Raw genomic sequence first — 57,671 nt, 5'->3', positions numbered from 1 at the left:
ATTACTGCCTCCATTTTGTCCAAGAAACTGTCTGAAGGCCTTGACGCGCTGGTAATGGATGTAAAAATTGGTAACGGTGCCATTATGCGCACCGTCGACGATGCTTCCGCGCTGGCCAACAGTATTGTCAACGTTGCTAATGGTGCCGGTGTGTCGACCCGGGCGCTGCTTACCGATATGAACCAAATTCTCGGGGCCACCGCCGGTAATGCACTGGAAGTTATGGAAACGCTGGATTATTTAACCGGCAAATACCGTGAGCCACGTTTACATCAGGTGACGTTGGAACTGGGTGCTAACATGTTAACGTTGGGTGGTTTATATCAGGATAAGGCCAGTGCAATCAAAGCGCTGGAGCATAGCTTAAGCTCAGGTAAAGCCGCTGAGATATTCGCCCGCATGGTATCGGCGCTTGGCGGGCCAGCCGATCTGATAGAAAAGCCTCAACAGTATCTGGCGTCGGCGCCAGTGGTGCAGGATGTAGTGGCGCCTGCTGACGGTTATGTCAGTTACCAGGACACGGTAGCGCTTGGCATGGCGGTAGTGCGGCTGGGTGGCGGCCGTTCACATCCGAGCCAGCAGATAGATCCGGCAGTCGGCTTCAGCCAGATTGCAGCCGCCGGCACTCAGGTGCGGCGGGGGGATGTTCTGGCGCGGGTGCATGCAGCAAGCAATGATGCTGCGCAGGTTGCCGGGGCAGAGTATTTAGCGGCGCTACGCATAAACGCTGCGCAACAAGCTGCCTTTCCGTTACTGCATCACACCATTGGCTAGCATCAGTTAGCACACACAAGGCACTGGCAGCACCTGATGTTTTTAGCTACAGTTAATGCAGTTAAAATTCAGGTGTTGCCATGTTAATACGGTGTCTTGCTCTGCTGTTTTGTTGCGGTCTTCAGGCTAAGCCACAGCTTATATGGTTACACACTGACTGGCCTCCACATCAGATTGTCAGCGGACCTTTTCAGGGGCAAGGCACTTTTGACTTGCTGCAACAACAACTTAAGGCAGCGATGCCGCAATTCGAACATCAACAGCGTCTGGTCAGTCTGGCACGGCTGGAGCAAATGTTCCAGCAGCAGGACGAAACAGTTTGTACCATCGGTACGCTCTATTCCGCCGAACGTGCCCAAACCAGGTTATTCTCAGAGCCAATAGCGGTTGGCGCAGCACTGGCGGTTGGTTATCTGCCGGGTAAGCTGACATTACATCCATCCATGCAAAAAGAAGGTGTGAATATCGCAGAGCTGGCGCAGGACGGCAGCCTGATTGGTGCCTATCAGGCAAACCGGCTATACCCTGCGCAGATGCAGCAGTTATTGCAACAGGGAGGCAGCAACCTCAGCAGTCAGGCCTTTACCAGCGAGCTTAATGCAGCAGCATTGCTCGGCAGCAACCGGGTTGATTACGTGATTGAATATCCGGAGCGGATGCAGTACTACAGCCATCTGTTGGCGCAACCGGTTGTATTAGAGTATCGGGCAATCGCAGGCGCCAATGTCGCCAGTGTTACACATGTCGCCTGTACTTTTGGCAAGGTTGGAGAAGCCGCAATCGCCGCAGTTAATCGGGCTCTGCCTGCGTTATGGCAAAGCCCGGCGTATCTGGAAGCCATGCTCCGCTGGCTCGATGATAGCAGTCGTCAGCGCTTGCAACCTGACGTTGCAGCACAACAGGCAGCACTAGTGCAGCTTCAGCCTGGGTCGGACAATACGGTTGATGCGCGCGACTAAACTGATCACCAGCATTTTTATCCAGCCATGCAGCGCTACCTGATGCATACGATATAAAGATATATAAGCCAGTCGGGCAATTCTGCCCTCAATCATCATCGCGCCGCCAACCAGGTTGCCCATTAAACTGCCAACAGTGCCAAAGCGGCTTAGTGAGATCAGTGAACCATGATCGTTGTATTTGAAGTCTTGCAGTGGCTTACCACTGAATTCAGCCAAAATATTACGTGCGACCAGGCTTGCCATCTGATGTGCTGATTGTGCCCGAGGGGGGACCCACTTGCCATCCGGTAGCGGAAAACCGGCGCAATCACCTATAGCGTATATCCGGCTGTCATTTGTTGTCTGCAGCTTCGGGTTTACCAGCAGCTGGTTCAAACGGTTGGTCGCCAGGCCATCAAGCGATGCCAGAAAATCCGGTGCTTTGATGCCTGCCGCCCAGACCATCAGTTCGGCCTCCAGGTGTTCATCACCCAGCTGCAGGCCGGCTGCATTTGCGGCCGTGACTTTAGTGCTGGTGCGCACTTTTACGCCGAGCTTTTGCAGCTCTTTTAATGCTGAATTAGCTATACGTTCTGGTAACGCCGGCAGAATACGCGGCCCGGCTTCAATCAGGCTGATATTCAACCGATCTTTACGCAGGTCATCAAAACCGTACAGGTTGAGCTCGGCTGCAGCATGATACAGCTCTGCTGCCAGCTCAACCCCAGTTGCGCCTGCACCGACAATAGCAATGTTCAGTGTATCTTTCGGATGACCGGGGGAGTTTAGCTTCAGGTAGGCGTCAAGCAGATGGCGGTGGAACCGGTTGGCTTGTGCCGGGCTGTCCAGAAAAATACAATGCTGTGCCACGCCGGCAGTATTGAAATGATTGGATACGCTACCGATTGCCAGCACCAGATAATCATATTGCAGCGCTCTTGAAGCCAATACCTCTTCACCGTCATCACCCAGAACCGGTGCCAGAATGACTTGCTGCTGCTCCCGCTTAATACCGGTTAAACTGCCAAGCTGAAAGTCAAAACCATGCGCTGCCGCATGGGCACGATAACTGAGCTGGTCTATTTCAACATCCAGCGTACCGGTTGCCACCTCGTGCAGCAGCGGTTTCCAGATATGAGTATGATTGCGGTCTATCAGGGTAATGCGGGCTTTGCCTTTGCGGCCCAGTTTATTACCTAAGCGGGTAGCCAGTTCCAGGCCTCCCGCGCCGCCACCAATAATGACAATATGCGGTTGTGTCATCAGGTACTTCCTTCTGCTAAAAATAAAGCAATGCACTGCTTGCCTGGCGCAAATTGCAGGCAATAAAAAACCGGCAACTAGGCCGGTTTTTCAGTTAACTTTTTTGCCGTTTCATGGCTTCGAAGAACTCGTCGTTGGTTTTGGTCATCAACAGACGGTCAATCAGGAACTCCATACATTCGGTCTCATCCATTGGGTTGAGAATTTTACGCAGGATCCACATTTTCTGCAGCTCTTCCGGCGACGCCAGTAACTCTTCACGGCGGGTACCAGAGCGGTTAAAGTCGATGGCAGGGAACACACGGCGTTCAGCGATTTTACGCGACAGGTGCAGTTCCATGTTACCGGTACCTTTAAACTCTTCGTATATGACCTCGTCCATCTTCGAACCGGTATCTACCAGCGCTGTTGCGATGATAGTTAAGCTGCCGCCTTCTTCTACGTTACGGGCCGCACCGAAGAAACGCTTCGGTTTGTGCAGAGCGTTGGCGTCAACACCACCGGTTAATACCTTGCCTGAACTTGGAATAACAGTGTTATAAGCGCGGGCTAAGCGGGTGATCGAGTCCAGCAGAATAATAACGTCTTTTTTATGCTCAACCAGACGTTTGGCCTTTTCGATCACCATTTCGGCAACCTGCACATGGCGGCTGGCCGGTTCGTCAAAGGTTGAAGCGATAACTTCGCCTTTTACCAGGCGTTGCATCTCGGTAACTTCTTCCGGCCGCTCGTCGATCAGTAACACCATTAATACGCAATCAGGGTGGTTGGCTGCGATAGACTGGGCGATGTTTTGCAGCAAAATGGTTTTACCGGCTTTCGGTGGTGCAACGATCAGGCCACGTTGTCCTTTACCGATAGGCGAGGCTAAATCCAGCACCCGGGCCGTAATGTCTTCCCGGCTGCCATTACCACGTTCCATCCGCAGGCGCGAGTTAGCATGCAGCGGCGTTAAGTTTTCAAACAAAATCTTATTGCGGGCTTGCTCTGGGCGGCCGAAGTTAACTTCATTTACCTTAAGCAAGGCAAAGTAACGCTCACCTTCTTTCGGTGGGCGGATAAGGCCAGAAATGCTGTCGCCGGTGCGCAGGTTGAAGCGGCGGATTTGGCTTGGTGAAACATAAATATCGTCGGGGCCGGCCAGGTAAGAGCTGTCACCCGAGCGCAGAAAACCGAAACCATCCTGTAGGATCTCCAGTACGCCATCACCGAAAATTTCTTCGCCGTTTTTGGCGTGGGATTTTAAAATGGCGAAAATAATGTCCTGTTTACGCAGGCGGGCCATATTTTCCAGGCCCATAGACTCAGCCAATTCAACCAGCTCGCTAATCGGCTTCAGTTTCAGTTCTGTTAAATGCATATTGATGGGTTTCTTGTTGATATATAAACAGGGTAATGCTTATCGGTTCGATAAAATAAGGTTTGGAAGTGGTTTTTCGACAGACAAGCGTGGTTTAGAACGTTTTACTGGCTACACAATAGCAGCTGACTACTGGTGCGTCCAGCGTTGAAACAGAAAAAGGCGTATAAAAATACGCCTTTTGCTTAAATCAGATATTGCTGTCGAGAAATTCTTTTAACTGAGTTTTCGACAAAGCGCCCACTTTAGTCGCGGCAACCTGACCGTTTTTAAATAACAGTAAGGTTGGGATACCACGGATACCGAACTTAGGTGGGGTATTCGGGTTATGGTCGATGTTAACCTTCGCAACGGTAACTTTGCCCTGATATTCCGCGGCAACATCGTTCAGAATCGGAGCGATCATTTTACATGGACCACACCACTCTGCCCAGAAGTCGACTAACACCGGCGCTTCGGCTTTCAGGACGTCGGTTTCAAAGCTGTCATCAGAAACCTGTAAAATAAGTTCGCTCATTTGTATCTCCGCTAGTGCTATGCAGCCTGGCTGCAAAAAAGTGTTATCAATTTAAACGTGGCTGTTCCTTATTGCAAGCGTAACGGTTATGCTTAGCGCCGTATGAATAAAACACACTTAACTACACATAAATTCGCCGATTTTGCATTGGCACCACAGGTTCTTGACGCTTTAAATGCGCAAGGTTTCGGCTATTGTACGCCCATTCAGGCTCAATGTTTACCTCTGGCATTAGCCGGTAAAGATATTGCCGGCCAGGCCCAAACGGGCACGGGTAAAACACTGGCGTTTTTAACAGCAACATTCCACCATCTACTAACGCATGAGCCCAGAGGGTCCGGCCAGCCGCGCGCCATTATTATGGCCCCTACGCGGGAGTTGGCGGTGCAGATCCATCAGGATGCGAAAATGCTGGCAGAAAAAGCCGGCTTGCGCCTTGGCCTGATCTATGGGGGCGAAGGCTACGATACTCAACGCCAGTTATTGGAAAATGGCGTAGATATTTTAATTGGCACAACCGGCCGCTTAATCGATTACTTAAAACAAGGCCTGTACGACTTATCGCAAATTCAGGTTGTTGTGCTGGATGAAGCTGACCGGATGTTCGATCTGGGCTTTATCAAAGATATCCGTTTTATGTTCAACCGCATGCCACCTGCGACAGAGCGGTTGAGTCTGCTGTTTTCTGCCACTTTGTCTTATAAAGTGCAGGAGCTGGCATTTGAGAAAATGAACCAGCCAGAGCATATTCATATCGCGCCGGAAGAGATGACCGGCAGCCGCATCAGTGAAGAGCTGTTTTACCCGTCAGATGAGCATAAAATGCCACTGTTACTGACGCTGATGGAAGAAGAGTGGCCAGACAAAGCCATTGTATTTGCTAACACCAAACATTGGTGTGAAGAAGTGCATGCCTGGCTGGAAGCAGACGGTCACCGAGTGGGTTTGTTAACCGGCGATGTTATTCAGAAAAAGCGCTTGCGTATTCTGGAAGATTTTACCAGTGGTAAACTGGATATTCTGGTCGCTACTGATGTTGCGGCGCGCGGTTTACATATTCCTAAAGTCAGCCACGTGTTTAATTACGACTTACCCGACGACTGCGAAGACTATGTACACCGCATCGGACGTACTGGCCGCGCCGGTGAAAGTGGTAAGGCTATCAGTTTCGCCTGTGAGCGTTATGCGCTGAACCTGACAGCAATAGAAGACTATATCCGTCATCCGATCCCGGTGACACAATATGATGCCGGCGCACTGCTGGAAGATATTAAAGCGCCGAAGCCGCGGGTTCGCCGTCGCGCAGGCCAGGCCAGAACCGGCAGCCGTAGTGGCTCAGGTGGACGCAGCAGTAATGGCGCAAGAGCCCCTCGCAACCGCCCTCGTTAATCCGGCGCAAGCTGCCGAGCAATCACCGCATCAGGATATTTATGCGGTGATTGATCTTGGCTCCAACAGTTTTCATATGCTGATGGTCAAAGTCGTTGGTGGCTCGGTGCAGGTTATCGGCCGGGTAAAGCGCAAAGTACGCCTTGCCGCAGGTTTAAATGAAAATCTGGTATTAAGCCGTAAAGCGATGAAACGTGGCTGGGAGTGTCTGGCATTGTTTGCTGAGCGGCTACAGGATATTCCGCCGCAGAACATCCGTATTGTTGGTACTGCCACGTTGCGGCTGGCCAAGAACGTTAAAACCTTTCTCAAAGAAGCCGAAGCCATTCTCGGGCAAAGTGTCACTGTAATCAGTGGTGAGGACGAAGCGCGCATTATCTATCTGGGTGTCGCCCATACGTCGAACAGTGACAGCAACCGGCTGGTGATTGATATCGGCGGTGCCAGCACTGAGGTTGTGATCGGTGCAGGCTTTAATCCGGTGTTGCTGTCCAGTCTTAATATGGGCTGTGTAACCTACCTTGAGCGCTATTTCAGCGACGATGAACTCAGCGAAGATAATTTCCACCGTGCCATTGCTGCGGCCGAGCAAGAGGCCGGCAGTATAGCCGACCAGTACAAACAGGCCGGGTGGCAGCTAGCAGTCGGCGCTTCTGGCACAGTGCAGGCGCTGCAGGAAATTCTGGTGGCGCAAGGTAAAGATGAGGTCATCACTCTCAACCGGCTGGAAGATATTATGCAGCAGGCCTTGGCGTGCGGCAGGATGGAACAGCTGCATATCACCGGGCTGGCACAGGAGCGCAAGCAAGTGTTTCCGTCCGGTCTGGCCATACTTATTGCCCTGTTCCGACAGCTGAATATTGCCGGTATGACATTATCCGGCGGTGCGCTGCGCGAAGGCGTACTGTACAGCATGCTGCCTCAGTTGCAGCACACGGATGTCCGTAACCGCACCGTTAACAGCCTGATGGTGCGCTATTTTATTGACCAGCGCCATGCAAACCGGGTGGCGGAAATGGCGTGCGAGCTGGCGACACAACTACAAAGCCGCTGGGACTTAAACAAGTTTGAAGGCCATAGCATGCTAAAAAGCGGTGCGCTGCTGCATGAACTTGGCTTATTGATCGAATACAAGAACCACCATCATCACGGTGCCTACATCATTAACCACTCTGATTTACCCGGCTTTACCCGGGCGCAGCAGCAGCTGGTGATGGCATTAGTATATAACCACAGAGCCGATATCAGCCGGGATATTATCGCCCGTCAGACGATGACATCAGTATTATTAACAGTACGGCTGACGCGGATTCTGCGTTTGGCTGTCATCCTGTCTATGCGGCGTCGGCATGAAGTGTTACCTCAGGTGGATATCAGTAGCAAAGGCGAACAGCTGGTATTGCAGATGCCAGCAGGCTGGCTGGAGCAACATCCGCTAATGCGGGCTGAGCTGGAGCAGGAAGTTCAGTATCAGCAACAGGCCGGCTGGGAATTACTGATTAAGTAACACCATCAAGCACCGGGTAAATATTACTGCAAAGTGTGTAATTCTTGCCCGGTAGCCTGCCGTCACTGCATGAGGCAGCAGGCTGTCTTTGCCGCATTATCTGATCACTCCACAAGCGATAGGCGAGCCACTGTTACCCGACGGTGAAGTACTGTAATCGTCAGCTTGCTGATGCACGACCAGAGCATGATTTTTCACATCCTCCAGCTTCATTTCACTCATCGTAACAGCCTGCTGGTTACCGTCACTATTGACACGGATCATCGGTAAGTCACCTAAATGGCCGTCACCATCAGGGCCGGCGTGTTTGCCGGTGTCTGCCGGGTCTAAATGCCCACCTGCACTGGCTGCAGGCTGCTGTGCTCCGTCTTTCATAGCGGGTTCGCAGCTAGGGTTCTGGTGCACATGAAAGCCATACTCGCCTTGCTTCAGCCCCATTAGCGCTGGTGTAAATACCAGGCCGTTAGCTGTTTCGGCTACCGTGATTTTGCCTGCGCTGTCGCCCACGCCTTCTGCGCTGACGTTGTTCATTTGCACTGTGATACTGAGTGTTTCTTCACGCGGCCCGACATTCGCAGGCACTGAGGCCGGCGACGTTTGCCCCATCGGCGCGCCAGGCGGCGTGGGTTGAGGGTTGCAGCCTGCTAACAGTCCGGCTGCGACAAACGGTAAAGATAAAGTATGTAATTTCATAATATCGCCTCACGTTGCTGAGTCATTGAACATCGCTTGTCTGGAGTGCAAGTTCAGCGCCAGAAGCGAAAACAGCAAAATGGCATGAGCTTTGCGTTACGTCTTTTTAATCAGCCTTTTTAAAAAGCGCAGGAGGTGGCAAATGCCTTACGACAAATTAACTGAACTGCCCGGCTCGGTGAAAGACAATCTGCCGAAGCATGCGCAGGAAATTTATCAGGCGGCCTTTAACAGCGCATGGGACGAATATGATTCTGCCGATAAACGCCGCGGTGACGACAGTCGGGAAGAGGTTGCGCATAAAGTGGCCTGGTCAGCAGTAAAGCAAAGCTACAAGAAAAGCGACTCAGGTAACTGGGTTAAAAAGTGATTCGCATAGTGGAGTAGCAAAATGCCGTATCTGGATGTGGGCTATGGTCATCAACTGCATTATGAAAGTGTCGGCGACATAACAACCGAAGTGCCGCTGCTGTTTGTGCACGGTGGACCGGGGGCCGGGGTCAGTGATACGGACAAAGCGTTGTTTGCAGGCCTGCAGCGGCCGGTAGTTTATTTTGACCAGCGTGGCTGCGGTCAGAGCAGGTTTGAGCAGCGTTTAAACGGCAACACAACCGAACAGTTAATTGATGATATTGAAAAGTTGCGCAAAGCCTTGTCGCTACCGAAATTGATTCTGGTGGGTGGTAGCTGGGGCAGTACGCTGAGCTTGTTGTATGCGCTGCGTCATCCGCAGTACGTCGAGTCTATGCTGCTGTGGGGCATTTTTCTGTGCCGTCAACAAGAGCTGGATTGGTTTTACCTGAACGGCGCCAGCCAGTTGTACCCGGAAGAATATCAGAAGTTTATGCATCAGGTAGGCGATGTAGCTGACCCGGTGGCGGCATATTTTGACTTGTTATCAACAGGCAATGAGGAGTTGCAGCGGGCAGCGGCGACCAGTTGGGCAAGGTGGGAAACAGTTAACTCATTTTTTGATACTGATGAGGCGACACTGCAGCGCTTTACACAGGCTGGCAGCAAGGTGCCTATGGCGTTGCTGGAAAGTTATTATTTTAAGCATCAGGGTTTTCTACCGCCTGATTATATCTTGCGTCATTGTGAGCTATTGCGCTCGATACCTGTGGATATAGTGCAGGGCCGGTTAGACACTATTTGTCCGTGCGGCACCGCCTGGCAACTGGCAAAACAGCTACCACTTTGCCGCTTGTATATTTCTCCGCGAGCATCGCACGCCGCGTCTGAACCGGAGAATTTTTCAGCTTTGCGCACTTTATTACACAAACTTGAACCTGCGGCTTGAGTACAGAGGCTGCGCATGACAGGGGAGAATACAGTGACTTCTGCACAACAGGCTAAAAGCACCAATGCTGGTTCAGCTGACAAAACACAATTGCGGCGCAAGCCTATGCTACTCGGTATGGTTGGTAGCCTGCTGTTTGTGGCCGCTTTACTCGCTGTGCTGGTGTATTTTGATGTGCACAAGCAGGTGTTGCAGTTACTGGAGTGGTTCAAGCAGCAGGGGCCCTGGGCGCCACTGCTGTTTATGCTGATCATGGCAGCCGTGGTAGTGCTATTGTTGCCGGGTGCATTGTTTACGATAGGCGCGGGTTTCGTGTTTGGTGTTATCCCCGGCTCGGTGTATGTGGTGCTTGGCACTACAGCTGGTGCGGCAGTCGCATTTTTACTTGCCCGCTACTGCTTTGGCCAGCGCGCGCGCGAGTTTGTGCTGGCACGGGCCAAGCTGCGGCTGGTGAATGACGAACTGACGCCAAACGGCTGGAAAATCGTCTTGCTAACCCGGCTGATCCCATTTTTCCCCGGCAAACTATCCAATTACTTTTTTGGTTTAACGCAGTTTTCACTGCGGGGCTATCTCGGCGGCTCGCTGCTGGGTTTTATTCCTTTTAGTGTACACAACGTCTATCTGGGATCCTTGATTGCTGACATCTCTAACTTTGACATTACCTCCAGAGAACGTTCTGTCTGGGAGTGGGGTTTATATGCTGCCGGGCTGGTTGCCGCTATCGCGGTGATTGTGTATCTGAACCGCCTTGCCAGCCGTGCGCTGGCCAAATATACCGAGAAGGAGCAGCAACAATGACCTGGCTAAAGTGGTTGCCCTGGCGTTACGTAGTGCGTTATGTCGCACACAAAAATGGTTTTATCGACCCGATTGCGTTGCTGGCGCGATTACATAACTTTGCGCAGCCCTCCGAGGTGGGAGAGCCGATAGAGCTGTTACGGGCTGGTGTAGTGTTTCATGCCCGCGGCCTGATTAACAGCAGGGTGATCCAGCATAATCTGGACTGGGTCTGGCCGTACTGGATTTCCCGTCAGTTTGACCCGGCCGATGCGTCCTTTATTCCGCGGGCTTTTTCAATAACGCATATCAATCTGACGCACCGCAACTGGACGGCCATTGGCTTGCCGGACTGTCCTGAGCTGCCGATCGTTGACCCCAGAGGCTTGTTGACGCCATTTTTGGATGGCTGGTCGCTCGATAGCTGGGTGGTGCCAGAGCAGGGCGACTGTCTGTTACCGTCGCGTAGTTTGCAAAGCCAGCAGCAGTTGCTGTTATCGGGTAACGTCAGCGTCCGCACCAAAACGTCTGAACACGGGATGACACTGATAAGCGAAGCCTCTGTTGAGCTGGAAGACGGTGCAGCAGTATGTAAGTTGCGGCTGAAAGCAAAATCGGCTCAGTCAGGGCATCTGGTGCTGGCGTTGCGGCCACAGAATCCGGAGGGAGTTAGTTTTATTCATCAGGTAAAACTGAACTCTGAGCGCACGGCATGGCAGGTGGATGACAATAAGCAGGTCCGGTTCAGTCAGGCGGCGCAGCGTCATCATGTGTCTACCTATCGTCAGGGCGACGTGTATATTCATCTGCAAGATGCAAAGGAACAGGCAGACGGTGTCTGTGATGTCGGCATGGTGACAGCAGCGGCGATGTTTGCCTTGCCGGCAGAGCAATGGCAGGAGCTGGAGGTGTCTGTGCCGCTGGCAACAGAACAACAAGTGCAGTACCAGCAGGATGCCTGGCAGCAGGAAAAGCAAAAGTGCTGCAAACTGGTGTGCCCGGATGAGCACTATCAGTTCTTATATGATGCGGCATTGGCATCGTTAATTCTGCACTCACCTGAGGATGTCTACCCCGGCCCCTATACCTATAAACGTTTTTGGTTCAGAGATGCCGCTTTCATTATTCATGCACTGCTTTGCGCCGGTTTAACGGAGCGCGCCGAACGCGCATTAAATCAGTTTCCGCCACGGCAAACTCTGCTCGGGTATTTCAGGTCGCAGGAAGGTGAATGGGATGCCAATGGCGAGGTGCTTTGGATCCTCAAACGATACTTTGATATGAACGGGCGGCAGCTGCCAGAGGACTGGCACAGTGCCGTACAAAGCGGCGCCCGCTGGATAGGGCGCAAGCGTCTGCCAGATAAAGCTGATATACCCCATGCTGGCTTGCTACCGCCGGGTTTTAGTGCTGAGCACCTTGGCCCGAATGACTATTACTACTGGGATGATTTCTGGGGCGTTGCCGGCTTGCAGGCTGCCGCAGAGATGTTCGCGCCGACTGATAAAGCGTTGCAGCAGGAGTTTAGCGACGAAGCCGGTAAATTCAGTGCGGCCATCGATAACAGCCTGGCGCATTGCCAAAAGCGGCTCAAACGCCCCGGTATGCCGGCGTCACCATACCGCAGGCTGGACGCGGGCGCCATTGGCTCATTGGCGGCTGGCTATCCCGCTCAGCTTTGGGCTGCTGATGATCCGCGATTACTGGATACCGTTGAGTTTTTACTACAGCGCTGCTTTGTCAAAAATGCATTCTATCAGGACATGATTCATTCAGGCCTTAATGCTTACTTAACCCTGCATGTCGCCCAGGTGTTACTGAGAGCGAAAGACCCACGGTATTTGACCCTGATGGATGCGGTAGCTGAACTTGCTTCGCCAACCGGGCAATGGCCGGAGGCGATACATCCTGCTACAGGGGGCGGCTGCATGGGCGATGGTCATCATGTCTGGGCTGCAGCAGAGTGGTTGCTGATGATCCGCAACTGCTTTGTACGCGAAGAAGGCCCGCAGCTGGTGCTGTGCAGTGGCGTGCCGCAGCGCTGGCTAACTAGTGCTGATCCTGTGCGGTTTGGCCCGGCACCAACCAGTTTTGGTGCTGTCAGTATTGAAATTACCCTAACCGGGTCGGAGCAGGCGCAAGTTAGCTGGCAAGCCGACTGGCACGCCGCCGGGGCCGCGCCGGCAGTCGAAGTGTGTTTACCCGGCTATCAGCCCGTCAAAGTTGCGGCGACGGATAGCACAGTTACGTTAACAAAAGCAGAGGCATAACGGATGAACATTGCAATCTTTACCAACACTTTTACGCCTCATGTGGGTGGGGTCGCCCGCTCTGTTGAAGCCTTTGTGGCGGAATATCGCAAATTGGGGCACAGAGTACTGGTGGTGGCACCGGAATTTGCCAATATGCCAGAGCATGAAACGGATGTATTCCGCGTTGCAGCCATCCAGAACTTTAATGCCAGCGATTTCTCTGTGGCGCTGCCATTTGTTGATCAGTTGAGCGAAGTGCTCGATGAATTTTCGCCTGACATTATTCATTCGCAGCACCCGTTTTTACTTGGCATGACGGCGCTGCGTACAGCACGTTACCGTCAGATCCCGTTAGTATTTACCCATCATACGCTGTACGAGCAGTACACCCACTATGTGCCTGGCGATTCTTCTACCATGCAGCGTTTTGCGGTGGAGCTTGCCACCCGTTATGCCAATTTGTGCGATCAGGTGATTGCTCCCAGCCAGAGTATCGCAGACTTACTGCAGCAGCGCGGTGTTAATACGCCGATAGCAGTGGTACCCACCGGCGTGTACCCGCAGCGCTTTGCCAGCGGTGACGGCGCAGCTGTACGCAAGCAATATGCTATTGCCGCAGATGCCACAGTAATTGGACACTTAGGGCGGTTGGCACCCGAGAAGAACCTGGCCTTTTTGGCCCACGCTGTAGCAAATGTCGCCGTAGAAAAGCCCGAAGTACACTTTCTGGTGATTGGTGCTGGCCCGTCGGAGCAGGAAATTGAACAAATCTTTACCCAGGCCGGCGTCGCCGACCGGTTACATATGACCGGTGTTTTACAACAGCAAGCCCTGATAGATGCGTTACACGCAATGAACATTTTTGCTTTCGCTTCGTGCAGCGAAACGCAAGGTATAGTGCTGACAGAAGCAATGGCAGCCGGGCTACCTGTGGTTGCGCTGGATGCCAGCGGTGTACGCGAAGTGGTGCAGCACGAGCGCAATGGCTTGCTAATACAGGAGCACACGACTGCAGCCTTTGCCGGCGCGCTGAAGCAAATAACGGCGGCGACAGCGCAGCAACGTGAAACATTAAAGCAGGGCGCAAAGGCGACAGCAGAAGAGCATGCTATGTCGCGCTCTGCGGCAAAAGCCTTGCAGTGCTTTCGGGCTCTGGCTGAGCATCAGCCGGGTACACCAAGGGGAGAGCGGGACTGGGAGGATGCACTGGCCTGGGTAAAAGCAGAATGGGATATCCTGCGCAGCATGGCTGAAGCCGGCACGGCTGCGGTTGGCAGCACGTTATTTGCTACCACTGAGGAGTAGCGGGCAGTTAATCACTTTTTACCGGGATAACGGTGTAAGGCGGAGGAGTATGATAATTCGGGTTTCAGTATGGCTGCGCTGGTTAAGACGGGCAGTAAGCCGCAGCCGCTGGCTGGCGAGGCTATTACAATTACCGGTTTCAAAAGGGTCGGCCGTGCGGCCGGGGCTGATTATGCTGCAAATAGACGGCCTGTCCAAAATTGAATTGCAGCGGGCGCTGGACAGCGGCGAAATGCCGTTTTTACGCCGTTTGTTACAGCGGGAACATTACAGCCTGCATGCTCAGTACTCTGGTTTGCCAGCAACGACGCCGGCGGTACAGGCTGAGTTATTTTATGGTATCCCCGGGGCCGTGCCAGCCTTCTCTTTTTGTGACCACCGTACCGGCAAGATAGTGAGGATGCTACAACCTGATACTGCGGCACAGGTAGAACAGCGCTTGGCCGGTCAAACCAAAGCGGCACTATTAAAAGACGGCAGTGTCTATGCTGACATGTTTACCGGCGGTGCTGCTGAATCACACTTCTGTGCTTCTTCCCTGGGTTGGGGGTCTGCTCTGCGTAGTGCCAACCCGCTGGTATTGCTGGTGCTGTTTATTACCAATTTTTACAGTGTGCTGCGTATTGCCGGTCTGTTTTGTCTGGAGGTCGGCCTGGCACTGCGCGACTTTCTCCGTGGGCAGGTAAAAGGACATGATTTTCTGACCGAGCTGAAGTTTGTACCGACCCGGGTTGCGATCTCTATAGTGTTGCGTGAACTGTGTGTTATCGGCGGTAAGATTGACCTTAGCCGCGGTATGCCGATAGTACATATTAATTTTCTTGGCTACGACGAGCAGTCACACCGGCGCGGGCCCTCGTCCCGCTTTGCGCATTGGACGTTAAAAGGCATCGACGATAGCATCGCCAGATTATGGCGTGCTGCGCACCGCTCTGAATGGCGTAATTATGAAGTCTGGATCCATTCTGATCATGGTCAGGCAAAAGTCAGTCAGTACAGCCAGCTACATGGCTATCCGTTACAACATGCAGTAGAGCAGTGCTTCGACAAGCTCTCGTCTGAGTCACCTCTGGCACGGCCTGCAGCAAAAGGCGGTATTCAGACCCAGCGTGTCAGATTACTGGGTGGCAAGCGGGTGCAGCGTGTATTTGCGGTAGAACGCAGTGAAGACAATGACACGGATGGCGTAGTCAAAGTGGCAGCGCTGGGGCCGGTTGGCCATATTTATGCACCGCAGCCGCTGTCAGAGCAGGAACTGCATTTTGTAGCGACTGAGCTGGCAACACGTTATCAGGTACCGATAGTGCTAACGGTTGAAAGCGAGCAGTGTTTGCGCGCCACGACCAGCGATGGGGATTATTATTTACCAAAAGACGCGGCTAAGTTATTCGGTGCCGAGCATCCGTTTCTGGACAGCCTGAGCGATGATTTGCTGCGATTATGTCAGCATGCCGATGCCGGTGATCTGGTGGTGATGGGCTGGCGCGATGGGCTGACGCCATTAACCTTTGCTGATGAGAATGGCGCGCACGCCGGTGCCACACCGGAGGAGACCACAGGTTTTGCGCTGCTGCCTGCTGATGTTGCGCTGCCACCGGCAGGCAGCCGCTATATGCGGCCGCACGATTTATATCAGGCTGCACTGCAATATATGCGCCGTACAACCAGTCAGCCGGTATCGCGTGACAAGGTAAGAGCCACTTCCGGCAATGACCTGCGCGTGATGACGTACAACGTGCATAGCTGCATTGGGCTGGATGGCAAGGTTGATGTCGAGCGCATCGCCCGCGTCATAGCACAGGCTAACCCCGATATTGTTGCGCTGCAGGAGTTGGATCTTGGCCGTGACCGTAGTTTAGGGATGGATCAGGCCCGTTTAATCGCGCGCAAACTGGAGATGGAGTTTCATTTTCACCCGGCAATGCATCTGGAGGAAGAACAATATGGCGATGCCATTTTAACCCATCTGCCACTGCGACTGATTAAAGCCGGGCCTTTGCCGGGATTAGCTGACAAACCGGGGTTGGAGCCAAGGGGGGCTATTTTGGCTGAGGTAACTTATCAAGGCCAACAAGTGCAGGTTATTAATACACACCTTGGCCTGAACAGCCGTGAACGGCTTGCGCAAATAGACAGCCTGCTCAGCGAGGATTGGCTGGGCCATCCAGAGTGCAGGGGACCGGTAATATTTTGCGGAGATTTGAATGCCCAGCCGAATTCAGCAGTATGTCAGCGGCTTGGCGCCCGGTTGCAGGACGCGCAGGCGGCTTTGGCCAGCCACCGGCCGGCCGGCACTTTCCCCAGCCGTTTTGCAGCAGCCCGCATCGACCATATTTTTGTCAGCAGCCAGCTGGCGGTGACGGCTGTAGAGATACCTGCTTCTGATTTGGTAAAGCGGGCATCCGACCATCTACCTTTGTTAGTGCAGCTACGGTTGCCACAGCCAGAAACTTACAGCACAGACGCGTAGCCAGCTAACGCCGGGCTGCCGCCGGTATGCACAAAGAGCTGGCGGCTCCCCTGGTCAATAATACCGCGTTGGCATAAATCCATCACGCCGGCCATTGCTTTGCCGGTGTAGACGGGGTCCAGCAGTATACCTTCAGCCCGCGCGGTTTGCTGCAGCGCATTGACGGTGGCAGGTGTCATGATGCCGTAACCTGCACCATAGTAGTCGCCATTAGCATCCACTTTACCCTGCGCCTGATCCGGGTCGAGCCCAATCAGCGGTAATACCTGCTGTAACAGCTGCAACACCAACTGCTGTTGTTGCACGGCCGGGCGACTGACAGTGATACCTAACACCGGAATATCAAGCCCGGCCAGCATCAGGCCAGCCAGTAAGCCCGCCTGGGTACCGGCGCTACCGGTTGCTACGACTATTTGCTGTGGTACTGTATTAAGCTGGCGTAGCTGCTCAGCCAGTTCAAGCGCACAGCGCACATAGCCGAGGCTGCCAATGGCATTGGAACCACCGATGGGGATCAGATAAGGCTGCTTGCCCTGACGCTGTAACGCTGTCATTAAGGTTGCCGCATACTGCTGACAATCGTCTGTCAGCGCCAGCTGATGTATGTTTGCCCCCAACAGATGGTTGAACAGCATATTACCATTGCTGGCGTAGTCTGCCGTTGGGGTACCGGCGACATCCTGCAACACCAGCTCACAGGCGAAACCAAACCGGGCGGCGGCTGCTGCCGTCTGCCGGGCGTGATTAGACTGCAAGCCGCCAATAGTAACCAGTGTATCTGCACCAAGGCGTTTTGCATCCGCGAGTAAGTATTCAAGTTTGCGGGCTTTGTTGCCACCACCGGCCAGACCGGTACAGTCATCGCGCTTTATCAGCAGGTCGATACCCAGCTGCGCCGATAAACGCGGCGCCTGTTCCAGTGGGGTGGGTAAATGCGCCAGTGTCAGGCGTGGTATCTGGTCAAATGCTGGCATAGCCTGCGGCCCTGTCGCTTATTTCTGCTGCAACCAGATGGCCACTTTCTTAGCAAAGTACGTCAGAATGCCATCAGCGCCGGCGCGTTTAAACGCCAGCAGTGACTCCATAATGACCGGTTGCTCTGCCAGCCAGCCATTTTCAATGGCAGCCATGTGCATCGCGTACTCGCCACTGACCTGATAGGCAAAGGTCGGTACACCAAATTCATCTTTTACCCGGCGTACTATATCCAGGTATGGCATGCCGGGTTTAACCATGACCATGTCGGCACCTTCTTCCAGATCCTGCGCAACTTCATGTAACGCTTCATTGCTGTTGGCCGGGTCCATCTGGTAGGTTTTTTTATTACCGCCTTTCAGATTGCCGGCAGAACCGACTGCATCGCGAAACGGGCCATAATAACTTGACGCATACTTTGCTGAGTACGCCATGATACGGGTATTCACAAAGCCCGCGTCTTCCAGAGCTTCACGAATTGCGCCGATGCGGCCATCCATCATATCCGAGGGTGCTACGACATCTGCACCGGCTTCGGCATGTGATAACGCCTGTTTTACCAGAGCAGCAGTGGTGATATCGTTTTGCACATAGCCGTTATCATCGATGATGCCGTCCTGGCCATGTGTGGTAAACGGATCCAGCGCGACGTCAGTGATAATGCCAAGTTCCGGTACATGCTTTTTCAATAAACGCACGGCCCGTTGTGCCAGTGCATCAGGGTTCCAGGCTTCTTCTGCCTGCAGTGATTTTTTCTCAGTTGCCGTTACCGGGAACAATGCAATGGCCGGTATCCCAAGTGCGGCCAACTGCTTAGCTTCTTCGAGCAGTAAATCCAGACTCAGTCTTTCAATTCCCGGCATAGACGCTATGGTTTCGCGCTTATTATCACCTTCAATAATAAACATCGGGTAAATCAAATCATTAACGGTAAGCTGATACTCTGCCATCAGGCGGCGGCTGAAATCGTGCTCACGCATACGGCGCATGCGGCTCGCTGGAAAATAGCGGTTAGTGTTCATTTACTTCTCCTGATGTTGCACTAAAAGCGGCTGCGGCCGGATAGCTGTGTACCTGGTTACGGCCGGCGGCTTTGGCGCGATACAGCGCAGAATCAGCGAAGCGGATATATTCATCGTTATCGCTTTGCACGCCTGGTACGGCGGCGTAACAGCCTGCGCTCAGTGTCAGATGAAACGCGGGCTCAGTTTTTTGCTCTGCATTTTCTAAACTATGGCGAATTTGTTCTGCTAACTGTCTGGCACCTTGTAAGGTGGTATTCGGTAGGATCAACGCAAATTCTTCGCCGCCGTAGCGGCACAGTTTGTCTGCCGGCCGCTTCAATTGCTGCTGTATCACGTTTGCAACAAACTTAATGGCATGGTCGCCGGCCAGATGCCCCAGATTATCGTTAATTCGTTTAAAATGATCGATATCCAAAAGCACCAGAGCCAGTGAACGTTGTTCACGCCGGCTGCGTTTGAGTTCAGACCGCATACGCCGGTCGAAGTAAGCTCTGTTGTAGATACCCGACAGCGTATCGGTTTGCGTTTGCTGCTGCAGCAAATGGTTTTTCTCTGCCAGCTCATCGAGCGTGATCTGCAGCTCGAAACTGTGGCTGCGTAGCTGGTTTTCCAACTCTGCTGCGGCCTGCTTCAAACGCCGCACCTTACTCAGGGCAAAGGCACCGGCCAGACAGGCGCCTGTTATGCTGCCAGCTATAAAGAGAAAAAGCAGCTCATTCATGTTATTCCCCCGTCACCGGCAGTCTGCCTTCAAGCTGAAACAAGTTGCGGCAATTGTCGACAGTTTGTCTTGCCAGCCTGGCAATGTCCAGTTGTAACATCCGCGCAACAGTAGCGCCAATGTGTGGCAGCAGGGCAGGTTCGTTACGGCGGCTGGCAGGTTTAGGCGTAAGGTCACGCGGTAACAGATAGGGCGCGTCTGTTTCCAGCAGCAGCCGGTCCAGTGGAATATACTGCAATGCCTGTCGCAACTCAGATGCGCGGCGCTCGTCACACAGCCAGCCTGTGATGCCGATGTACAAACCTAAGTCAAGCCAGGCTTTTAACTGCGCGGTGTCGCCGGTAAAGCAATGGCTTACACCTCGGCTGACTTGCGACTCTTTCAAGATAGCCAGTTGGGTCTCGAAGGCGTCGCGTTGGTGCAGGTATACCGGTTTAGCCACGGTGTTAGCAAGTTGCAACTGCTCGGCAAAAACCTGTTGTTGTACCGGCCGGGGGGAAAAGTCACGATTAAAATCCAAACCGCATTCGCCAACAGCAATAACCTTGGGGTCTTGCAGCAGCGTTGTCAATTGTTGCAGGTAGTCAGCAGCTGTGCCTGCTGCCTGATGCGGATGGATACCGGCTGTAGTAAAGCAGCCGCTATGTTGGTGGCAAAAAGCGATATTCTGCTGGCTTTCTACCAGGTCGCTGCCAATTAATATTAATTGGACGACACCGGCATCGGCGGCCCGTTGCAGCACTGCCTCACGGTCAGTGTCAAACTGACCGCTGAACAGGTTTACTCCGATATCGCACCAGGCATGCATATTATTGTTCGCGTTTTACCCGTATAGTCCGGTTGTTATCGTCGTTACCAAGGAAAAACGACCCTAACACGCCGCGTTTAATATAATGTTTTTCGCCAGCTTTGATCTGATAGTAATCATTGCCGCGCTGGCGCCAGATCTGGCCATTGGTAAATTCCACGACTAATTCTCGCTGCTTGTTTTCGGAAACAGTTTTAACGGTGACGTATATCTTATCTGTGGTTTGTTCTGATGACTTTTTGTGTTCAAGACCAAAACTGCTTTCAGCAGTGGCTGCTGGCGCAGGCTGAGCGGCAGGTTGAGGCTGCGAAACAGTCGGTTGTTGCGGTGCTGCTGATTGTGTTGCGCGAGCTACAGGCGCAGCTGCGGCAACAGAGGTATCCGCTGAAATGGCGTCGTAGCAATTCAAGCGTCGTAGCGCATTTTGCTCTGCCCGGCATAGCTCAATTGCCTGCTCCGCTGGAATGGCAGCCTGAACCTGTGTGGCGGCACCTAGTAAGATCATCAAGGCAAACTGTTTCATTACTTCTGTTCCTGTTTTTCTGATTGTTCTGTTGTATCAGGCTGATAAAAACGGCTTAGCGCCAGGCCAAGCTCAAACAATAACCACATCGGCACTGCCAACAGTGTTTGTGACAACACGTCCGGTGGTGTTAATAACATACCCAGCACGAAAGCGCCAACGATAATATAGGGCCTTTTCTCGGCTAAATCGGCGCGGGTGCTGACACCCGTCCAGACCATCAGCAAAATGGCTACCGGAATTTCAAAGGACAGACCAAAGGCAAAAAACAGCTTCAGCACGAAATCCAGATAGTTACTGATATCTGTAGCAACGGTTACGCCTTCAGGCGCAACACTGGTGAAAAAGCCGAAGATAATCGGAAATACAACAAAGTAGGCAAAGGCTATACCGGCATAAAACAGTAAAGTGCTACTGATGACCAGCGGCGCCATTAGTTTCTTTTCACGGCTGTATAGCGCGGGCGCAATAAACTGCCATACCTGTAGCAGGATATACGGAATAGCAAAACAGATGGCAACGATGAAGGTTAACTTGAACGGCGCAAAGAAAGGTGCAGCAACATCTGTCGCTATCATGCTGCTGTTTTCCGGCAATACGGCCATTAGCGGTTTTGCCAGCAGATGATAGATATCCTGGGAGAACGCAGCCAGTGCTGCAAAAACGACGATAACAGCAATAACACAACGTAACAGCCGGTTGCGCAGCTCAATAAGATGCCCCAACAGGCTATCAGGATTAGCGTTCAGACTCATGGTTCTTTTCATTGTTGAGCAGTGGGGTGTTTACATCAGCTGCAGCCTGCTTCAGTTCTGCCAGAGCGGCTTTTTCCTGCTCAGTAAGATTAATCAGCCCCTTGGCTTCAGCATCTTTTAACTTCTGATGCAGTTCGTGCGCACGTAAATCAGCATTCAGCTCGGCCTGCATCTGCTGACCGAACTGCTTGATGCTGCGCACTGTTTTGTTGACGGAGCGGATCGCGCCGGGCAGGCGCTCGGGGCCCAGCACCAGCAGGGCAACTACACCAACGACAACCAGTTCCCAGAAACCCATTTACACTTTATCTTTTGAAGCAGATTGTGTTGTCTTCGCGTGCTCAGCATCTGACTTTGCTTTGTCAGATAACTGCGCTGAGGGCTGCTCTTCGTCCTGCGGCTCGTCTTTTATTGAACTGCGAAAACCTTTGATGGCAGAGCCTAAGTCTGAACCGATACCGCGTAATTTCTTTGTGCCAAACAGCAGCACGATAATGGCCAGTACAATAAGCAATTGCCAGATACTGATGTTGCCTAACATGGTTAATCCCCTTTATTGGTCATGCAATGTGGTACTGCAATCAGTGTATGTCTTTATTGTGACAGTCTTATTATCCGCCGGTTCAGCGCCAGGCTCTGCTACCGCATATCACACTGGCTGCAAACAACACAGCCGAAGATACAAGGTTGTCAAAGCAGAGCAACATACTAGCACTAATCAATAGTGCCGCAGCAAAGGTTGCCGCAATAATTTGTTGTCTGGTCTTACGCTGTTGTACAGCCAGATGCTGCAGTTGTTGCAGTAACTGGCGTTGTTGTTTCGGCCCTTGTTCCAAATATTGGTGCAGCAGGTTTGGCATTTGTGGTAGCTTCTCTGCCCAGAACGGCAGATTTTCTTTGACCTGACGCCAGATAGCCGGTAGGCCGACCTGTTGTTTGACCCAGTTTTCCAGAAATGGCTTGGCAGTTTTCCACAAATCCAGCTGTGGGTACAACTGACGGCCGAGTCCTTCGATATACAGCAGGGTTTTTTGCAGCAGCACTAACTGCGGCTGCACCTGCATGTCAAACCGGCGCGCAGTATTGAACAGATTTAACAGAACATGGCCGAATGAAATCTCTGCTAAAGGCTTTTGGAAAATTGGCTCGCAGACGGTGCGGATAGCGCTTTCAAACTCTTCGACTTTGGTGTGGGCGGGGACCCAGCCAGAATCGACATGCAGCTGCGCTACCTTCTTATAATCGCGGTTAAAAAATGCCACGAAATTTTCAGCCAGATAGCGTTTGTCTTCAGCATTCAGGGTGCCGACGATACCACAGTCAATACCAATGTACTTCGGGTTTTGCGGATTGTCGCGCGAGACAAAAATATTGCCCGGATGCATGTCTGCATGAAAAAAACTGTCGCGAAACACCTGGGTAAAAAACACCTCAACACCACGTTTTGCCAGCAGCTCCATATCTGTGCCCTGTGCCTGCAAGGCAGCGATATCCGATACTGGTATGCCGTAAATGCGCTCCATCACCATCACGTTGGGACGGCTGTAATCGCTGTACACGAACGGAATGTACAATGAATCTGAATTATCAAAATTACGCCGCAGCTGTATAGCGTTAGCTGCCTCACGCTGCAGATCCAACTCGTCCAGAATGGTTTTACGGTATTCTGATACCACCTCGCGTGGGCGTAACCTTTTACCGTCGGGTAAAAACCTGGCGGCGGCATCCGCCAGCGTTTCCATCAACGCCAAATCTGCCAGAATTTGCTGACGGATATCCGGTCTGATGACTTTGATCACAACATCTGCCAGGTTGCCGTCAGGCTGGATCAGCCGGGCGCTGTGCACCTGAGCAATAGAGGCTGATGCCAGTGGAGTTTGTTCAAAGCCGCTGAATAACTGTGCTATGTCTTCCAGCTCCAGCGCCTGCTCAATCAGTTGCTGTGCCTGTGCACCATCAAAAGGGGGAACCTTGTCCTGCAGCTTGGCCAGCTCATCGGCAAGGTGGGGTGGAAACAAATCACGCCGTGTTGACAGCATCTGACCAAACTTCACCCATACCGGCCCGAGGCTTTGTAAAGCCAGCCGTAACCGCACGCCGACCGGTTGCAGTGGGTGGCGGTTACGCAGCCAGAACAGGCTGCGACGAAACAGCCTGGCATACCAGGGTTGCCACTGTGGTGGAATAAGTTCGTCCAGCCCGAATTGCAACAGGGTTTTCTGAATATGGTAGAAACGGCTAATACGCACTAGGACTCCTGAAGGGCGTTTAGTTGCTGCTGAAGCTTATCGACCCTCGCTGATAACTGGCTGACAGCATCACTGAACTGGGCAAGTTCTGTCGGGGCTGGGCTGATTTTCAGTTCGTCTTGTGCCAGCTCAGTACTCATCTGGCCAAGCGCCTCAGCTTTGTTGCTGAAATAGGCGTGAGCCTGTTGCAGACTGCGGGCGATTTTGTGCGCCGGCGCATCGCCAACATAACCAGACAGAGCTTGTTGCCAATCCGGGCTTAGCTGCTGAAAAAAATGGCTGTACTGCTGTGCTACCTGAATATCACCGTCAATTTGTAGAGCGTCGGCTTTAATCAACCGGGTCAATTGGCTAGGATCTCGCAGTAAGCGCAGGCTGGCTAGGTCAGTCTGTATTGCACAGTCTACCGGATTATCATGCTGGTTAAACAGGATGTTACCGCCACTAACCGTCATCACCAGTGTTGTAGGCCATTCTCGCAGACGAAAGGATAATTGCTTGTCACTAAGCCGGGTTAACCTGGCTTTGGCCTGTGGATCCATAGCAATCAATCTGGCCAGCACTTTCTCTGCTACAGCACAGAATAACTGAGGCAGCAAGGGTAACATCAGAACTTATAACCGCGGTGCAGGGCGACAATACCACCGGTAAGATTATGGTAACTCACCTCTGCAAAGCCTGCCGTCTGCATCATGCCTTTCAGGGTTTCCTGATCAGGATGCATCCGGATAGACTCTGCCAGATATTGATAGCTTTCTTTATCGTTTGCCACCAGTTGCCCCATAGCGGGTAACAGTTTAAATGAGTATAAATCATAGGCTTTGCTCAACCAATCATGCTCGGGTTTGGAGAACTCCAGCACCAGCAGACGGCCACCAGGCTTCAACACCCGAAAAATGGAGCGCAATGCGGCATCTTTGTCGGTGACATTACGCAGACCAAAGCCAATGCTGACGATGTCAAAGCTGTTGTCGGCGAAAGGCAAGGCTTCTGCGTTGGCCTGCACATACTCAATGTTGTTTACCAAGCCAAGATCACGCAGTTTGTCACGGCCCACATTCAGCATCGACGCATTAATATCAGCCAGTACCACTTTGCCGGTAGGGCCAACCCGCTTTGAGAACAACGCAGTAATATCACCGGTGCCTCCCGCCAGGTCTAATACCTGTTGCCCGGCCCGCACACCGCTGCAGTCAATGGTAAAGCGTTTCCACAGGCGGTGGATCCCCAGCGACATCAGGTCATTCATCAAGTCGTATTTGGCGGCAACCGAATGGAATACGTTAGCGACCATCGATACTTTTTGCTCGGCGGCAACCGTTTTATAACCAAAGTGAGTGGTGTTGGAGTTTTGATCTGTCATGCGGCGCACCTGTCGGCAACTAAATGCGGCTAGTGTAAAAGATAACGCTGCCAAGGCCAACTTATCTGTTGGCTTTTATGCAAGAGCGCCGTCGGCAAGCATTAATTCGCTGGCTACCTGATTACGGCCCCGCTTTTTCGCCAGCAGAAGCACTTCTGCCGTGCGGCCAAGAAACTGGTACCAGTTTTCACTCTGTTGATATAAAGAAACGCCAAGTGATATGGTCACTTTAGGCAGTGTCTTCTTACTACGTGAGGAGACAAACCGCAGTTTTTCAACGCCACGACGTACCTGCTCTGCTATTTCGCTGGCACTGCGCAGGTCAACATCCGGCAGCAGGATTAAAAACTCTTCACCGCCGGAGCGAACGGGTAAACCACTACTTTGAACGTAGCTGCTTATCTTGCGTGCTACTTTTGACAGGATAACGTCGCCTATCGTATTGCCGTATTCCTGATTAAAGCGACTGAAATGATCAAGATTGACTGCTATGGCGGCAATACGCCGGCCTGGCTGTTCACTAAACCAGAGATCCAGCTGATTTTGCATGGCGAGGCGGTTATATAAGCCGGTAAGAGGATCAAGTAAGCGTTGCTGTTTCAGTTGCTCCAACTCATGCCGCAGCTGATGACTCTGCTGGTTTGCCAGCAGTAATTGCTGTTGCATTTGCTGTTGGCTGAGCCTGAATTCAGCAGTTGTCTGTTGTAGCTGGTTGATAATAGGCTGTAGTACCGGGTCTGGTTTGGTCTGCTGTATTTGCAGCATACTGTGATCTAAGTGCAGCAGATAGTCATCCAGCTGCTCTGCGGCAACATCTGTGTAGGCAGCCATCCGGCTTACCATACCTGATGCTTCCTGTAGCATCAGTTCCTGTTGCGGGTTGGCGGGCGCCAGAAAGCGGCTATACAGATCCGCCATAATAAAATCATCCAGAGGTGCTCTGGCTGACAGCTTTTGTTCAATAATTTGGCACAGCTGAGAGTTGTGTCCGCTGATATACTCATAACATACCGCGTAATTAACAGGATGAGCGGCAAGATTAGCACGCTGCAGGAATAATTTAACCTGCGCTGCTTTTTCGCCAGCCTGTTGTATCGAATCGTGATACTTCATGAGATCACACAAAACTCCGGTTATTGTTATTATTAATCCGATGCCAGATTGATGTTAACGCAAAAAATCCCAAAGCCATAGTACGCGAATTTAATTAACTGGCAACAGCTCTGGCGCTATCGTTGGGCGGTGCGCAGAAAATAACAGCACTTTGACTTATTTATGAGCAGCGAAACGGCATTTCACGAAAACGACTAAAGGCTGCTGTCGTCAGTTAAGCTAACTGTAATGTCGATATAAAGTCGTTACAATCGGGCTGTCTTTTATCTACGGTGGGAAAACCAGAATGACAATCACACCTACTATTAAAGTGCTGATGCTGAACATTGGCCTGACAATGATGTTGGCCGGTTGTGCGACCACGCAACAACAACCTGATGCCGCGTTTTCTGAACTGGCAGCGCAATTATGGCAGGCAGAGCAGCAACTTAACAAAGAAGAGCCCGGACGACTGACGGATATGTCGCCTGAAGCACTGGCTATGCGCAATAAACAACGACTGGGCTGGCAAAAGAAATTGCAGCAGGTTGATGTGAACAGGCTGTCTGAGCAGAACCAGATTAATCACGCCATCTTAAGTTACCGTTTGGCCGACGATATTGATGAATATCGTTACGGAGCACATCTGATGCCGCTGACGTCAGAATCAGGCTTTCATACCAGCTTGGGGTTTTTACCCCAACGCGCAACCTTTGGTAGCGTGAATGATTACCAGCTTTATATTCAGCAGCTTTCCGCCATTCCACGCTATATGCAGCAGCAGACCGCCTGGATGCAGCAAGGATTGGCTACCGGGATGACTCAACCTAAAGCGGTGCTGAAAGGCTTCGAGCAAAGTATTATTTCGTATATCACTGAGCCTGAACAAAGTGTGTTTTTTAAGCCATTTCAAACCAAACCGGCTTATGTCAGTACCGAACAATGGCAGCAGTTACGGCACGAAGCAGCTGAGCAAATCCGCACTGCGGTGAACCCTGCTTATCAGGCGTTTTATGATTTTATGGTAGAGCAGTATATTCCGGCAGCGCGAGATACTATTGCTGCCAGTGCATTACCGCAGGGTGAAGCGTATTACCAAAACCGCCTGCAGCATTACACTACGCTAAACATGACGCCGGCTCAGGTGCATCAGATTGGGCTGGATGAAGTTAAGCGCATTCGTACTGAAATGCAGCAGGTTATTGCCGACACGGGTTTTCAGGGTAGCTTTGCTGACTTTATTCAGTTTTTGCGCACAGACCCACAGTTCTACCCAAAAACACCGGACGAGTTAATGCGCTATGCTGCGTTTTTGGCGAAGAAATCTGATGCTCAATTACCTAAGTTGTTTAAAACCTTGCCTCGCACTCCTTATGGCGTGGTACCGGTGCCGGCGGAAATTGCGCCTAAATATACTACTGGTCGTTACTCCGGGCCGTCGCGTGATGACCAGGCTGGCTTTTACTGGGTTAATACCTATCGGTTAGACAGACGTCCTCTCTATGAAATGGAGGCGCTGACGTTGCATGAGGCGGTGCCGGGCCATCATTTGCAAATAGCGCTGGCCCGCGAGCAGAAAGCCTTGCCTGATTATCGCCGTAGTTTTTATACCTCTGCGTTTGGCGAAGGCTGGGGGTTATATGCCGAGTACCTGGGTCTGGAAATGGGTTTTTATCAGGACCCGTACAGCAATTTTGGCCGCTTAACTTACGAAATGTGGCGGGCGGCTCGCTTAGTAGTTGACACCGGGATGCACAGCATGGGCTGGAGCAGGCAGCAAGCGATTGACTTTCTTGCCAGCAATACCGCGTTATCAATGCACAATGTCACTACAGAGATTGATCGTTACATCAGCTGGCCGGCGCAGGCATTGTCTTACAAGCTCGGTGAAATAACCATTAAACGCTTGCGGGCTGAAGCTGAGCAAGCATTGGGTGAGCGGTTTAATATCAGGGAGTTTCACGATGTTGTGCTGAGTAATGGCAGCCTGCCACTGGCCGTATTAGAACAGCAGGTTCGGCGTTACATCGCTGCAGAAAAAGGATAATATGTACCGGTGTTAGAAAGAGGGCACTAACAGTGCCTGGTGCAGCTTGCAGGGAACAAATGCAGTATGGTCTGGATGTTGTTTATCGGCGTGTTAGTTGTCGTGATGTTGTACATTCTGTGGCAAATGGAACAGATTGGCAAAACCAATAAAGGATTGCAGCAAAAGCTGAACGCGCGCGAGCAGGAGCTACTGAAACTGCAGCAAGCAACCTATCAGCTTGCCGAGCAACAAAGGGCGGTGTTAGAGCAGCAGCTATCTCATCAGCCGGTTAATCCGGTGTTGTCCGCAGATGAGGTTCAGCTTGCCCGCCTGTTGTGTATCAGCCTGCCTGCGGTCGTTAAAGAATGTTGTAGTAAATCCGTTACGCCGCATCAGGTTATGGCAGGGCAGCTCAAAAAGCACAGTACGTTAGGTGTTAGTCAGTTGGAGAAAATGATGCAAAAACACAGCCGGCTAACATCACTGTGGCGTAACAACAGCGTGATGTCTCACCTGCAGTTGTGTGTGGTCGTTGCGTTGTTGGCTCAGGAAGAGAAACAGGCAAAGGTCAGCAGCCTGTAGGCTGCTGTCAATGCCGTAGGACTACCTTAGGCTCAATATCAATTTGGCCTTCGATATCAATTGCCGCCACTTTGCTACCCGATGCTAATACTGCCATGCTGCCATTAGCGATGTGGCGAACGAAGAGTAAGTCGTAACCGAACCGTTGCAGTTCAGCAACGGAAAATTTTTGTGCCAGATTCAGATCGTCCCAGAAAAAATGTATATCCTTATCCATCTGGCGCCTTTCATGTGACATAACAGGCTCCAACCATCAGGGATTACAGGTTTCAGGCTCAATCACTATGCCATTAACGCTGCTGTAAAATACTCTGCCACTGCTCAGGTGTTACCGGCATAACAGACAGTCTGCTGCCCCGCTGAACCAAAGGCAGTTCACTTAGCTTAGCCAAGCTTTTAAGTTTGTCCAGTGGAATAATAGCCGGCAGCTTTTCTACAAAAACCAGGTCGACGGCAACCCAGCGCGGCGACTCGTGGCTGGATTTCGCGTCAAAATAAGCACTTGCTGCACTAAATTGGCTTGGATCCGGATAAGCAGTTCTGACAACGCGGGCAATGCCAGCTACTCCGATCAGTTTGCAACTGGAATGATAGATAAAAACCAGATCATCTTTTTGCACTTCGTCGCGCAGCATGTTGCGGGCCTGATAGTTGCGCACACCCTCCCAAACTATCGGTGTGTCCGGAGCGTTGGCAAAATCATCGATACTGCACTCCGACGGTTCGGTTTTAAATAACCAGTAGCTCATCTTTGCTGATCTCCTTCGTTTGCGGCAGAATACCATTATACTTCAGCCAAACAGAATAAAAGGGACAGCCATGAGTCAGGTATTACAGAATTTACTGGCATTATTAAAGCTGGAAACCATAGAGCAGGGACTGTATCGCGGCCAGAGCCAGGATCTGGGTTTTAAAGCGGTATTTGGTGGTCAGGTTATGGGGCAGGCGTTATCCGCAGCAAAAGAAACTATCGCTGAAGACCGAAAAGTACATTCGTTTCACTCCTACTTTTTGCGTCCGGGCGATGCGGCTAAAGCCATTGTTTACGAAGTAGAAAATATCCGCGATGGTAAAAGTTTTAGCACGCGGCGCGTCAGTGCTATCCAGTACGGCAAGCCCATTTTTTATATGACGGCTTCATTTCAGGCGGAAGAACAAGGTTTCGAACATCAGGATGTTATGCCGCAGGTGCCTGAGCCTGAGCAGTTAGTATCTGATTTGGAGTTTTATCAGCAGCACGCACAGTTAATTCCCGAGAGCTTGCGTAGTAAGTTTATCTGCGAAAAGCCGATAGAAATGCGGCCGGTGGACTTTCAGAATCCGTTCAAGCAGGAAGTCAGCCCGGCGCGGCGCTATGTCTGGTTTAAAGCCAATGGCCCGATGCCGGATGACTTACGTGTGCACAAATATATGTTGGCCTATGCATCCGATTTCAACTTCTTACCAACAGCGCTGCAGCCGCATGGCAAGTCATTTATGGCGCCGAATATGCAAGTCGCGACGATTGATCATGCGATGTGGTTCCATCAGGATTTCCGTTTTGATGACTGGTTACTGTATGCGGTAGACAGCCCAAGCGCTTCGGGCGGGCGGGGGTTGGTGCGCGGCCAGTTTTTTAACCGGGCCGGCACCTTAGTTGCGTCTACCATTCAGGAAGGGGTTATCCGTTCGTATCCGACCAGCCGCTAATGAGTGATGGCAGCGGTGGCCGGGTTTGCGGCAGGGACTATGCTGTGAATGCTTTGCAGCACATCGTTACGCAGTAATAGCCCAACAGTGGTGTTTAACAATGGCAGCTGAGCGGTAGCCACCACCTGGCTGCGTTCATCTGTCTGCGTAAAACCGCCGTCTTTTAACGCATTAACCAAAGTGGCAAACAGTTGCTTGTCGTAATACTCCGGCGCGGTAATGCCATGCAGGCTAAGCAGGCGCTGAGCCAGTTCGTGGCTGTGCTTTTCCAGTACAGCACGGCTTTGCGCGCCCTGACTCTCTATCAGTTGTAGCACCATTGCGTAGCGCTGCAGCGTATGTTCGGCGTTATGTGCCAGCATGCTGAGCATAAAATAGCCATTACTGTTTTGTGCCGGTGCTCTGTAATTTTGCTCAACCTGTTCTGCAAGGCCGGTATCAGTCAGATGCTGCAGTATTGCGGTGCAGTATGCGTTTACATCGCTGACATTCAGAAACAACTCTTGCTGCAACAGCGGAAATAGTTGCTGCACTATTTGCTGTAAATGCTGCTGACTGATGTCACGTTGATGCAAAATAGCGCTGGCGATAATCGCGGGCAGAATATACGCATGCAGTACGTTATTGCGGTAATAGCTTAGCAACACCGCATTTTCCTCGCTCAGGCTCAGTAACTCACCAAAACTGTCACGCTGCTGCTGCACTTTTTGTAATTGTATCGCATGGTCTATCAACAGTGCTGCTGATTCTTCCGGCAGCGTCATTTGTTTGTTGTAAGGTACCGTACGTTGCAGCTGCAGGTAAAAATCAAGCTGCTGCTCCAGTTCACGTCGGGTCAGCGTGTGTTTTTCGGTTGCCAGCAAACACAGTGCTATCAGGTTAATGCTATTAAGTGCCGCGGCATGATTTATTCGCTGCATCAGAGTGTCGGCAAGCCGAGCCACTGTCGGGTTCAGCCATTGAGGCTTTTGCACCTCCATTGGATGCAAATCCTGTTTCCAGTCAGGTACATGCTGGTTAAGATAATTATTCAGTGTTATTGGCTCACCAAAGTTCACGTAACCATAACCGTAGTCGCGTAAATTGCGGATTGCTTTAATCACTCCCCAGGCTGATTCCTTTTGTTTGCCTGAACCTTTAAGTTCACGCAGGTAAGTGTTTACTTCCATTACATGTTCATAACCCAGGTAAACCGGTACCAGTGTTACTGGCCGTTCGATTCCCCGCAGCATCGACTGCAGCGTCATGGCCAGCATGCCTGTTTTGGGTTGCAATAAGCGACCAGTGCGGCTTCGGCCACCTTCAGTGTAATATTTAACCGAATAACCCTTACTAAACAGCTGGCATAAATACTCGCGAAATACTGCTGAGTACAACTTATTACCACTGAAACTGCGCCTGATAAAAAAAGCGCCTCCGCGGCGGAAAATGGGGCCTGCCGGCCAAAAGTTCAGGTTAATACCGGCAGCTATATGCGGCGGTGCCAGGCCTTGTTGATAAATGACGTAGCTTAGTAACAAATAATCCATATGGCTGCGATGACAGGGAACATAGACTATTTCGTGCCCCTTTTGCGCCAAATCCCGCAGCATGTCAGCATTATTAATTTTTATACCCGTGTATAACTTACTCCATAACCAGCGTAGTACCCGGTCACCCACACGTAGCGTCGTAGCGCGGTAATCTGCCGCTATTTCCAGCAACAGTTTTCTGGCTTCCTGCCGGGCATCACTGACAGATATACGTTTGGCCTTCGCTTCGTCTTCTATCGCTTTTTTTAGCGCAGGAGCTGCCAGCAGCGCATTGAACAACTGTGCGCGATTCACCAGTTTGGGGCCGGTTGCAGCTAGCCGTTGCCGGTAAAAATGGAATCGCGACATTCTCAGCAGCTTATGGGCTGTCTGCTGTTCGGCACCAAATTCTGCGGCCATTTGTTTCAGTGCTACGGCCCGGCTAAACCTAACCAGCGTATGGCGGCCGGATATCAGTACTATTAAGAGTTTCGCCAGCCAGTTTGGTGCATGTGCTTCGCCCAATAGCCATTTAATGCTATTTTCTTTACCCGGCGCCCGGCCCCACAGTAGTGAAATAGGCACCAGTTGCGCATCCAGTGCCGGATCATCAAGATGAGCCTGCAACAAAGCCTGCCCTTGCGCCAGTGCAGTGGTTTTTCCGCGTTTCAGCCATAAAGTATGGGGTTTTTCAAGAAATAACGTCCGTGGATGCTCGATGCCATTTAGGCTGACATCCTCTGCCGGATCCGGTAGTCCGAGAGATCCACAAACACGGCGGATTGCCGCTAAATCTGCTGCTGACTCCGTAGCGCAGATGTAAAAGAATGGCCTGTTTTTATCTAACGCCAGTTCTGAAACAGCTTGTTCGGGAACAATTTTGTACTTCAGCAGCGGCCACATAGGCCATTTTAATAAGGCTGCAAACAATTTTACCGGCCGGAACATAGCCTACTCACCTCAGTTAAAAAGTCGCCTAGCATAGCACGTCAGTGTAGTGCAGAAAAATGTGCGTCAGCACAGATGCTTGCAATTGTAGCATGCCTGTATATACTCACAGTATTAACTGTACAGGTAACCAGCACTATGAGACCACTGACGCCACGCCAGGCAGAAATTTTGCAGCTGATAAAAGATTATCAGCAAGATAGCGGCATGCCACCAACCCGGGCTGAAATTGCACAACAATTAGGCTTTAAGTCGGCAAATGCTGCAGAAGAACATTTAAAAGCTCTTGCTAAAAAAGGCGTTATTGAAATGATGCCCGGTACTTCGCGCGGTATCAGATTGGTTGATGCAGATGAACCTGAGCAATTGGGGTTGCCTTTGATTGGTAAAGTTGCCGCTGGCCAACCGATACTCGCAGCAGAACATGTGCAGGAGCATTATCAGGTAGACGCAAACTTGTTTAAACCCCATGCTGATTTTTTGCTCAGGGTGCAAGGTATGAGTATGCAGGACATCGGCATTCTCGATGGGGATCTGTTGGCGGTGCATAAAACCAGTCAGGTGCAACCTGGCCAGGTTATTGTTGCCAGGGTTGATGAAGATGTTACCGTAAAACGATTCCAGCGTGATGGCAGCACTGTTTTTTTACATCCGGAAAATAGAGATTTTGATGTAATTAAAGTGGACTTACGCGTCCAGCACTTTGCCGTTGAAGGCTTGGCTGTAGGCGTTATCCGTAACGGAAATTGGTTATAATTTGTACTAACCTCAATAAGTTATTTTTACAAAAGCGCTGGTATGACCACCTAGGTTTGCCAGCGCTTTTGTTATTTAGGGGTTTACACTGAGTGTAATTTGGATAATTCTTAACCTGAAACTGATTAAAAAATAACAACAGGGTCAGTTCCGGCTTCAGCGCTAGCCCCGAAGCCGACGCTAACAATAAAAATAATAAACTGATGAAACTTCATACATAGGTTCGGGATGGGTGTGTAAGGACCGTGTAGTACTGTGTACTTAGTTTCTGCAGTTTGCTTTGCAAAATGACAGAGGAGAAGTCCAGTGACGAAAACGCGTAGTCTTCGTTGGTCGCTGCCAACCCTGCTTTTAGCTGCATCGGCTAATGCAGCAGATATGCCCCTGAATATGACCAAAGGGGTAACAGAAATCAGTCAGCGGGTATATCACCTGCACATGACAATTTTCTGGATCTGCTGCGTTATTGGTGCAGTGGTGTTCGGGATCATGTTCTGGTCCATTGTTCGCCATCGAAAAGCACGGGGTGTGCAACCAGCCCAATTCCATGAAAGCACCAAAGTAGAAATACTCTGGACAGCCATACCGGTACTTATTCTGATTCTTATGGCCATTCCGGCCACCAAAACCCTGATCGCAATGGAAGATACTACTGAGGCTGATGTCACAGTAGTCGTCACTGGTTCCCAGTGGAAATGGCACTACAAGTATCTGGAGCATGACGTTGAGTTTTACTCTTTACTGGCTACGCAGAAAGAGCAAATAGCCAATAGATTTGCCAAGGGTGAAAACTACTTGCTGGAGGTTGACCGGCCACTGGTTCTGCCGACTGGCAAAAAAGTACGTTTTCTAATGACGTCAGATGACGTGATTCACTCATGGTGGGTGCCGGCGTTTGCTGTTAAGAAAGATGCTAACCCCGGCTTTATTAATGAGGCCTGGACCCGTATCGACGAGCCTGGCATATACCGGGGTCAGTGTGCTGAGCTGTGCGGCAAAGATCATGGTTATATGCCTATTGTCGTTATCGCTAAAGAACCGGCTGAATTTGATAAATGGTTAGCCGGCGAAGCTGAGCGGATTGCCAAAGCCAAAGCCGAAGAGCAGGAACTACTGGCGATGAATATGAGCTTGGAAGAGCTTATGAGTGTCGGTGAACGCACATATACGGCTTACTGCGCTGCTTGCCATCAGCCTAGCGGCGAGGGGTTGCCGGGTATTTTCCCAGCGCTCAAAGGCAGTAGCATTGCTCTGAACGATAAACCAGCGCACATTGACATTGTGTTGCACGGCAGAGCGGGCACTGCCATGCAGGCTTACGCCAAGCAACTTAGCTTAAAAGAAATTGCTGCGGTTATTACCTATGAGCGTAACGCCTGGGGTAACAGTACCGGTGAGTTGGTACAGGCTGCTGATGTGCATGCTGTCATGCAAGGTAAAGGGGAATAACGGATGAGTGCAGTAGTGACAGATCATGAGCATGATCACGAGCATCATGACCATAAACCCAGCGGCATAAAACGCTGGTTCTATACCACAAATCATAAAGATATCGGCACCATGTACCTGGTGTTTGCGCTGATAATGTTTTTTATCGGCGGCACCATGGCAATGGTGATTCGCGCTGAATTATTCCAGCCGGGCATGCAGTTTGTAGAGCCTAACTTTTTTAATCAGATGACAACAGTACATGGCCTTATCATGGTGTTTGGTGCGGTAATGCCAGCCTTCACCGGCCTGGCTAACTGGATGATCCCGATGATGATAGGTGCGCCAGATATGGCGCTGCCGCGCATGAACAACTGGAGCTTTTGGATCCTGCCGTTCGCGTTTCTGATTTTATTGATCTCACTGTTTTTACCTGGTGGTGGGCCTAATTTTGGCTGGACCTTTTACGCACCATTATCGACCAAATACAGTGGTGACAGCACGGCGCTGTTTGTGTTTTCTGTTCATATCATGGGTATATCTTCCATCATGGGGGCAATTAACGTGATTGTGACCATTTTCAACCTGCGGGCGCCCGGTATGACCTGGATGAAAATGCCGCTGTTTGTCTGGACCTGGCTAATCACTGCGTTCTTGCTGATTATGGTGATGCCGGTATTGGCTGGCGCCGTCACCATGGTGCTAACCGACAAATATTTTGGTACCAGCTTTTTTGATGCTGCAGGTGGCGGTGATCCAGTGTTGTTCCAGCATATCTTCTGGTTCTTCGGTCACCCGGAGGTATACATCATGATACTGCCGGCATTCGGCATTGTATCCAGCATAGTACCGACTTTTGCCCGTAAGCCACTGTTCGGTTACGCGTCTATGGTATATGCCACCTCCAGCATAGCGCTGTTATCTTTCCTGGTGTGGGCTCACCATATGTTTACCACAGGTATGCCGGTATTTGCTGAGCTGTTCTTTATGTACTGTACGATGCTGATTGCCGTGCCGACCGGGGTAAAAGTGTTCAACTGGGTAGCAACGATGTGGCGTGGTGCAATGACCTTTGAAGTGCCTATGATGTTTGCACTGGCATTCATAGTGTTGTTTACCATAGGCGGGTTTTCGGGCCTGATGCTGGCGATTACGCCCGCTGATTTCCAGTACCATGATACGTACTTTGTGGTGGCTCATTTCCATTATGTACTGGTTACCGGCGCAGTGTTCTCCATCATTGCTGCAGCATATTACTGGTTGCCCAAGTGGACTGGTCATATGTATGACGAAAAACTTGGCCAGTGGCATTTCTGGTGTTCGTTAATTTCTGTCAACCTGCTGTTCTTCCCCATGCATTTTGTCGGCTTGGCTGGTATGCCAAGACGGATACCGGACTACGCCCTGCAGTTTGCTGATTTTAATGCTTTTATCAGTATTGGCGGTTTCCTGTTCGGTGCGTCACAGCTTATTTTTGTCTGGGTGTTAGTGAAATGTGCCCGCGGCGGCGAAAAGGCGACGGCGCAGGTTTGGGAAGGTGCGGAAGGCTTGGAATGGGAAGTGCCATCACCAGCGCCTTATCATACCTTCGAAACACCGCCGGTGATTAAGTAGGAGGCAGACATGGCATTTAAGCATAAACCTTTGACAACCAAGCTGGTGTTTATTGCGTTGGCGATGTTTGGATTTGGCTTTGCCTTAGTGCCACTGTACGACGTATTTTGCGATTTGACGGGCCTTAACGGCAAAACGGCGTCAACTGCTGCCAGCGCCGACGCTGCGATAGTCGATACCAGCCGCGAAGTTGTTATTGAATTTATCGCCCGGCCAAATAAACAGATGCCTTGGGTATTTGAACCCGAAGTGACCCGCATGACGGTGCATCCGGGAGAAATTCATATTACGAATTACCTGGCGCAAAACCCGACCAGCAGGTTAATTGTTGGTCAGGCTGTACCTTCAGTGTCGCCGGGGCAGGCAGCATTATACTTCCACAAAATAGAGTGTTTCTGCTTTACCCAGCAACGGTTAGCGGGAGGCAAAGACATGCTGATGCCATTACAGTTTTATGTGGATCCGGCGTTACCGCGTCAGTTCAGTACCATCACGCTGTCGTACACTTTGTACGATGTCACCAGTGCCAGTACCGACCTGACGGCAACGTCATCCCAACTTGGGGAATAACATGAATAAGACTTATGAAAAATACTATGTTCCCGCTCAAAGCCCGTGGCCAATAGTCGGGGCCGTGGCGTTGTTTTTGATTGCGTTTGGTGCCGGGAACTTTGTCAACGAAGTTACAAAACAGCAGCCTGGGTTTGGCGGCTATGTTTTGGCAGCTGGCTTTGCGGTATTAATCTTTATGCTGTTTGGCTGGTTCAAGAACGTGATCGATGAGTCGATGAGCGGCTTGTACAGTGCGCAGATGGACCGCTCTTTCCGTCAGGGGATGAGCTGGTTTATTTTGTCGGAAGTGATGTTTTTTATGGCGTTCTTTGGCGCCTTATTTTATGGCCGGGTTATTGCGCTGGATTGGCTGAGTGGTGGCAGCAACAATGCCATGACGTTCGAGTTACTATGGCCAGAATTTGAAGCGATGTGGCCGCTACTAAAAACGCCGGGTGGTATAGAAACACAAGCAATGCCAGCTTCCGGCTTACCGCTAATCAATACCGCTATATTGGTGACATCGTCTATAACGTTACATTTTGCTCATGTCGGTCTTGAGCAGAGTAAACGCGGTCAGTTAAAGCTGATGTTACTGGTAACCATATTGCTGGGTTTAACCTTCCTGAGCTTGCAGGTGTATGAGTATATGCATGCTTACCATGACCTGGGTTTGACACTGGCGTCTGGCTTCTACGGTAATACATTTTTTCTGTTGACCGGCTTTCACGGTATGCACGTTACTTTAGGCGCAATCATATTGTTGTTTGTGTTTTTCCGCGTATTGAAGGGGCATTTTACGCCGGACAACCACTTTGCCTTTCAGGCGGGCGCCTGGTACTGGCACTTCGTTGATGTTGTCTGGTTATGTCTGTATGTGTTTGTATATGTACTGTGATTATTAGTAAGGCCTGGGGTTGGGTTCGATCCACCCCAGCGCCTGCGCTAAAAAGATCAACAGCAGTACAACGGCAGAAAACATGACACGACGGCCTAGGTAACGAGACATCTTTACCTCTGGTTTATCAGGGTTAAGCATAACCAGACCGGCTCTAACCAGATTTACAATAATAAAAAGCAGTAGCGCTATGACAATAAGTTTAATCAACATCGGTAACAGGCTCCGGGTCCAGAATGATGCGCGTTAAGCTGGCGAAGCAGATTTTTGTATTTACTCCGCTGTGGCTTGTCCTCACTTTGACCGCTTTTACTATTTTAATCAACTTGTCATGGTGGCAACTGAGCAGGGCTGCAGAGAAAACAGAATATCTGCAGCGTTTGCAGCAGTTAGCGGAAGATGGCGCACTTACTCCCGCCCAGTTGCAAACAATGGACGCAGCCAGTTTTGATGGTGCCCCATTGGCGGGGGAAGCAAGATGGGTAGCACCTTATATCTGGTTGCTGGACAATCAGATAGTTAATGGTGTAGCGGGCTATGATGTGATTGTGCCAGTTCAGGCTTCAGGGTTGGCTCAGCCAATGCTGGTAAATCTTGGCTGGTTAAGTGGAACACCAAGCCGGGATATATTGCCAGTGCCTGACATCCCGGCAACGTTTAAGCTAGACGGTCTGATTCGGGCAGACGTTAGCGGCCTGATGTTGTTGGGGCAGAATGCAGAAGATACAGGCAAGTGGCCGATGCGAATTCAGCAGGTGGACTATGCCGAATTGTCAGCGCTCAGCAACCTGAAGTTGTACCCAGCCTTGCTGTATCAGCTTCGCGCAAGCAACTATACACCACACTATAAAGCAGTTGTTTTACCGCCAAAGAAACACCGGGGTTATGCATTGCAGTGGTTCTTATTGGCTGTCGCCGTCGTTGGGGTGGCACTGGCGGCCAGTCATCGGGGGAAGGCAAACTATGAATAAAAAGAAGTTTCTGCTGTTGTTTATCCTGTGTTGCGCTTTACCACTGGCGGCCGCCAAGCTGGTATTAGAAATGGGCTGGTTTAGCCGCGGAGCTTCAAGCCACGGCCAGTGGCAGCAGACTGAGGTGTTTCTGTTACCTGCAACAACGGAAAAAGCGCATTGGCGTTTGGCTGTTCCGGCGGCTGAGGGATGTGACAGTCAGTGTCAGCGGGCATTATTCACAGTGCAGCAATTGTATGTTGGGCTGGGGCGCAAGCAACAGCAGCTGCAGCCGGTGTTGCTTGGCGGTACCAAGCCCCCTGAACAGTTTAATGTCTTCAGCAGCTTACAGCCTGAAAGGTCAATACCAGAGACGCTTAATAAGCATATTCTTTTAATCGATCAGCAAGGGTTGGTTTTACTCAGTTATCCTGCCCCGGCCACAGATGCAGATATGGCTGGTGTTGCCAAAGCTATCCGCCAGGATTTACTTAAATTGTTTAATTACGACCGGACCAGCGCATGAAAAAACAACAATGGCTGGCGACCATCGCCATTTTTCTTACCATGGGTGTAATACTGTTGGGTGCCTATACACGCCTGACTGATGCCGGTTTGGGTTGCCCCGATTGGCCGGGTTGTTACGGATTTTTAAAAGTGCCACATCAGGAACATCATATCGCCGCCGCACAGCAGGCCTTTCCTGACAGGCCGCTGGTGCATCATAAAGCCTGGAACGAAATGGTGCACCGCTATTTTGCCGGTAGCCTGGGACTGCTGATTGCAGCCATTTTCTTCAGTAGCATGTTCAGCAGGCAAAGCCCCAAGGCGGTGCCGACGGTGCTGTTGTTGCTGGTAGTATTTCAGGCGGCACTGGGTATGTGGACAGTAACATTGAACCTGCTGCCTTTGGTGGTCATGGGGCATCTGCTTGGCGGTTTTACTCTGCTTAGCTTGCTGGCAGTGTACTGGTTAAAACTGCACCCTGATTACAAGGTGCAGGAGCCGCAGCTGGTTTCATTAAAACCTTTTGCTGTGCTGGCGCTCATTGTTCTGGTTAGCCAAATTGCACTTGGCGGCTGGACAGCGGCTAACTATGCAGCACTGGCGTGCATCGAGTTACCGGTCTGTGAACAAGGATGGCTGGAGCGGCTGAATTTTAGCGACGCATTTGATTTACACCTTGGGCATGACGATTATGAATACGGGGTGATGTCTGCTGAAGCCCGGCAGACGGTGCATGTGCTTCACCGCTTTGGTGCTTTGGTGACCCTGGTTATTCTGGCGTCCTTTCTGCTGCAGCTATGGCGTCGGGCAAAGGCACCGCTGATGCGAAAATTAACACTGGCAGCTGTGACACTGCTGTTCGTGCAGTTTAGCCTGGGAGTAATGAATGTTGCTTTGCACTTGCCGCTGCTAAATGCCGTGGCGCATAACTTTGTTGCTGCTAATTTGCTTATGCTGATGGTGGTTATCTATATGCAACTGCGGCACAGCAGTCGCTTTTCAGCGGAGGAGACACTATGACTGCCATTGTGAAAGCAAGGCCGGGAATAAACCGGGTTCGTGATTATCTGGAACTGACCAAGCCTAAAGTTGTGGCTTTGCTGGTTCTGACTGCCTGGGTCGGCATGATGCTGGCGGTGCCTGGCATACCTGAACTGACGACGCTAGTCATGGCGACACTGGGCATAGGCCTGCTGTCTGCAGCTGCTGCAGCGATGAATCATGTTGTTGATAAACGCATTGATGCACAAATGGCCCGTACTTACAGCCGGCCTGTGGCAAAAGGCCGTATCAGTACAGTACAGGCTGCCAGTTTTGCCTTTACGCTGGCGCTGAGCGGCTTTATTTTACTTTATTTTGCCGTCAATGCCCTGACGGCCTGGTTAACGCTGGCCAGCCTGTTCGGTTATGCGGTGGTGTACACTATGTTTTTAAAACGTGCTACACCGCAGAATATTGTCATTGGCGGTTTAGCTGGTGCCATGCCTCCGCTGCTGGGGTGGACTGCTGTGACCGGTGAGCTACATGGCCATGCTTTGCTACTGGTCATGATTATTTTTGCCTGGACTCCACCGCATTTCTGGGCGCTGGCAATCCACCGGCGGGATGACTACGCCAAGGTGAATATGCCAATGCTGCCGGTTACCCACGGTATTGAGTTCACGAAGAGCGTGATCTGTCTTTATACAGTATTACTTTTTCTGGTGTGTCTGATGCCGTATTTAGTTGGTATGAGTGGTGCAATTTACTTGTTGGGCAGTGCCTTGCTTAACCTGAGGTTTATGCAGTACGCCTGGAAGTTGAAGTTTAATCCGGATGCCGGTACGGCGATGGCGACCTTTAAGTTTTCAATTGTGCATCTGATGGTATTATTCCTGCTGTTACTGGTCGACCATTACTTTAAGGTATCGCCTATTTATGTTTCGTAATCTTGGTTATCTGTTGTTGGCAATTACGGCATTGGCTGCTGGGCTGGTGTTTTATCAGGTGTCACAGCTAAATGCAGAGCCTAAACTGGCACTGGTGTATCCTCAGCCCAGAGCGCTGGCAGACTTCGCGCTGACAGATCAGCATGGCCAGGCTGTCAATCGCGAGCGTCTATATGGTAACTGGACACTGGCTTTTGTTGGTTATACGTCTTGTCCGGATATATGCCCGTTGACGCTGGCAAAGCTGGCCGGAGTGCAGCCGGACCTGGCGGCGCTAACGGAACAACCGCTTAAGATCTGGTTTATTTCGGTGGATCCCAAGCGCGACAGTATTGAACAGTTAAATAACTATGTCAGCTACTTTGAGCAGGCTAATGTGCTTGGTATGACAGCAGGGCATGATCAGCTATTTCCATTCGTACGCCAATTGGGGCTGATGTATTCTCTTAGCAGCACTACTGCAGAGGACTATCTGGTCGACCACAGTGCATCAGTTGCATTGATTAACCCGCAAGGCCAACTGGTGGCAATGTTCAAGCCGCCGATGCAACAGGGCGAGCTGCCCGTTATCGACGCCCAGCAATTACTGGCAGATTTCCCGTTGGTACTGAACAAGCTTAAGGCTGGTTAATCCAGGGCTGTGAATACCAGTAGAAGTAGCCTTTTTTACTCAGTGAAGGCGCGGTGCAGTTATATCGAGACCGGCTGCCTTTCAGTACCGAGCTTGCGGTAACACTGAAGGTATTATCGTTATGCCACTGTGGTTTGATAACCTCGCTGCCGGCAAAGCATTGTAACTGCGCCGGGCGAAAATCATCAATCTTAAGCGTCAATTTCAGTGTTGGCGGGTTGGCTGGCGATACCGGATTAACGCCATGATAGTCAGTGATATTAAATGACAGCGTACGCAGCTTCTGGCTTAAGTCATCCATCTGGGCATAACGACCAGCGGCCGGATAACGCGGAATGCGGCTAAGTACTGTGTTGCTACCGATAGCCCCTGATTGCTGGCCGATACCAATGAAACCAAGCTCTGTGACCAGTTGCTCCAACTCCACACTGTACTCGCCGTAGGGATAAGCCAACCACTTATGGCGCTGCCCGGTAACCTGTTCAATTTTGTCCTCGGCGGCCAGAATGCTCTGTTTCATGCGTTCACGCCAGGCTGACCGGCTTTCACCCGGCTCTGGTTGTGCCATATGCTCATGCCACATAGCGTGGTTTGCAACGAACACACCATCATCAGACATCTGTTTTACTTGCTTCCAGCTCAACAAAGGGCCATCACCTTTGTCGATGCTACCTGGGCTGATAAAGATAGTGTAGGGAAAACCAAACTCCTGCAAAATCGGATGGGCAGTACTGAAGTTATTTTCGTAACTGTCATCGAACGTAATCACTACCGCGTTATCAGCAACCGGTTCGCCGTTTTTAATTTGATGAATCAGCTTATCAAGGCCGATTACCTGAAAGCTGTTATCTCTTAAGTACTGCAGGTGCTGACGCAATTCATCTGGCGTGACACTGGTAACTCTGGGCGTATCGGTAGCAACGTGATGATAAATCAGCATGACGGCTGCCTGAGCAGGTTGGATGACCGTTAACAACAGCAAAACAAAAACACGTATCAACATTGCAGAGTCCGGGTATTAGCTGTACTTACTCGCGCCCCAATAGCGTTGCGGACACGAGTAAGTATCACTTACGTTAAATCAGTAGTAAGAGTGCTCGCCACGCTGATGTTCGGTGATATCACGTACACCGCTTAACTCACCGCTAAAACGGTTCAGCAGCTCTTTTTCAATCCCTTCTTTCAGCGTTAAGTCGACTTGCGAGCAGCCATTACAACCACCGCCGAACTGCAACACTGCAACACCATCGCTGGTTAGCTCGATTACTGATACACGGCCACCGTGATTGGCCAACTGAGGATTAATTTCGCTGTCGATGACATACTGCACCCGCTCCACCAGGGAAGCATCGTCACTCACCTTACGTACTTTGGCGTTCGGCGCTTTTAATGTAAGCTGCGATCCCATCTGATCGGTGACAAAATCAATTTCAGCATCAACCAAAAAGGGTTTGCTTTCGTTATCAACAACGGCATCAAAACCGTTAAAGTTCAGTGTCAAATCTGTGTCTTCTACTGCATCAGGCGGACAGTAAGATACGCCACATTCCGCTTGAGCAGTGCCCGGGTTAACCACAAACACCCGAATATTTGTGCCTGCAGGCTGTTTCGATAACAGCTTGGCAAAATGCTGTTGTGCCTGTTCAGAAATCGTAATCATAAGAGTACCTGACTAAATTACTAGGTTAATGGTTATGATACTCCTCCTGTTTCTGTGATGCCAGCCCCGCTTGAGTTTTGCATCTGTTCTGGCTAACTTAGCCGCAGCACAGAGGAAATCAATAATGAAATATTACACTTTACTGGCGCTGCTTGCGCTTAGTGGTTACAGCTTTGCTCAAACTAAATATGTGCCGACAGTACAAAATTCAACCCTGCCTGCACCAGAGCAGGTATTGGGGTTTCAGGTGGGAGACTGGCATGCCCGGCACGACCAGATCCAGCGCTATATGGAGCAGCTTGCTGCTGCATCACCACGGGCGCAGCTGGACACTATTGGTTATAGCCATGAACAGCGGCCGCTATTGCAGCTGGTTATTTCTTCTGAGCAGAATTTGCAGCGTCTGGAACAAATACGCCAGCAGCACGTTAATGCAGTGCGCGATGGCGAAGGTATAGCGGACGATGCACCGGTCATTATCTGGTTGGGTTATAGCATACATGGTAATGAACCCAGCGGCGCCAATGCGGCTTTGCTGGTAGCTCAGTATCTGGCAGCGGCAGAAACGGAAGAGGTTCGCAGCTGGCTGGATAAGGCGGTGATCCTGCTGCAGCCCAGCCTGAATCCGGATGGTCATGATCGTTTTGCGCAGTGGGCTAACAGCCATAAAGGTATGATGGCTGTTTCAGACCCACAACATCGCGAGCACAATGAGCCATGGCCGAATGGCCGTCCCAACCATTACTGGTTTGATTTAAACCGTGACTGGTTGTTATTGCAACACCCTGAAAGCCGGGCCCGTATCGCCCAGTATCAGCAATGGTTGCCCAATATTGTTGCTGATTACCATGAAATGGGTAAAGACAGCACTTTCTTTTTTCAACCGGGTATTCCAAGCCGCAACTATCCGCTGACTCCGAAGCGGAATTTTGTTCTGACACAAGAGTTAGCCAACTTTCATGCTGCTGCATTCGATCAGGCGAAACAGCTGTATTTCACCGAAGAGAGTTTTGATGATTTTTACGTCGGTAAAGGCTCAACCTATCCTGATATTCAGGGCAGTGTTGGCATTTTATTTGAGCAGGCCAGCAGTCGGGGGCACGCCCAGGACACCGACAATGGCTTGCTACTGTTTAGCGATACTATTCAAAACCAGCTGACAGCATCGCTGTCGACGATCAAAGGTGCTGTTAGCAAACGCACAGAGCTACTGTCTTATCAGCAGGATTTCTATAAGTCTGCGCAGCAACAAGCCAGAAATAGCAAAACCAAAGGCTATATGCTGACTGAATCTGCAGACAAAACGCGTTTTGCAGCCTTGCTGGATGTATTGCAACGTCATCATGTCGAAGTGTATCAGCTTAACCGTGACTGGCAGGATGGCGACACCAGTTATGCGGCCGGTGACAGCTATTATGTGCCGTTGCAGCAACCGCAATTCCGCCTGGTTAAAGCGATGTTCAGTACTGAGAAGAATTTTGCCGACAACACCTTTTATGACGTATCGGCCTGGACACTGCCTTATGCTTACAACATTGCCTTTTCCGCTATCAGTCGTGAGCCGGCGAAATCCCAGCTGACCACGTCCTGGCAAAGCAGTGCAGCGAAAAACAAGGCGTTGCCGGTAAATCAATATGCTTATGCGTTTAACTGGCAAGATCAGCAAGCACCGTTGTTACTGCAGGCTTTATTACGGGAAAAGTTGGTGGTTCGCGCAGCAATGGCGGCTTTCACTGCCCGCAGTATTGATAGCGATATCAGCTTTAGTGCCGGGGCTATGGTCGTCGCCGCTGGTTTACAATCAGAAGCAGACTGGTTTAACCGCCTGCAGCGTGTACAGCAGCAGTTTTCCGTACCGGTATATCCTATTAGTTCGGGCTTAACTGCGCAGGGCAGTGATTTGGGCAGTCGCCGGTTTGCTGCGGTTTTACAGCCAACGGTATTGGTATTGGCCGGGCCTGATATTAATTCTACTGAAGCCGGCGAAGCCTGGTATAACCTGGAGCGCCTGGCTGGTGTATCTCCGACGCTTGCCGAACCACAACGTTTGCGTCAGCTTGATTTGAGCCAGTACAGTCATATTATTTTGCCAGATGGCAATTATAACCAGTGGCAAGAGAAAGAGATTAACCAGCTCAAAGAGTGGGCGCAGCGCGGTGGCGTACTATGGGGGCATAAGCGTGGCGCTGCCTGGCTGGCTAAAGTGGGCTTACTAAAAGCCGGCATTTGGCAAGGTGAAGAGATGAGTAGCCTGATCCCGAGTCATGACCTGAGCTATCAGGACAAGGAAATGCTGGCAGGCAAGCAACGCATTGCCGGTGCTATTTATCAGGCCGAACTTGACCTTAGCCATCCGCTGACATTCGGCCTTACACGGACAACGTTACCGGTATTTAAAAACAGTACCTTGCTATTGCAACCCAGCCCAATGCCATTTGTTAATGTGGCACTTTACAGCAGCTCACCACAACTGGCCGGTTATACTGCACCTGAGTATATACCGCGCATCAGCCAGAGTGCGGTGATGCTGGCGCATAATATTGGTAAAGGCAGGGTAATAGCGATGTCGGATAACCCGGTATTTAGGGGATATTTCTACGGCTCCAGCCGTTTGCTGATAAATGCTCTGTATCTGGGCACGGCATTTAGCACGGCGGCAGATTAATCTGCCAAGGTGACGGCTACTGTCCACAGGCTGATGTGTGTTGCTCCGGCGCGACGCAGCAATCGGCACAAGGCATCTGCCGTGGCGCCTGTGGTGATGACATCGTCTACCAGCGCAATGCGGGCGGGTATGGAAGCATTTTCAGCCAGCTTGAATGCTGAGCGAAGATTGTTAAGCCGCTGCCTGCGGTTCAGTCCAACCTGAGCTGTGTTAACCTGTGGCCGTACCAGCAAGGGTAGCAGCGGTATTTTCAGTAGCTGCGAGGCCCGCTTAGCAAGCAAATGTGCCGGATTAAACCCTCGCTTACGTTGTTTTGTAGGGTGCATTGGTACATAGGTTATCGCGTCTGGCAGGTTGGTTTGTTGCGACTGATACTGCCGCAGCAGCGCCGAGAACTGCTGTAGCAGCAGATCGCCTGCGGCGTAATCCTGGGCAAATTTCCATCGTTGTAGCCAATGACGGTAAGGCTGCTGGTAGTAACTGATGCTAAGTAAGCTATCAAGCCTGGTGCCGGGTAAACCCCGCGCAACCTGCGGCAGCCATAATAAATTGTAATGGCATAATTGATAGGGCAAAGACGGTAACGCGTGCTGGCAGGAGTGGCAAAGCTGGCGCTGAAAATGCTGCACCGGTAAACTGCACCACAGGCAGGGCGTAGGCAACACTGAATGCCAGAGTTTGGCTAATAACCTTAGCATATGCTGCTGCACATCCGTTTTCTAATTTTACAATTTTGTAACTATGGCAGCTGATATGATGTCTGACAAACCGACACTGGTTTTATTGCATGGCTGGGGCATGAACCAGGGCGTTTGGCGCTCTGTTACCAGCCAGTTTGAACATAACGTTTCGCTGCTGACTCCTGACTTACCGGGTTTTGGTTTAAGTCAGCAGTACCCTATACCTTATCAGCTGGATGCCGTGATTGAGCTATTGGCTGAGCAGCTCCCTGATGACAGCTATTTGTGTGGCTGGTCACTTGGCGGCTTGCTGGCAATAAGTCTGGCGAAGCGTTTCCCACACAAAGTGAAGCAGTTGGGGTTGGTGGCTGCTTCGCCGTGTTTTGTTGCTGACGCACACTGGCCGGGTATGGCAGAGCATGTACTGCAGCAGTTTGCACAGGCACTGAGCAATAATCTAACGCAAACGATAGAGCGCTTTTTGGCGATTCAGGCTATGGGTAGTAGTAACGCCCGCGAGGACATCAAAGCGCTGCGGCAGGCAATAATGGCTTATCCCGCTGCGCAGCCTGAAGCAGTCGTCGGAGCCTTACAGTTATTGAAGCTGGATTTGCGGGCCGAGTTCGCTGCGTTGACACAACCGATATCTGGTATATTCGGTCGGCTGGATGCGTTGGTGCCGGCTGATGTGGTTGACGCGTTGCAGCTACTTAACCGCAATGCGCAGCTTTCAGTGATTGAACATGCCTCTCACGCCCCTTTTATCTCCCACCCAGAAGCGTTTAATCATTGGCTAAGTGATTGGGTAGGCGTCAAATTGTAACCAGCACAGCAGACCTCGCTTAGCACAGCTTTCCTTTTGGGGCATTTTGGTTAATAATTAGCCAGTATTTGCTAATGTCACCGGAGTTGTATCATGGACATTCAATCTGCATTTTATTCTGGGTTACAGGGGTACTCGCGTGCCAGTGCTGGCGTTACAGACGCGACGGTGAATATTAACCGGCAAACCCAAGTTAACCGACAGAATGAGACAGAGCTGGCGGTGGCCCAGACTGAAGCTGCTGAGCCCGCTCAGCGCCAGCAGACGGCGGAAAAACCGGTATCGCTGACAGACAGCCTGGTGCAACTTGGCCAGGAAGAGCGGTTGGCTCAGGCAAATGTAAAAAGTATTCAAACTGCCGATGAAGTACTGGGCACTGTGATCGATATCAGAGTCTGAAATCATGTTGGTTTCAAATTATCCTAATGTCAGTATTAACACCGCCAATCCACCAACGGAAATGGCGCGGCGTGATGCTGTGCGTCGGGATTTATTTGAACCGGTCAAAGAAGCGGAAAAATCAGGCGCTGAAAAGCCACTGGTTTCTGACGAAAAAGCACGTGCAGCTGGCAGCTCATCGACAGTAAACCTGTATGATGCGCGGGGCAAGGAAACTGAAACCCAGCAAGCGATTGAAGGGCAGAGTGAGCGCGAGCCGGGGCAGGAAAGCGAAGCTGGCAGTGGTGAGCAACCCTCGCAGCAGAATGCCGAACAGCAGACTTCGGCGCAGCAAAAACAGGCAGAGCAGCAGGAACAAAAGCAGATCCAGGAATTGAAAAGCCGGGATCAGGAAGTAAGACAACACGAGCAGGCGCATGCAGCAGCAGGTGGCAGGTATGCCGGTTCGCCAAGTTACTCTTATGAGCAGGGCCCGGATGGCAAGCAATATGCTGTTGGCGGTGAAGTGCCAATAGATGTTTCGCCGGTGGCGGGTGATCCTCAGGCAACAGTGCAAAAGATGCAGCAGGTTCGCTCTGCTGCGCTGGCGCCGGCGGAACCCTCTGCTGCTGACCGCCGTATAGCTGCCGAAGCCGCCCAGACACAAATACAGGCGCAAGCCGAGCTGGTTGAGCAAAACTCTGCTGTTACGCAAAGCAAAAATCCTGAGCGGGCAGAGCAAGGCGGTAGTTTTGCAGAGCAGGTGACACAAACTGAAATTAGTTACAGTGTGTCAGATACAGAAGGCAGTACTGCTATTGTTTATCCACAGCGCGACACTTTGGCCAGCTCTGCCCAGATGCAATTGCGTCGTAACGTCATAGCCGGGTTTTATCAGCAAGCAACAGAACCTAATATCAAACAGTACTTACAGCAGGCCTGAGTGAACCACAGGCTTCAATGTTACGCATTTCTCCATAACCTACTGAATTATAATAAATAGATTAATAATAGATACTAAAACGGCCTCAAATAGTGCTGGTATCGCCAGTGTCTGATTGTTCCACTTTCTGTCTTACTTCATGCTGAGCAGCAAACTGTCTGACGCAACCAGTCATGCAGTAACTGATTTATCTGAATAAATACAGGAAGAGATTATGGCGCGATGGCTATTGAGCTTGATATTAATTTTTGCAGCACTGGCTAGTGGTACTGAAAGTTTAGCAAACACAAAAACTGAAACTGTTTTGTCTGATCCTGCTGTTAACACCGTTACATCTGTGGGTGTTCAACCGTCTGTTGAAGACGGTCCTTATGCTTTTTTCAGTGATAGTGAACAGCAACTACAGATTAAATGGCTATGTGAAACAGGGGTGGTAGAAAAGACTCAACCAATCACGGAGGCTATTGCGCCGGTTTGCGCATATCCACGTGAGATCACTCTTCATCATAATCAAACACTTGAACCACTGTTACGCTACCAGACTGATACTGTTGCAGTGATCAGTGATATTCATGGTCAGTATGACCTGATGAAAAAACTCCTGAGTGCGCACGCAGTGGTAAATGCCGACGCAAACTGGTCGTTTGGGCAGGGGCACCTGGTTGTTATTGGTGATGTCATGGATCGGGGGGATAAAGTTACCGAAATACTCTGGTGGCTTTATCAACTCGAGCAACAGGCTGAAGCGGCGGGCGGTAAGGTGCATTTATTGCTGGGTAATCATGAAACTATGGTGCTGTACAATGACCTGCGCTACATAAACAAAAAGTACCAGCTAGTCGCAGAGAAATTTGGCGTTGGCTACAGCAGCTTATTCAGCGAGAACTCAGTGCTGGGGCAGTGGTTACGTAATAAGCCTGTACTGGCGCAGATTAATGACATGCTGTTTGTACATGGAGGATTGCATCCGGATTATCTAGCCCTGGGAATGTCTATGGCTGAGGTCAATGAACAGTTTCGTTTGTCGCTGGGCATACCCCGTGACAAGTTAAAGGAAGTTCCGGTTTTGAATTTTCTGTATGGATCTTTAGGGCCGTTGTGGTATCGCGGCTATTTCCGGCCGGAACAGGCTATTACAGAACCTCTTTTGTCGCAGTTACTTACCACTCTTAATGTCAACCGTATTGTCGTAGGCCACACCTCCATGGATGGCGTTTACTCACACTTTGCCGGCAGGGTCATCTCTATCGACAGCAATATTAAGCGTGGTAAAACTGGCGAGATGATGTTTTGGCAACATGGCAAACTTACTCGCGGCACTATAAGCGGCGAAAAGTTACCCATGCGTTCCTTGCCGAATACTGCAAATCCTGCAAATTAACCCTTCTGTTACCACATATTTAGCGCTGGTCTTCAGCTGGTTGTTTTTTATGTTATTGATTTATAAAAGATAGATATTAAATAGAGTTTGAACTGGTTAAGAAAGGAGTTACCTGCCATTGCAATGACATCTAACACAGCGATAAACCTGCAAGCAGTAAGCCGGAGGTATTTCCGCCCATACCGGTTTTGCTGCCTGGTTGCAGATCAGAAACGCCAGAGTAAATAAAAAACACGGATAAAACTTGGGAACAATAAAATGAATAAGAAATCAGCAGTGGCGCAGGCCGTCAAAACTGTAATGCTGACAGGCATGTTTAGCGGTGTGGTTTTCACCGGAGCCAGTTACGCGCAGGATAATACAGCAGAGTCAAACGAAACCGGTAAAGTTGAACGTATTGAAGTAACGGGTTCCCGCATCAAGCGCACGGATATGGAGGGTGTTGCTCCTGTTACTGTTATTTCTGCAGAAGAGATTGAAAAAAGCGGCTTTACCAGTGTTGAAGAGATACTGCAGGCGTCGGTAGCCAATGCCGGACGTACTGTTGAAGGCAATGAAAGTAGCTGGACTCAGGGAGCCAGTACGATCAACTTACGTGGTATGGGCGCAAACCGCACTCTGGTGCTGGTCAACGGTAAGCGGGTGCCGCAATACCCTGCAGCAACGGGTGGCACCACGAACTTTGTTAACACTTCAACCTTTCCTACCAGCGCAGTAGAACGGGTAGAAATTCTGACCGGAGGCGCTTCAGCTATTTACGGTTCGGACGCGGTTGGTGGTGTAGTAAACATTATTCTGAAGAAGTCTTATGACGGGTCTTCGCTCGACGTACGGTATGAGAACCCTCAGCATGGCGGTGCAGACCGGCAGCGGGCTACATACACTGGCGGCTTTGAAACCAAACTCGGCCAGACTGTGCTGGTGGTTGAGTATGCAAACGATGAAATATTACGGGCAGGTCAGCGTGAAATGACACGTGTTGGTGGGCCTGATGGCACCGATACCTACAGCTCTACTTCAGCTTATCTGCGTGACTATGATAAGACATTCCATAATATCGGCGTGTCGGGCTCTTCTGCATCTTACATTATGGCCAACCAACAGCAATGTGCTGAACTGTTTGGTGAGCGCGGTATCTGGAATGACGCTGAAAGTCGTTATAAATGCCGCTTTGACTCTGTCTCGGACGATGGCCTGCACACAGGTAAAGAAGAATTTAACCTGGTATTAAGCCAACACGGTGACCTGACTGATAACTGGCAATACAGCGTATTACTGCAAGGCAGTGATAAAACAACCAAGCGGGGCAATGGTCAGAAAAGTATCAGCCCGTATATCTATATGGATGCAGATAACCCGGGCACTTACAGCTACGATGCCGCAGAATTTGCCAATAGCCGGGAATTCCGTGTGTACCGGCGCTTAGATGACTATGGCCAAATTCGTGATTACACCGGTAAAGAGAAAAACTTCAATGGCTCAATCGGTGTAAATGGTAGCGTAGGTGAATACGAGCTGGAACTGAACTGGGCTTATGGTAAAAGCTCTTTCAACCGCATCGGCCGCAATCAGATGCGTGCCGATCGTCTGCTGGATGTGATCAGCTTTGATCCTGCCGATTCAGCTAATCCGGAAAAATGGTACCCGCTGGACAAAATGACGCCAGAACAGGTGCAGTATCTGTATGCCGAAACCCTGACTGATGCTGATTCAGGCATGAATCAGTTTTCAGCCGTATTAACCGGTGATCTGATTGACCTGCCTGCCGGCCCGGTGCAGTTTGCCGCATCTGCTGAATGGGCGCGTGACTGGTATTCAGATATCAAAGATGCCGATACGTTAAGTGGTAATTTGATTGGTCAGGGCGGCACACAAGGCCGCGGCTCGCGTAAGCGCTATGCCGCAGCGGGTGAACTTGCTATTCCAGTGCTTGACCGTGGTTCAGACTGGGGTGGGTTAGATGCCAGCGTTGCACTGCGCTATGACAAATATGATGATAAATCTAACGTAGGCGGTGCTTTTACGCCGCAGGCTGGCTTAGTTTACCGACCTAACGAGAGTTGGTTGCTACGTGCCAATCTGGGACGCAGTTTCCGGGCGCCAGATTTACACCGCATGTATGCCGGTGTCAGCCGTTCTTTTGGTGAAACCAGCCGTCGTGTAGACATTAACCACCCGATTGGTTTGGATGACAGCTACGAATCTATCAGTGCCGGTAACCTTGCCCTGACAGAGGAGAAAGGCAAGTTCTGGAACCTTGGCGCTGTGGCAGAACTGACGGATAACATTAGCGCCAGTCTGGATTTTTGGAACATTGAGCTGCGCGGCGCGGTGTATACAGAAAGCGTAGACCGTATTCTGGACAATCCGGCGTACGATATGACAGGCGTTGCCGCAAATTGTAATGAACTGGATACGCTGGGTTATATCATGCAGCAGCCATCAGGGCAGGCGTATAAAGACTTACTGTGTGTAAGACGCGGCATTATCAATAGCGCCTATGAAGCGTCACGCGGTATTGATGGTGAAGTAAGCTACAGCCTGGATCTGGACACGCTGGGTAGTCTGAAATTCACTGCTGCAGCATCTTATACGCTGGAAAAAGAATATCAGGCGTTTGCTGGTGGTGAGGTAGTTGAAGAGACTAAAGATGATTATCTGCCAAAGTGGAAAGGGAACTTATCTGCACGCTGGAATTATGGCGACCTGAGCATGAACCTGGCCTGGTATTACCTGGGAACCGGCGAAGGCCGCGATCAGTGGCAACTGATTGACGCGGATGGTGAAGAATATAAAAACTATGTCCACAGTAAGCTGGCGCCGTTTAAGCGGATTAACTTTAACACCAGTTACCGCTTTAACAGCAGCAATAAGCTGACACTGGGTATTAATAATCTGGCTGATGAGAAACCTCCTGTCTATGTGCCAGGCCATCCTGAGCGCAACGAGCATCCATACTATCCAACCAGCAGTGGATATAACATTTTAGGCCGCACTTTCTACGCCAGTTACGAGTTACGTTTCTGATAAAGCGGTAGCTTAGTTGATATAGCCCCGATAACGGGGCTTTTGTTATTGCAAAGGAAACGCCATGCTCCGTATTGGATTGTTTTTATTCAGTTGCTGGATCTCGTCACTGCATGCACTGACTTATCAGCAACCCGATGGTCGGTTAGCGCAACTGGTTGATGCTGCCAGCAGTATCAACTGGCAGCTTTCGGCCAGTGAAAAATGGCTGCTTCAGACCGAGGTCGCTGCTTATCCTGAGTTACAAATGTTGTCACAGCAGACTGCTGCTCTGGCTGGGTTGCAGATCAATTTGTCCCAGCTAAGTGCTGGGTTAGGTCGCGGCTATCAGCGTATTAGTATAAAAAGCATGCAGCAGGCAACCCGGTATGAATGGTCGGCGAATACCGGACAAGCGCTATTTAGCCCGCGTTTATCACCGGATGAACAGTGGCTTAGTGTTGTTGTGGCAGAACCTCACGGGCTCTTTATTGAACTGATGAATTTGCAAACCGGCAAGCGTAAACGCATGCGTCAGCGTTTAAATGCTGTCCTGGGCATTCAGTATCAGTGGCTGGCCGACAGCTCAGGAGTGGTCGCTGCTGTTGCTACTTCGCCAGATACACCGTTACAGAAAGCGTTATCAATACAGCCTGTAGTGCGTGAAAGCACGGGTAAAGCTGCGAAATTGCGCACTTTTCAGCACTTGCTGCAATCGGATAACGATGCTGCTTATTTTGAGCAGTTAGTTCAAAGCCGGCTGGTGCGGGTGTCAACGCGGCTAGCAATTAAAACAATTGCTGAGCTGCCTTTGTATGCCTTCTCATTGTCACCGGACAACCGTTTTATCCTGACACAGCAGCTTAGCCGTCCATATTCTTTCCGTGTGCGTTATACTCATTTTCCTCGCCAGGCTGCCATCTACGACCTGCGTGGACACAAACTATTTGATGCGGGTTCTCTGGATTTACATGAGAGCCGTAAAACCCGCAATGGGCCGCGTATTCTGAGTTGGCAACCACATCAACCAGCTACTCTGTACTGGATAGCAAAAAGTGATGATAAAGCCAGTAACGATGAGATCTGGCAGTGGTCGGCGCCTTTTTCAGAGAAGCCACATTTGTTGTATACAACAGCATGGCGTTATAAAAGGCTGCTTTGGTCAGACAACAAACTTGCCATTTTGTATGAGACAGATGAAGAAACCGAACAGGAAAGGGCGTGGTTGTTTGCAGCAGGGCTGTCTGACACACCTCAGCTTTGGTATCAACGGCATATAAAAGATCAGTATGCGTTGCCCGGCGAACCTTTACTGGCAAAAAACCGCTATTTCCGCCAGGTACTGCAACGTAGTGAGTCCGGTGAGCTTTATATACGAAGCCGGGATAATACAACGCTGCAGGCCCGGTTGCTAAAAATGATGCCGGCAACACAGCAACAAACATTACTTTGGCAATCGGCAGCTGATGCAGAAGAAACTCCTTTGGCACTGTTGACTGACGAAACATTGCTGTTTACCCGGCAAACACCGGTTCAGCCGCCAGAGTTGTATTTAAAAACTGTACAAGGGGCGGTGCAGCAACTCACCGCCAGGCCTCATCCGGCGCCGGTTCTTGCACAGGTGCAACAGCAGCTAGTTGAATATCAACGTAAAGATGGGGTTAAGCTAAGTGGGCGGCTGTATCTGCCTGGCGGGTATAAACCCGCTGATGGCCCATTGCCGGTATTAATGTGGGCCTATCCCCGGGAATATACATCAGTAACTCTGGCAGAGCAGCGTACTGTACCCGAACAACGGTTTGCCAATTTCAGGCCCACCAGTGCGCAACCCTTTGTTGCGTTGGGCTATGCTGTTTTTGATCAGGTGACTATGCCCATTATCAGCACTGAAGGCGCTTTGCCAAACGACAACTTTTTACCTCAGCTTATTGCTAACGCAGAAGCGGCAGTAGATGTACTGGTAAACCTGGGCGTCGCAGAACGTGGCAACATTGCAGTGGCCGGGCATTCTTATGGCGCTTTCATGGTTGCTAACCTTTTGGCGCATACCGACCTTTTTGCAGCGGGCATAGCCCGCAGTGGTGCTTACAACCGTTCATTGACGCCTTTCGGTTTCCAATCCGAAAAGCGCAGTTTGTGGCAAAATACTGCTTTGTATACCAAGATGTCCCCTTTTCTGCATGCAGATCAGATCAACGCCCCTTTGTTACTGATCCACGGCGAGGCAGACGCCAACTCTGGCACCTTCCCGCTGCAGTCTGTGCGTTTATTTGATGCACTACAGGGCTTGGGTAAGCAAAGCAGATTAGTGTTATTGCCTTTTGAAGGACATCATTACCAGAGCCGCGAATCGTTATTGCATATGTTGTGGGAGCAGCAAAAATGGTTGTCCCGCCACCTTAAAGCGACACCCGCTATGCATGCAGTACACTGAGCAGAGGTTGATATGGCGGCCTTGTTTGGCAGTGAAAAAGGCTTTTTGCCGGCGGGTTGTGTTAAGATTTGCCGGCGAAACTTCTTTTAGGTACACCTGTATTGGTAATGCATGATAACGCAGCGATCTTTTTATCTGGCAGAACTTCTAGTCAATCCCGCTGAGCTGAGCCTTTGCACAGCGGCAGGAGCCGGGACGTCAGTGCAGCAGAAGCCAATGGAAGTGCTGGCTTATCTGGCACAACAACATCCTGCACTGGTAAGCAGGCAGGAATTGATTGACGTCGTGTGGGCTGGCAACAGTTATGTTGGTGAAAAAGCCCTGACCAATGCTATCTGGCAATTGCGTGCTTCGCTGCAACAACTTGCTGAATCAGAACTAATCAACACAGTGCGGAAAAAAGGCTACCGGCTGGCTGTGGCACCTGTGTATCTGACAGAGCAAAATGCAACTTTACCTGCTCCGGTTGAACCTGCAACAAAGGCTGCAACGGCGCGACGAAAAACAGTTCTGTGGTCAGCCGCAGGGGTAATACTGGTTACCCTGTTGGCTATCGTGGCTTATTACAATACGGCAGTCACCGCTAAAGACACCGCTGCGCATATAGTGTCACTGACCAAAGGTAATGGCCGCGCCATGTTCCCGGCCTTGTCGCCGGACGAGCGTTATCTGGTATTCAGCTGGCGAAAATTCGAAATGGCCAGCAATCTGTATTTGCTGGATATGCAGAATACGTCTGCACCTGCGCGACAGCTTACCTTTAGTGTGGATGATGAAAGCCGGCCTTTGTGGTCAAAAGATGGCCGGCATATTTATTATTCCAGCAAAACAGCGGTTTACGGTGAGTGCTATATTATGCAGCTGGATACGGTAACGCTGGCCAGCAAGCGGTTAGCAGCCTGTAACCGCCACAGTACTGTGTATATGGATATCTCAGCTGACGGCCGATATTTGGCATTCAGTGGCCGTTTGCAGCCTGATGGCGCCAGTTTGTACCGCCTCGACTTACAAAATCCGGAAGCTGAACCTCAGACTGTACCATGCCTGCAGTATTGTCAGTACCGGGTAAGAGATATGGCCTTTTCGCCTGATGGCCGTTATCTGGCTCTGACCCGCCGTGCTCATCGTCTGTCTGAAGAAATATATTTGCACGATCTCGCCACCGGCCAGGAGCAAAAGCTGACAAGCGGTGAAGAGGATATTTTGGGGTTAAGCTGGCACCCGGATAGTGAGCGGTTAGTGTTTTCGACGTTCAGGCATGGCAAACGTCAGGGCTATTTGTTGAATGTGACTGATCGGCAATTGCAGCCTCTTGAGCTGGAAGATTTTGCCTGGCCAAGTCGTATCTTGCCTAATGGTGATGTGTTTTATCATTCCAACAACAATATGCCTCAGTTGGGTTATTTGCCATTAAATCAGAGTGTTACTGGGGCTGTGTTTCCGCTGACGGCTGCGGATGCCCGATATGAAGCGCCGCACTACAATAAAAAGCAGCATGCACTGGCTTATGTCAGTAATGAGTCTGGCTATATGGAAATATGGAAAGCCGACCTGAATATGGAAAACAGGCAACAATTAACCCAACTGCACGGCATGGTAAAGTATCCTCAATGGTC

Annotated in this window: 54 protein-coding genes (1 of these 54 running past the window's edge); 31 read left to right on the top strand and 23 right to left on the bottom strand. The window is 50.8% G+C overall.

Annotated elements, in window-relative coordinates; translation table 11 throughout:
- Positions 1-774 carry the 3' portion of a thymidine phosphorylase gene (gene deoA / locus LHL18_RS18590; protein WP_134058781.1) on the top strand. The gene continues 540 nt to the left of window position 1, outside the view, so 774 of the gene's 1,314 nt are visible here — the last part of the coding sequence; its start codon lies off the left edge, out of view; it ends in the stop codon at positions 772-774.
- An 80-nt stretch (positions 775-854) separates the two neighbouring features.
- Positions 855-1,733: a TIGR02285 family protein gene (locus LHL18_RS18585; RefSeq protein ID WP_226768202.1), complete on the top strand. Its 879-nt coding sequence runs from the start codon at positions 855-857 to the stop codon at positions 1,731-1,733.
- Here the strand turns inward: LHL18_RS18585 and LHL18_RS18580 are convergent.
- From LHL18_RS18580 to trxA, 3 genes are all read right to left on the bottom strand, one after another.
- The gene (locus LHL18_RS18580) at positions 1,683-2,978 is read right to left on the bottom strand and encodes an NAD(P)/FAD-dependent oxidoreductase (protein WP_226768201.1); all 1,296 of its coding nucleotides are present in this window, start codon (positions 2,976-2,978) and stop codon (positions 1,683-1,685) included. The genes LHL18_RS18585 and LHL18_RS18580 overlap by 51 nt on opposite strands.
- Positions 2,979-3,072: 94 nt before the next feature.
- Positions 3,073-4,338 carry a transcription termination factor Rho gene (rho, locus tag LHL18_RS18575; protein ID WP_134058772.1) on the bottom strand — a complete coding sequence of 422 codons (1,266 nt, stop codon included), beginning with the start codon at positions 4,336-4,338 and terminating at the stop codon, positions 3,073-3,075.
- A gap of 190 nt (positions 4,339-4,528) precedes the next feature.
- Positions 4,529-4,855, bottom strand: a complete 327-nt coding sequence (gene trxA, locus LHL18_RS18570; protein WP_134058770.1) for a thioredoxin TrxA — start codon at positions 4,853-4,855, stop codon at positions 4,529-4,531.
- Between the two features lie 102 nt (positions 4,856-4,957).
- Between trxA and rhlB the strand changes: the two genes are divergently transcribed.
- Together rhlB and gppA are read left to right on the top strand one after the other, a co-directional pair.
- Positions 4,958-6,244 carry an ATP-dependent RNA helicase RhlB gene (gene rhlB / locus LHL18_RS18565; protein ID WP_134058768.1) on the top strand — a complete coding sequence of 429 codons (1,287 nt, stop codon included), beginning with the start codon at positions 4,958-4,960 and terminating at the stop codon, positions 6,242-6,244.
- Positions 6,210-7,751 (top strand): guanosine-5'-triphosphate,3'-diphosphate diphosphatase, encoded by a 1,542-nt coding sequence (gene gppA / locus LHL18_RS18560; RefSeq protein WP_134058765.1) that lies wholly within the window; start codon positions 6,210-6,212, stop codon positions 7,749-7,751. Before rhlB ends, gppA begins: the two co-directional genes overlap by 35 nt.
- Before the next feature lie 96 nt (positions 7,752-7,847).
- On the opposite strand, the gene LHL18_RS18555 is transcribed toward gppA, so the two are convergent.
- Entirely contained in the window at positions 7,848-8,444 is a 597-nt protein-coding gene (locus LHL18_RS18555) for a superoxide dismutase family protein (protein ID WP_226768200.1), read from the bottom strand.
- Positions 8,445-8,586: 142 nt separating this feature from the next.
- Between LHL18_RS18555 and LHL18_RS18550 the strand changes: the two genes are divergently transcribed.
- The 6 genes from LHL18_RS18550 to LHL18_RS18525 are packed head-to-tail and all read left to right on the top strand — an operon-like array spanning position 8,587 to position 16,551.
- The gene (locus tag LHL18_RS18550) at positions 8,587-8,814 is read left to right on the top strand and encodes a ChaB family protein (protein WP_134058762.1); all 228 of its coding nucleotides are present in this window, start codon (positions 8,587-8,589) and stop codon (positions 8,812-8,814) included.
- A gap of 21 nt (positions 8,815-8,835) precedes the next feature.
- Entirely contained in the window at positions 8,836-9,744 is a 909-nt protein-coding gene (gene pip, locus LHL18_RS18545; RefSeq protein ID WP_226768199.1) for a prolyl aminopeptidase, read from the top strand.
- Positions 9,745-9,777: 33 nt separating this feature from the next.
- On the top strand, positions 9,778-10,545 hold the full coding sequence (locus LHL18_RS18540) for a TVP38/TMEM64 family protein (protein ID WP_226768198.1): 768 nt from the start codon (positions 9,778-9,780) through the stop codon (positions 10,543-10,545).
- A complete protein-coding gene (locus LHL18_RS18535) occupies positions 10,542-12,794 on the top strand; it encodes a hypothetical protein (protein WP_226768197.1) in 2,253 nt (750 codons plus the stop codon). Before LHL18_RS18540 ends, LHL18_RS18535 begins: the two co-directional genes overlap by 4 nt.
- Before the next feature lie 3 nt (positions 12,795-12,797).
- Positions 12,798-14,081 (top strand): glycosyltransferase, encoded by a 1,284-nt coding sequence (locus LHL18_RS18530; protein ID WP_226768196.1) that lies wholly within the window; start codon positions 12,798-12,800, stop codon positions 14,079-14,081.
- 49 nt (positions 14,082-14,130) lie between these two features.
- Positions 14,131-16,551 (top strand): endonuclease/exonuclease/phosphatase family protein, encoded by a 2,421-nt coding sequence (locus LHL18_RS18525; protein ID WP_226768195.1) that lies wholly within the window; start codon positions 14,131-14,133, stop codon positions 16,549-16,551.
- On the opposite strand, the gene LHL18_RS18520 is transcribed toward LHL18_RS18525, so the two are convergent.
- The 12 genes from LHL18_RS18520 to LHL18_RS18465 form a co-directional block, all read right to left on the bottom strand.
- Complete coding sequence (locus LHL18_RS18520; RefSeq protein WP_226768194.1) at positions 16,533-17,525, bottom strand: D-cysteine desulfhydrase family protein; 993 nt, start codon at positions 17,523-17,525, stop codon at positions 16,533-16,535. The genes LHL18_RS18525 and LHL18_RS18520 overlap by 19 nt on opposite strands.
- 18 nt (positions 17,526-17,543) lie before the next feature.
- A complete protein-coding gene (gene hemB, locus LHL18_RS18515) occupies positions 17,544-18,548 on the bottom strand; it encodes a porphobilinogen synthase (RefSeq protein ID WP_226768193.1) in 1,005 nt (334 codons plus the stop codon).
- The gene (locus tag LHL18_RS18510; RefSeq protein WP_226768192.1) at positions 18,538-19,272 is read right to left on the bottom strand and encodes a GGDEF domain-containing protein; all 735 of its coding nucleotides are present in this window, start codon (positions 19,270-19,272) and stop codon (positions 18,538-18,540) included. The genes hemB and LHL18_RS18510 overlap by 11 nt, the downstream gene beginning before the upstream one ends.
- A 1-nt stretch (position 19,273) precedes the next feature.
- Positions 19,274-20,080 (bottom strand): TatD family hydrolase, encoded by an 807-nt coding sequence (locus tag LHL18_RS18505; protein WP_226768191.1) that lies wholly within the window; start codon positions 20,078-20,080, stop codon positions 19,274-19,276.
- Position 20,081: 1 nt separating this feature from the next.
- Positions 20,082-20,603 (bottom strand): hypothetical protein, encoded by a 522-nt coding sequence (locus LHL18_RS18500; RefSeq protein WP_226768190.1) that lies wholly within the window; start codon positions 20,601-20,603, stop codon positions 20,082-20,084.
- The gene (gene tatC / locus LHL18_RS18495) at positions 20,603-21,358 is read right to left on the bottom strand and encodes a twin-arginine translocase subunit TatC (RefSeq protein ID WP_134058728.1); all 756 of its coding nucleotides are present in this window, start codon (positions 21,356-21,358) and stop codon (positions 20,603-20,605) included. Before tatC ends, LHL18_RS18500 begins: the two co-directional genes overlap by 1 nt.
- Entirely contained in the window at positions 21,342-21,656 is a 315-nt protein-coding gene (tatB, locus tag LHL18_RS18490; protein WP_134058725.1) for a Sec-independent protein translocase protein TatB, read from the bottom strand. The genes tatC and tatB overlap by 17 nt, the downstream gene beginning before the upstream one ends.
- Positions 21,657-21,899 carry a Sec-independent protein translocase subunit TatA gene (tatA, locus tag LHL18_RS18485; protein ID WP_134058722.1) on the bottom strand — a complete coding sequence of 81 codons (243 nt, stop codon included), beginning with the start codon at positions 21,897-21,899 and terminating at the stop codon, positions 21,657-21,659. It abuts the gene before it with no gap.
- Between the two features lie 82 nt (positions 21,900-21,981).
- Positions 21,982-23,607 carry a ubiquinone biosynthesis regulatory protein kinase UbiB gene (gene ubiB / locus LHL18_RS18480; protein WP_319004183.1) on the bottom strand — a complete coding sequence of 542 codons (1,626 nt, stop codon included), beginning with the start codon at positions 23,605-23,607 and terminating at the stop codon, positions 21,982-21,984.
- Entirely contained in the window at positions 23,607-24,215 is a 609-nt protein-coding gene (locus LHL18_RS18475) for a ubiquinone biosynthesis accessory factor UbiJ (RefSeq protein WP_226768189.1), read from the bottom strand. The genes ubiB and LHL18_RS18475 overlap by 1 nt, the downstream gene beginning before the upstream one ends.
- Positions 24,215-24,970 (bottom strand): bifunctional demethylmenaquinone methyltransferase/2-methoxy-6-polyprenyl-1,4-benzoquinol methylase UbiE, encoded by a 756-nt coding sequence (gene ubiE, locus LHL18_RS18470; RefSeq protein WP_226768188.1) that lies wholly within the window; start codon positions 24,968-24,970, stop codon positions 24,215-24,217. Before ubiE ends, LHL18_RS18475 begins: the two co-directional genes overlap by 1 nt.
- A 75-nt stretch (positions 24,971-25,045) precedes the next feature.
- Positions 25,046-26,083 (bottom strand): GGDEF domain-containing protein, encoded by a 1,038-nt coding sequence (locus LHL18_RS18465; RefSeq protein ID WP_134058710.1) that lies wholly within the window; start codon positions 26,081-26,083, stop codon positions 25,046-25,048.
- Between the two features lie 286 nt (positions 26,084-26,369).
- Here LHL18_RS18465 and LHL18_RS18460 point away from each other — a divergent pair, with 286 nt between their 5' ends.
- Both LHL18_RS18460 and LHL18_RS18455 read left to right on the top strand, forming a co-directional pair.
- On the top strand, positions 26,370-28,109 hold the full coding sequence (locus LHL18_RS18460; RefSeq protein ID WP_226768187.1) for a DUF885 domain-containing protein: 1,740 nt from the start codon (positions 26,370-26,372) through the stop codon (positions 28,107-28,109).
- Positions 28,110-28,175: 66 nt separating this feature from the next.
- Positions 28,176-28,673, top strand: a complete 498-nt coding sequence (locus tag LHL18_RS18455) for a hypothetical protein (protein ID WP_134058704.1) — start codon at positions 28,176-28,178, stop codon at positions 28,671-28,673.
- 7 nt (positions 28,674-28,680) lie between these two features.
- Here the strand turns inward: LHL18_RS18455 and LHL18_RS18450 are convergent, their stop codons facing one another.
- Positions 28,681-28,911: a hypothetical protein gene (locus tag LHL18_RS18450; RefSeq protein ID WP_134058701.1), complete on the bottom strand. Its 231-nt coding sequence runs from the start codon at positions 28,909-28,911 to the stop codon at positions 28,681-28,683.
- A 52-nt stretch (positions 28,912-28,963) separates the two neighbouring features.
- Positions 28,964-29,422: an EVE domain-containing protein gene (locus tag LHL18_RS18445; RefSeq protein WP_134058698.1), complete on the bottom strand. Its 459-nt coding sequence runs from the start codon at positions 29,420-29,422 to the stop codon at positions 28,964-28,966.
- Positions 29,423-29,492: 70 nt separating this feature from the next.
- Here LHL18_RS18445 and tesB point away from each other — a divergent pair, with 70 nt between their 5' ends.
- Positions 29,493-30,362, top strand: a complete 870-nt coding sequence (tesB, locus tag LHL18_RS18440; protein ID WP_134058695.1) for an acyl-CoA thioesterase II — start codon at positions 29,493-29,495, stop codon at positions 30,360-30,362.
- On the opposite strand, the gene plsB is transcribed toward tesB, so the two are convergent.
- Positions 30,359-32,821, bottom strand: coding sequence for a glycerol-3-phosphate 1-O-acyltransferase PlsB (plsB, locus tag LHL18_RS18435; RefSeq protein WP_226768186.1), 2,463 nt, complete (start codon positions 32,819-32,821; stop codon positions 30,359-30,361). The two genes, tesB and plsB, sit on opposite strands and share 4 nt — an antisense overlap.
- A gap of 138 nt (positions 32,822-32,959) precedes the next feature.
- On the opposite strand from plsB, the gene lexA reads away from it, so the two are divergent.
- From lexA to LHL18_RS18410, 5 genes are all read left to right on the top strand, one after another.
- Positions 32,960-33,577 carry a transcriptional repressor LexA gene (gene lexA, locus LHL18_RS18430; RefSeq protein ID WP_134058689.1) on the top strand — a complete coding sequence of 206 codons (618 nt, stop codon included), beginning with the start codon at positions 32,960-32,962 and terminating at the stop codon, positions 33,575-33,577.
- Between the two features lie 306 nt (positions 33,578-33,883).
- The gene (coxB, locus tag LHL18_RS18425) at positions 33,884-35,026 is read left to right on the top strand and encodes a cytochrome c oxidase subunit II (protein ID WP_226768185.1); all 1,143 of its coding nucleotides are present in this window, start codon (positions 33,884-33,886) and stop codon (positions 35,024-35,026) included.
- A 3-nt stretch (positions 35,027-35,029) separates the two neighbouring features.
- Positions 35,030-36,619: a cytochrome c oxidase subunit I gene (ctaD, locus tag LHL18_RS18420; protein WP_134058686.1), complete on the top strand. Its 1,590-nt coding sequence runs from the start codon at positions 35,030-35,032 to the stop codon at positions 36,617-36,619.
- Positions 36,620-36,628: 9 nt separating this feature from the next.
- Positions 36,629-37,189, top strand: coding sequence for a cytochrome c oxidase assembly protein (locus LHL18_RS18415; RefSeq protein ID WP_134058683.1), 561 nt, complete (start codon positions 36,629-36,631; stop codon positions 37,187-37,189).
- 1 nt (position 37,190) lies between these two features.
- Positions 37,191-38,069: a cytochrome c oxidase subunit 3 gene (locus tag LHL18_RS18410; protein WP_134058680.1), complete on the top strand. Its 879-nt coding sequence runs from the start codon at positions 37,191-37,193 to the stop codon at positions 38,067-38,069.
- 3 nt (positions 38,070-38,072) lie between these two features.
- On the opposite strand, the gene LHL18_RS18405 is transcribed toward LHL18_RS18410, so the two are convergent.
- Complete coding sequence (locus LHL18_RS18405; protein WP_134058677.1) at positions 38,073-38,282, bottom strand: DUF2909 domain-containing protein; 210 nt, start codon at positions 38,280-38,282, stop codon at positions 38,073-38,075.
- A gap of 23 nt (positions 38,283-38,305) precedes the next feature.
- On the opposite strand from LHL18_RS18405, the gene LHL18_RS18400 reads away from it, so the two are divergent.
- Genes LHL18_RS18400 through LHL18_RS18380 form a run of 5 tightly spaced genes read left to right on the top strand, consistent with a single transcriptional unit; the run spans position 38,306 to position 42,085 of the window.
- Positions 38,306-39,040, top strand: coding sequence for an SURF1 family protein (locus LHL18_RS18400; RefSeq protein ID WP_226768184.1), 735 nt, complete (start codon positions 38,306-38,308; stop codon positions 39,038-39,040).
- Positions 39,033-39,545, top strand: coding sequence for a hypothetical protein (locus LHL18_RS18395; RefSeq protein WP_134058673.1), 513 nt, complete (start codon positions 39,033-39,035; stop codon positions 39,543-39,545). The genes LHL18_RS18400 and LHL18_RS18395 overlap by 8 nt, the downstream gene beginning before the upstream one ends.
- Positions 39,542-40,546, top strand: a complete 1,005-nt coding sequence (locus LHL18_RS18390; protein WP_134058670.1) for a COX15/CtaA family protein — start codon at positions 39,542-39,544, stop codon at positions 40,544-40,546. The genes LHL18_RS18395 and LHL18_RS18390 overlap by 4 nt, the downstream gene beginning before the upstream one ends.
- On the top strand, positions 40,543-41,454 hold the full coding sequence (gene cyoE, locus LHL18_RS18385) for a heme o synthase (RefSeq protein WP_226768183.1): 912 nt from the start codon (positions 40,543-40,545) through the stop codon (positions 41,452-41,454). The genes LHL18_RS18390 and cyoE overlap by 4 nt, the downstream gene beginning before the upstream one ends.
- Entirely contained in the window at positions 41,444-42,085 is a 642-nt protein-coding gene (locus LHL18_RS18380) for an SCO family protein (protein ID WP_226768182.1), read from the top strand. Before cyoE ends, LHL18_RS18380 begins: the two co-directional genes overlap by 11 nt.
- Here LHL18_RS18380 and LHL18_RS18375 read toward each other — a convergent pair.
- Together LHL18_RS18375 and nfuA are read right to left on the bottom strand one after the other, a co-directional pair.
- Positions 42,072-43,088 (bottom strand): polysaccharide deacetylase family protein, encoded by a 1,017-nt coding sequence (locus LHL18_RS18375; protein WP_226768181.1) that lies wholly within the window; start codon positions 43,086-43,088, stop codon positions 42,072-42,074. The genes LHL18_RS18380 and LHL18_RS18375 overlap by 14 nt on opposite strands.
- A gap of 78 nt (positions 43,089-43,166) precedes the next feature.
- Complete coding sequence (gene nfuA, locus LHL18_RS18370) at positions 43,167-43,745, bottom strand: Fe-S biogenesis protein NfuA (protein WP_134058658.1); 579 nt, start codon at positions 43,743-43,745, stop codon at positions 43,167-43,169.
- A 124-nt stretch (positions 43,746-43,869) separates the two neighbouring features.
- Here nfuA and LHL18_RS18365 point away from each other — a divergent pair, with 124 nt between their 5' ends.
- Positions 43,870-46,410 carry a M14 family zinc carboxypeptidase gene (locus tag LHL18_RS18365; protein ID WP_226768180.1) on the top strand — a complete coding sequence of 847 codons (2,541 nt, stop codon included), beginning with the start codon at positions 43,870-43,872 and terminating at the stop codon, positions 46,408-46,410.
- Here LHL18_RS18365 and LHL18_RS18360 read toward each other — a convergent pair.
- Positions 46,407-47,108, bottom strand: a complete 702-nt coding sequence (locus LHL18_RS18360) for a ComF family protein (RefSeq protein ID WP_226768179.1) — start codon at positions 47,106-47,108, stop codon at positions 46,407-46,409. The genes LHL18_RS18365 and LHL18_RS18360 overlap by 4 nt on opposite strands.
- A gap of 55 nt (positions 47,109-47,163) precedes the next feature.
- On the opposite strand from LHL18_RS18360, the gene bioH reads away from it, so the two are divergent.
- The 7 genes from bioH to LHL18_RS18325 form a co-directional block, all read left to right on the top strand.
- The gene (bioH, locus tag LHL18_RS18355; protein ID WP_226768178.1) at positions 47,164-47,913 is read left to right on the top strand and encodes a pimeloyl-ACP methyl ester esterase BioH; all 750 of its coding nucleotides are present in this window, start codon (positions 47,164-47,166) and stop codon (positions 47,911-47,913) included.
- A gap of 93 nt (positions 47,914-48,006) precedes the next feature.
- Positions 48,007-48,312, top strand: coding sequence for an excinuclease ATPase subunit (locus LHL18_RS18350; RefSeq protein WP_226768177.1), 306 nt, complete (start codon positions 48,007-48,009; stop codon positions 48,310-48,312).
- A 4-nt stretch (positions 48,313-48,316) separates the two neighbouring features.
- The gene (locus LHL18_RS18345) at positions 48,317-49,234 is read left to right on the top strand and encodes a putative metalloprotease CJM1_0395 family protein (RefSeq protein ID WP_226768176.1); all 918 of its coding nucleotides are present in this window, start codon (positions 48,317-48,319) and stop codon (positions 49,232-49,234) included.
- A gap of 304 nt (positions 49,235-49,538) precedes the next feature.
- Complete coding sequence (locus LHL18_RS18340; RefSeq protein ID WP_166670477.1) at positions 49,539-50,615, top strand: metallophosphoesterase; 1,077 nt, start codon at positions 49,539-49,541, stop codon at positions 50,613-50,615.
- 258 nt (positions 50,616-50,873) lie between these two features.
- The gene (locus LHL18_RS18335) at positions 50,874-53,642 is read left to right on the top strand and encodes a TonB-dependent receptor domain-containing protein (RefSeq protein ID WP_226768175.1); all 2,769 of its coding nucleotides are present in this window, start codon (positions 50,874-50,876) and stop codon (positions 53,640-53,642) included.
- A 64-nt stretch (positions 53,643-53,706) separates the two neighbouring features.
- Positions 53,707-56,055, top strand: coding sequence for an alpha/beta hydrolase family protein (locus tag LHL18_RS18330; RefSeq protein ID WP_226768174.1), 2,349 nt, complete (start codon positions 53,707-53,709; stop codon positions 56,053-56,055).
- 201 nt (positions 56,056-56,256) lie between these two features.
- On the top strand, positions 56,257-57,671 hold a 1,415-nt coding region (locus LHL18_RS18325; protein WP_226768173.1), incomplete at its 3' end, for a winged helix-turn-helix domain-containing protein.

This window comes from Rheinheimera aquimaris, from assembly GCF_020531985.1.
GTDB lineage: Bacteria > Pseudomonadota > Gammaproteobacteria > Enterobacterales > Alteromonadaceae > Alishewanella > Alishewanella aquimaris.
Note: the sequence above shows the minus strand (reverse complement) of the source record. Positions and strands in the feature narration are given on the sequence as shown.

What these genes read in the sequence shown, in the direction of transcription:
- pip (WP_226768199.1), top strand. Translation starts at nt 8,836, where the DNA reads ATGCCGTATCTGGATGTGGGCTATGGTCATCAACTGCATTATGAAAGT.
- LHL18_RS18505 (WP_226768191.1), bottom strand. Translation starts at nt 20,080, where the DNA reads ATGCATGCCTGGTGCGATATCGGAGTAAACCTGTTCAGCGGTCAGTTT.
- LHL18_RS18530 (WP_226768196.1), top strand. Translation starts at nt 12,798, where the DNA reads ATGAACATTGCAATCTTTACCAACACTTTTACGCCTCATGTGGGTGGG.
- LHL18_RS18585 (WP_226768202.1), top strand. Translation starts at nt 855, where the DNA reads ATGTTAATACGGTGTCTTGCTCTGCTGTTTTGTTGCGGTCTTCAGGCT.
- tesB (WP_134058695.1), top strand. Translation starts at nt 29,493, where the DNA reads ATGAGTCAGGTATTACAGAATTTACTGGCATTATTAAAGCTGGAAACC.
- LHL18_RS18365 (WP_226768180.1), top strand. Translation starts at nt 43,870, where the DNA reads ATGAAATATTACACTTTACTGGCGCTGCTTGCGCTTAGTGGTTACAGC.
- LHL18_RS18475 (WP_226768189.1), bottom strand. Translation starts at nt 24,215, where the DNA reads ATGTTACCCTTGCTGCCTCAGTTATTCTGTGCTGTAGCAGAGAAAGTG.
- LHL18_RS18500 (WP_226768190.1), bottom strand. Translation starts at nt 20,603, where the DNA reads ATGAAACAGTTTGCCTTGATGATCTTACTAGGTGCCGCCACACAGGTT.
- cyoE (WP_226768183.1), top strand. Translation starts at nt 40,543, where the DNA reads ATGACTGCCATTGTGAAAGCAAGGCCGGGAATAAACCGGGTTCGTGAT.
- plsB (WP_226768186.1), bottom strand. Translation starts at nt 32,821, where the DNA reads ATGTTCCGGCCGGTAAAATTGTTTGCAGCCTTATTAAAATGGCCTATG.
- tatB (WP_134058725.1), bottom strand. Translation starts at nt 21,656, where the DNA reads ATGGGTTTCTGGGAACTGGTTGTCGTTGGTGTAGTTGCCCTGCTGGTG.
- LHL18_RS18330 (WP_226768174.1), top strand. Translation starts at nt 53,707, where the DNA reads ATGCTCCGTATTGGATTGTTTTTATTCAGTTGCTGGATCTCGTCACTG.
- LHL18_RS18535 (WP_226768197.1), top strand. Translation starts at nt 10,542, where the DNA reads ATGACCTGGCTAAAGTGGTTGCCCTGGCGTTACGTAGTGCGTTATGTC.
- LHL18_RS18335 (WP_226768175.1), top strand. Translation starts at nt 50,874, where the DNA reads ATGAATAAGAAATCAGCAGTGGCGCAGGCCGTCAAAACTGTAATGCTG.
- LHL18_RS18465 (WP_134058710.1), bottom strand. Translation starts at nt 26,083, where the DNA reads ATGAAGTATCACGATTCGATACAACAGGCTGGCGAAAAAGCAGCGCAG.
- tatA (WP_134058722.1), bottom strand. Translation starts at nt 21,899, where the DNA reads ATGTTAGGCAACATCAGTATCTGGCAATTGCTTATTGTACTGGCCATT.
- LHL18_RS18525 (WP_226768195.1), top strand. Translation starts at nt 14,131, where the DNA reads ATGATAATTCGGGTTTCAGTATGGCTGCGCTGGTTAAGACGGGCAGTA.
- LHL18_RS18345 (WP_226768176.1), top strand. Translation starts at nt 48,317, where the DNA reads ATGTTGGTTTCAAATTATCCTAATGTCAGTATTAACACCGCCAATCCA.
- tatC (WP_134058728.1), bottom strand. Translation starts at nt 21,358, where the DNA reads ATGAGTCTGAACGCTAATCCTGATAGCCTGTTGGGGCATCTTATTGAG.
- LHL18_RS18580 (WP_226768201.1), bottom strand. Translation starts at nt 2,978, where the DNA reads ATGACACAACCGCATATTGTCATTATTGGTGGCGGCGCGGGAGGCCTG.
- gppA (WP_134058765.1), top strand. Translation starts at nt 6,210, where the DNA reads ATGGCGCAAGAGCCCCTCGCAACCGCCCTCGTTAATCCGGCGCAAGCT.
- LHL18_RS18455 (WP_134058704.1), top strand. Translation starts at nt 28,176, where the DNA reads ATGGTCTGGATGTTGTTTATCGGCGTGTTAGTTGTCGTGATGTTGTAC.
- LHL18_RS18460 (WP_226768187.1), top strand. Translation starts at nt 26,370, where the DNA reads ATGACAATCACACCTACTATTAAAGTGCTGATGCTGAACATTGGCCTG.
- LHL18_RS18380 (WP_226768182.1), top strand. Translation starts at nt 41,444, where the DNA reads ATGTTTCGTAATCTTGGTTATCTGTTGTTGGCAATTACGGCATTGGCT.
- LHL18_RS18375 (WP_226768181.1), bottom strand. Translation starts at nt 43,088, where the DNA reads ATGTTGATACGTGTTTTTGTTTTGCTGTTGTTAACGGTCATCCAACCT.
- LHL18_RS18450 (WP_134058701.1), bottom strand. Translation starts at nt 28,911, where the DNA reads ATGTCACATGAAAGGCGCCAGATGGATAAGGATATACATTTTTTCTGG.
- rho (WP_134058772.1), bottom strand. Translation starts at nt 4,338, where the DNA reads ATGCATTTAACAGAACTGAAACTGAAGCCGATTAGCGAGCTGGTTGAA.
- LHL18_RS18400 (WP_226768184.1), top strand. Translation starts at nt 38,306, where the DNA reads ATGATGCGCGTTAAGCTGGCGAAGCAGATTTTTGTATTTACTCCGCTG.
- lexA (WP_134058689.1), top strand. Translation starts at nt 32,960, where the DNA reads ATGAGACCACTGACGCCACGCCAGGCAGAAATTTTGCAGCTGATAAAA.
- bioH (WP_226768178.1), top strand. Translation starts at nt 47,164, where the DNA reads ATGATGTCTGACAAACCGACACTGGTTTTATTGCATGGCTGGGGCATG.
- LHL18_RS18410 (WP_134058680.1), top strand. Translation starts at nt 37,191, where the DNA reads ATGAATAAGACTTATGAAAAATACTATGTTCCCGCTCAAAGCCCGTGG.
- LHL18_RS18350 (WP_226768177.1), top strand. Translation starts at nt 48,007, where the DNA reads ATGGACATTCAATCTGCATTTTATTCTGGGTTACAGGGGTACTCGCGT.
- LHL18_RS18395 (WP_134058673.1), top strand. Translation starts at nt 39,033, where the DNA reads ATGAATAAAAAGAAGTTTCTGCTGTTGTTTATCCTGTGTTGCGCTTTA.
- LHL18_RS18405 (WP_134058677.1), bottom strand. Translation starts at nt 38,282, where the DNA reads ATGTTGATTAAACTTATTGTCATAGCGCTACTGCTTTTTATTATTGTA.
- LHL18_RS18390 (WP_134058670.1), top strand. Translation starts at nt 39,542, where the DNA reads ATGAAAAAACAACAATGGCTGGCGACCATCGCCATTTTTCTTACCATG.
- trxA (WP_134058770.1), bottom strand. Translation starts at nt 4,855, where the DNA reads ATGAGCGAACTTATTTTACAGGTTTCTGATGACAGCTTTGAAACCGAC.
- LHL18_RS18415 (WP_134058683.1), top strand. Translation starts at nt 36,629, where the DNA reads ATGGCATTTAAGCATAAACCTTTGACAACCAAGCTGGTGTTTATTGCG.
- nfuA (WP_134058658.1), bottom strand. Translation starts at nt 43,745, where the DNA reads ATGATTACGATTTCTGAACAGGCACAACAGCATTTTGCCAAGCTGTTA.
- hemB (WP_226768193.1), bottom strand. Translation starts at nt 18,548, where the DNA reads ATGAACACTAACCGCTATTTTCCAGCGAGCCGCATGCGCCGTATGCGT.
- rhlB (WP_134058768.1), top strand. Translation starts at nt 4,958, where the DNA reads ATGAATAAAACACACTTAACTACACATAAATTCGCCGATTTTGCATTG.
- LHL18_RS18550 (WP_134058762.1), top strand. Translation starts at nt 8,587, where the DNA reads ATGCCTTACGACAAATTAACTGAACTGCCCGGCTCGGTGAAAGACAAT.
- LHL18_RS18360 (WP_226768179.1), bottom strand. Translation starts at nt 47,108, where the DNA reads ATGCTAAGGTTATTAGCCAAACTCTGGCATTCAGTGTTGCCTACGCCC.
- LHL18_RS18445 (WP_134058698.1), bottom strand. Translation starts at nt 29,422, where the DNA reads ATGAGCTACTGGTTATTTAAAACCGAACCGTCGGAGTGCAGTATCGAT.
- LHL18_RS18510 (WP_226768192.1), bottom strand. Translation starts at nt 19,272, where the DNA reads ATGAATGAGCTGCTTTTTCTCTTTATAGCTGGCAGCATAACAGGCGCC.
- ubiE (WP_226768188.1), bottom strand. Translation starts at nt 24,970, where the DNA reads ATGACAGATCAAAACTCCAACACCACTCACTTTGGTTATAAAACGGTT.
- ctaD (WP_134058686.1), top strand. Translation starts at nt 35,030, where the DNA reads ATGAGTGCAGTAGTGACAGATCATGAGCATGATCACGAGCATCATGAC.
- LHL18_RS18555 (WP_226768200.1), bottom strand. Translation starts at nt 8,444, where the DNA reads ATGAAATTACATACTTTATCTTTACCGTTTGTCGCAGCCGGACTGTTA.
- LHL18_RS18520 (WP_226768194.1), bottom strand. Translation starts at nt 17,525, where the DNA reads ATGCCAGCATTTGACCAGATACCACGCCTGACACTGGCGCATTTACCC.